General features: G+C 65.7%; 53 protein-coding genes, 2 tRNA genes and 1 pseudogene (2 of these 56 running past the window's edge). 37 read left to right on the top strand and 19 right to left on the bottom strand.

What is annotated here, in order from left to right; all coding sequences use genetic code 11:
- The 6 genes from mutL to BMX96_RS05305 all read left to right on the top strand — a co-directional run.
- Positions 1-1,536, top strand: partial view of a DNA mismatch repair endonuclease MutL gene (gene mutL, locus BMX96_RS05330; protein WP_091844570.1) — the 3' portion only. Its footprint begins 297 nt before the window's first position; 1,536 of the gene's 1,833 nt are visible here — the last part of the coding sequence; its start codon lies off the left edge, out of view; it ends in the stop codon at positions 1,534-1,536.
- Entirely contained in the window at positions 1,533-2,759 is a 1,227-nt protein-coding gene (locus BMX96_RS05325) for a DNA recombination protein RmuC (protein ID WP_091844569.1), read from the top strand. Before mutL ends, BMX96_RS05325 begins: the two co-directional genes overlap by 4 nt.
- Positions 2,760-2,868: 109 nt before the next feature.
- Positions 2,869-4,164 carry an NAD(P)/FAD-dependent oxidoreductase gene (locus tag BMX96_RS05320; protein WP_091844568.1) on the top strand — a complete coding sequence of 432 codons (1,296 nt, stop codon included), beginning with the start codon at positions 2,869-2,871 and terminating at the stop codon, positions 4,162-4,164.
- Positions 4,161-4,922 (top strand): DUF1365 domain-containing protein, encoded by a 762-nt coding sequence (locus BMX96_RS05315; protein ID WP_091844567.1) that lies wholly within the window; start codon positions 4,161-4,163, stop codon positions 4,920-4,922. Before BMX96_RS05320 ends, BMX96_RS05315 begins: the two co-directional genes overlap by 4 nt.
- A 132-nt stretch (positions 4,923-5,054) precedes the next feature.
- Positions 5,055-5,612 carry a DUF3833 family protein gene (locus tag BMX96_RS05310; protein WP_091844566.1) on the top strand — a complete coding sequence of 186 codons (558 nt, stop codon included), beginning with the start codon at positions 5,055-5,057 and terminating at the stop codon, positions 5,610-5,612.
- Positions 5,612-6,343, top strand: a complete 732-nt coding sequence (locus tag BMX96_RS05305; RefSeq protein ID WP_091844839.1) for an SDR family NAD(P)-dependent oxidoreductase — start codon at positions 5,612-5,614, stop codon at positions 6,341-6,343. The genes BMX96_RS05310 and BMX96_RS05305 overlap by 1 nt, the downstream gene beginning before the upstream one ends.
- Positions 6,344-6,358: 15 nt before the next feature.
- Here the strand turns inward: BMX96_RS05305 and BMX96_RS05300 are convergent, their stop codons facing one another.
- Genes BMX96_RS05300 through BMX96_RS05290 form a run of 3 tightly spaced genes read right to left on the bottom strand, consistent with a single transcriptional unit; the run spans position 6,359 to position 9,255 of the window.
- The gene (locus tag BMX96_RS05300) at positions 6,359-7,501 is read right to left on the bottom strand and encodes a saccharopine dehydrogenase family protein (protein WP_091844565.1); all 1,143 of its coding nucleotides are present in this window, start codon (positions 7,499-7,501) and stop codon (positions 6,359-6,361) included.
- Between the two features lie 46 nt (positions 7,502-7,547).
- Positions 7,548-8,600 (bottom strand): saccharopine dehydrogenase, encoded by a 1,053-nt coding sequence (locus BMX96_RS05295; protein WP_091844564.1) that lies wholly within the window; start codon positions 8,598-8,600, stop codon positions 7,548-7,550.
- Between the two features lie 13 nt (positions 8,601-8,613).
- Complete coding sequence (locus tag BMX96_RS05290) at positions 8,614-9,255, bottom strand: histidine phosphatase family protein (RefSeq protein WP_073129461.1); 642 nt, start codon at positions 9,253-9,255, stop codon at positions 8,614-8,616.
- A 140-nt stretch (positions 9,256-9,395) separates the two neighbouring features.
- Between BMX96_RS05290 and fdhF the strand changes: the two genes are divergently transcribed.
- The 16 genes from fdhF (at position 9,396) to BMX96_RS05215 (ending at position 27,383) form a co-directional block, all read left to right on the top strand.
- Positions 9,396-12,179, top strand: coding sequence for a formate dehydrogenase subunit alpha (gene fdhF / locus BMX96_RS05285; RefSeq protein WP_091844563.1), 2,784 nt, complete (start codon positions 9,396-9,398; stop codon positions 12,177-12,179).
- A gap of 294 nt (positions 12,180-12,473) precedes the next feature.
- Positions 12,474-13,385 carry a DUF481 domain-containing protein gene (locus BMX96_RS05280; protein WP_091844562.1) on the top strand — a complete coding sequence of 304 codons (912 nt, stop codon included), beginning with the start codon at positions 12,474-12,476 and terminating at the stop codon, positions 13,383-13,385.
- 206 nt (positions 13,386-13,591) lie between these two features.
- Positions 13,592-15,553, top strand: coding sequence for an AMP-binding protein (locus BMX96_RS05275; RefSeq protein WP_236736967.1), 1,962 nt, complete (start codon positions 13,592-13,594; stop codon positions 15,551-15,553).
- Positions 15,550-15,918 (top strand): hypothetical protein, encoded by a 369-nt coding sequence (locus tag BMX96_RS19235; protein ID WP_139209982.1) that lies wholly within the window; start codon positions 15,550-15,552, stop codon positions 15,916-15,918. Before BMX96_RS05275 ends, BMX96_RS19235 begins: the two co-directional genes overlap by 4 nt.
- Positions 15,915-16,733 carry an ABC transporter ATP-binding protein gene (locus BMX96_RS05270; protein ID WP_073129465.1) on the top strand — a complete coding sequence of 273 codons (819 nt, stop codon included), beginning with the start codon at positions 15,915-15,917 and terminating at the stop codon, positions 16,731-16,733. Before BMX96_RS19235 ends, BMX96_RS05270 begins: the two co-directional genes overlap by 4 nt.
- A 63-nt stretch (positions 16,734-16,796) precedes the next feature.
- Entirely contained in the window at positions 16,797-17,201 is a 405-nt protein-coding gene (locus BMX96_RS05265) for a hypothetical protein (protein ID WP_091844560.1), read from the top strand.
- 100 nt (positions 17,202-17,301) lie between these two features.
- Positions 17,302-18,288: a branched-chain amino acid ABC transporter permease gene (locus BMX96_RS05260; protein WP_091844559.1), complete on the top strand. Its 987-nt coding sequence runs from the start codon at positions 17,302-17,304 to the stop codon at positions 18,286-18,288.
- A gap of 126 nt (positions 18,289-18,414) precedes the next feature.
- Positions 18,415-19,491, top strand: coding sequence for a branched-chain amino acid ABC transporter permease (locus tag BMX96_RS05255; RefSeq protein ID WP_091844558.1), 1,077 nt, complete (start codon positions 18,415-18,417; stop codon positions 19,489-19,491).
- A 97-nt stretch (positions 19,492-19,588) separates the two neighbouring features.
- The gene (locus tag BMX96_RS05250; RefSeq protein WP_091844557.1) at positions 19,589-20,872 is read left to right on the top strand and encodes an ABC transporter substrate-binding protein; all 1,284 of its coding nucleotides are present in this window, start codon (positions 19,589-19,591) and stop codon (positions 20,870-20,872) included.
- Between the two features lie 238 nt (positions 20,873-21,110).
- Positions 21,111-22,172 carry a patatin-like phospholipase family protein gene (locus BMX96_RS05245; RefSeq protein WP_175481664.1) on the top strand — a complete coding sequence of 354 codons (1,062 nt, stop codon included), beginning with the start codon at positions 21,111-21,113 and terminating at the stop codon, positions 22,170-22,172.
- A gap of 26 nt (positions 22,173-22,198) precedes the next feature.
- Entirely contained in the window at positions 22,199-23,050 is an 852-nt protein-coding gene (locus BMX96_RS05240) for an ABC transporter ATP-binding protein (protein WP_091844555.1), read from the top strand.
- Between the two features lie 132 nt (positions 23,051-23,182).
- A complete protein-coding gene (locus tag BMX96_RS05235; RefSeq protein ID WP_091844838.1) occupies positions 23,183-24,391 on the top strand; it encodes a phenylacetate--CoA ligase family protein in 1,209 nt (402 codons plus the stop codon).
- Positions 24,392-24,394: 3 nt separating this feature from the next.
- Positions 24,395-26,050: a peptidoglycan-binding domain-containing protein gene (locus BMX96_RS05230; protein ID WP_091844554.1), complete on the top strand. Its 1,656-nt coding sequence runs from the start codon at positions 24,395-24,397 to the stop codon at positions 26,048-26,050.
- Positions 26,047-26,526 (top strand): DUF6173 family protein, encoded by a 480-nt coding sequence (locus BMX96_RS05225; protein ID WP_091844553.1) that lies wholly within the window; start codon positions 26,047-26,049, stop codon positions 26,524-26,526. Before BMX96_RS05230 ends, BMX96_RS05225 begins: the two co-directional genes overlap by 4 nt.
- 96 nt (positions 26,527-26,622) lie before the next feature.
- Entirely contained in the window at positions 26,623-26,757 is a 135-nt protein-coding gene (locus BMX96_RS05220; protein WP_073129476.1) for an aa3-type cytochrome c oxidase subunit IV, read from the top strand.
- Positions 26,758-26,762: 5 nt separating this feature from the next.
- Positions 26,763-27,383: a hypothetical protein gene (locus tag BMX96_RS05215; RefSeq protein ID WP_073129477.1), complete on the top strand. Its 621-nt coding sequence runs from the start codon at positions 26,763-26,765 to the stop codon at positions 27,381-27,383.
- A 28-nt stretch (positions 27,384-27,411) separates the two neighbouring features.
- On the opposite strand, the gene BMX96_RS05210 is transcribed toward BMX96_RS05215, so the two are convergent.
- Both BMX96_RS05210 and BMX96_RS05205 read right to left on the bottom strand, forming a co-directional pair.
- Entirely contained in the window at positions 27,412-27,735 is a 324-nt protein-coding gene (locus tag BMX96_RS05210; RefSeq protein WP_091844552.1) for an AzlD domain-containing protein, read from the bottom strand.
- Positions 27,732-28,439, bottom strand: a complete 708-nt coding sequence (locus BMX96_RS05205; protein ID WP_091844551.1) for an AzlC family ABC transporter permease — start codon at positions 28,437-28,439, stop codon at positions 27,732-27,734. Before BMX96_RS05205 ends, BMX96_RS05210 begins: the two co-directional genes overlap by 4 nt.
- A gap of 49 nt (positions 28,440-28,488) precedes the next feature.
- On the opposite strand from BMX96_RS05205, the gene fdhD reads away from it, so the two are divergent.
- Genes fdhD through BMX96_RS05185 form a run of 4 tightly spaced genes read left to right on the top strand, consistent with a single transcriptional unit; the run spans position 28,489 to position 32,624 of the window.
- The gene (gene fdhD / locus BMX96_RS05200; RefSeq protein WP_236736966.1) at positions 28,489-29,394 is read left to right on the top strand and encodes a formate dehydrogenase accessory sulfurtransferase FdhD; all 906 of its coding nucleotides are present in this window, start codon (positions 28,489-28,491) and stop codon (positions 29,392-29,394) included.
- 43 nt (positions 29,395-29,437) lie between these two features.
- Complete coding sequence (gene mobA / locus BMX96_RS05195) at positions 29,438-30,040, top strand: molybdenum cofactor guanylyltransferase MobA (RefSeq protein WP_091844550.1); 603 nt, start codon at positions 29,438-29,440, stop codon at positions 30,038-30,040.
- Positions 30,037-30,531 (top strand): molybdopterin-guanine dinucleotide biosynthesis protein B, encoded by a 495-nt coding sequence (gene mobB, locus BMX96_RS05190; RefSeq protein WP_091844549.1) that lies wholly within the window; start codon positions 30,037-30,039, stop codon positions 30,529-30,531. Before mobA ends, mobB begins: the two co-directional genes overlap by 4 nt.
- Positions 30,528-32,624 (top strand): molybdopterin-binding protein, encoded by a 2,097-nt coding sequence (locus tag BMX96_RS05185; RefSeq protein ID WP_091844548.1) that lies wholly within the window; start codon positions 30,528-30,530, stop codon positions 32,622-32,624. Before mobB ends, BMX96_RS05185 begins: the two co-directional genes overlap by 4 nt.
- On the opposite strand, the gene lipB is transcribed toward BMX96_RS05185, so the two are convergent.
- Positions 32,600-33,283 (bottom strand): lipoyl(octanoyl) transferase LipB, encoded by a 684-nt coding sequence (gene lipB / locus BMX96_RS05180; RefSeq protein ID WP_091844547.1) that lies wholly within the window; start codon positions 33,281-33,283, stop codon positions 32,600-32,602. The genes BMX96_RS05185 and lipB overlap by 25 nt on opposite strands.
- A 150-nt stretch (positions 33,284-33,433) precedes the next feature.
- On the opposite strand from lipB, the gene BMX96_RS05175 reads away from it, so the two are divergent.
- Together BMX96_RS05175 and BMX96_RS05170 are read left to right on the top strand one after the other, a co-directional pair.
- A complete protein-coding gene (locus BMX96_RS05175; RefSeq protein WP_091844546.1) occupies positions 33,434-34,789 on the top strand; it encodes a peptidoglycan-binding domain-containing protein in 1,356 nt (451 codons plus the stop codon).
- Positions 34,790-34,903: 114 nt separating this feature from the next.
- Positions 34,904-34,989, top strand: a tRNA-Leu gene (locus BMX96_RS05170).
- Positions 34,990-35,004: 15 nt separating this feature from the next.
- Here the strand turns inward: BMX96_RS05170 and gph are convergent.
- The gene (gene gph, locus BMX96_RS05165; protein ID WP_330220629.1) at positions 35,005-35,655 is read right to left on the bottom strand and encodes a phosphoglycolate phosphatase; all 651 of its coding nucleotides are present in this window, start codon (positions 35,653-35,655) and stop codon (positions 35,005-35,007) included.
- Between the two features lie 204 nt (positions 35,656-35,859).
- Here gph and BMX96_RS05160 point away from each other — a divergent pair, with 204 nt between their 5' ends.
- From BMX96_RS05160 to BMX96_RS19870, 5 genes and pseudogenes are all read left to right on the top strand, one after another.
- Complete coding sequence (locus BMX96_RS05160) at positions 35,860-36,960, top strand: ABC transporter ATP-binding protein (RefSeq protein WP_091844544.1); 1,101 nt, start codon at positions 35,860-35,862, stop codon at positions 36,958-36,960.
- A gap of 92 nt (positions 36,961-37,052) precedes the next feature.
- Complete coding sequence (locus tag BMX96_RS05155; RefSeq protein WP_073129486.1) at positions 37,053-38,168, top strand: extracellular solute-binding protein; 1,116 nt, start codon at positions 37,053-37,055, stop codon at positions 38,166-38,168.
- A gap of 118 nt (positions 38,169-38,286) precedes the next feature.
- Positions 38,287-38,574, top strand: a complete 288-nt coding sequence (locus tag BMX96_RS05150) for a DUF1330 domain-containing protein (RefSeq protein ID WP_073129487.1) — start codon at positions 38,287-38,289, stop codon at positions 38,572-38,574.
- A 3-nt stretch (positions 38,575-38,577) separates the two neighbouring features.
- Positions 38,578-40,329 carry an ABC transporter permease gene (locus tag BMX96_RS19875; RefSeq protein WP_236736965.1) on the top strand — a complete coding sequence of 584 codons (1,752 nt, stop codon included), beginning with the start codon at positions 38,578-38,580 and terminating at the stop codon, positions 40,327-40,329.
- 12 nt (positions 40,330-40,341) lie between these two features.
- Positions 40,342-41,193 (top strand): annotated as a pseudogene (locus tag BMX96_RS19870) (ABC transporter permease); the annotation flags it as partial.
- Between the two features lie 89 nt (positions 41,194-41,282).
- Here the strand turns inward: BMX96_RS19870 and BMX96_RS05140 are convergent.
- From BMX96_RS05140 to BMX96_RS05105, 8 genes are all read right to left on the bottom strand, one after another.
- On the bottom strand, positions 41,283-41,864 hold the full coding sequence (locus tag BMX96_RS05140; RefSeq protein WP_091844543.1) for a PAS domain-containing protein: 582 nt from the start codon (positions 41,862-41,864) through the stop codon (positions 41,283-41,285).
- Positions 41,865-42,067: 203 nt separating this feature from the next.
- Positions 42,068-42,994: an AEC family transporter gene (locus tag BMX96_RS05135; RefSeq protein WP_091844542.1), complete on the bottom strand. Its 927-nt coding sequence runs from the start codon at positions 42,992-42,994 to the stop codon at positions 42,068-42,070.
- Complete coding sequence (locus BMX96_RS05130; RefSeq protein ID WP_091844541.1) at positions 42,991-43,788, bottom strand: MBL fold metallo-hydrolase; 798 nt, start codon at positions 43,786-43,788, stop codon at positions 42,991-42,993. The genes BMX96_RS05135 and BMX96_RS05130 overlap by 4 nt, the downstream gene beginning before the upstream one ends.
- Positions 43,785-44,579: a TatD family hydrolase gene (locus tag BMX96_RS05125; RefSeq protein ID WP_091844540.1), complete on the bottom strand. Its 795-nt coding sequence runs from the start codon at positions 44,577-44,579 to the stop codon at positions 43,785-43,787. Before BMX96_RS05125 ends, BMX96_RS05130 begins: the two co-directional genes overlap by 4 nt.
- Before the next feature lie 31 nt (positions 44,580-44,610).
- A complete protein-coding gene (locus tag BMX96_RS05120; protein WP_091844539.1) occupies positions 44,611-45,735 on the bottom strand; it encodes a DNA polymerase III subunit delta' in 1,125 nt (374 codons plus the stop codon).
- A complete protein-coding gene (gene tmk / locus BMX96_RS05115; protein WP_091844538.1) occupies positions 45,732-46,346 on the bottom strand; it encodes a dTMP kinase in 615 nt (204 codons plus the stop codon). Before tmk ends, BMX96_RS05120 begins: the two co-directional genes overlap by 4 nt.
- Positions 46,343-47,566 (bottom strand): D-alanyl-D-alanine carboxypeptidase family protein, encoded by a 1,224-nt coding sequence (locus BMX96_RS05110; protein WP_175481663.1) that lies wholly within the window; start codon positions 47,564-47,566, stop codon positions 46,343-46,345. Before BMX96_RS05110 ends, tmk begins: the two co-directional genes overlap by 4 nt.
- 47 nt (positions 47,567-47,613) lie before the next feature.
- Positions 47,614-48,459, bottom strand: coding sequence for an SPOR domain-containing protein (locus BMX96_RS05105; protein ID WP_091844537.1), 846 nt, complete (start codon positions 48,457-48,459; stop codon positions 47,614-47,616).
- Positions 48,460-48,649: 190 nt separating this feature from the next.
- Between BMX96_RS05105 and BMX96_RS05100 the strand changes: the two genes are divergently transcribed.
- From BMX96_RS05100 to BMX96_RS05095, 3 genes are all read left to right on the top strand, one after another.
- A tRNA-Ser gene (locus tag BMX96_RS05100) sits at positions 48,650-48,739 on the top strand.
- Between the two features lie 290 nt (positions 48,740-49,029).
- A complete protein-coding gene (locus tag BMX96_RS19230) occupies positions 49,030-49,782 on the top strand; it encodes a hypothetical protein (protein ID WP_139209980.1) in 753 nt (250 codons plus the stop codon).
- 34 nt (positions 49,783-49,816) lie between these two features.
- The gene (locus BMX96_RS05095) at positions 49,817-50,617 is read left to right on the top strand and encodes an FkbM family methyltransferase (RefSeq protein ID WP_091844536.1); all 801 of its coding nucleotides are present in this window, start codon (positions 49,817-49,819) and stop codon (positions 50,615-50,617) included.
- A gap of 190 nt (positions 50,618-50,807) precedes the next feature.
- On the opposite strand, the gene BMX96_RS05090 is transcribed toward BMX96_RS05095, so the two are convergent.
- Complete coding sequence (locus BMX96_RS05090) at positions 50,808-51,371, bottom strand: recombinase family protein (RefSeq protein WP_091844535.1); 564 nt, start codon at positions 51,369-51,371, stop codon at positions 50,808-50,810.
- Between the two features lie 706 nt (positions 51,372-52,077).
- On the opposite strand from BMX96_RS05090, the gene BMX96_RS19225 reads away from it, so the two are divergent.
- Positions 52,078-53,418 (top strand): hypothetical protein, encoded by a 1,341-nt coding sequence (locus BMX96_RS19225; protein ID WP_139209978.1) that lies wholly within the window; start codon positions 52,078-52,080, stop codon positions 53,416-53,418.
- Positions 53,419-53,548: 130 nt separating this feature from the next.
- On the opposite strand, the gene BMX96_RS05085 is transcribed toward BMX96_RS19225, so the two are convergent.
- The 3 genes from BMX96_RS05085 to BMX96_RS05075 form a co-directional block, all read right to left on the bottom strand.
- Positions 53,549-54,778: a tyrosine-type recombinase/integrase gene (locus BMX96_RS05085; protein WP_139209976.1), complete on the bottom strand. Its 1,230-nt coding sequence runs from the start codon at positions 54,776-54,778 to the stop codon at positions 53,549-53,551.
- A gap of 494 nt (positions 54,779-55,272) precedes the next feature.
- Entirely contained in the window at positions 55,273-56,190 is a 918-nt protein-coding gene (locus BMX96_RS05080) for a plasmid partitioning protein RepB C-terminal domain-containing protein (protein ID WP_091844533.1), read from the bottom strand.
- Positions 56,187-56,888 carry the 3' portion of a plasmid partitioning protein RepB C-terminal domain-containing protein gene (locus BMX96_RS05075; protein ID WP_091844532.1) on the bottom strand. Its footprint extends 207 nt past the window's final position, so the window shows 702 of its 909 coding nt (coding positions 208-909); its start codon lies beyond the right edge, outside the window — the gene reads right to left on this strand; it ends in the stop codon at positions 56,187-56,189. Before BMX96_RS05075 ends, BMX96_RS05080 begins: the two co-directional genes overlap by 4 nt.

Genomic DNA, 56,888 nt, shown 5'->3' with positions numbered 1-56,888 from the left:
ATCACCTCGTTCGGCTTCCGGGGCGAGGCGCTTCCCAGCCTCGGCGCCGTGGGGCGCCTCACGATCACCAGCCGCGCGGCGGGGTCCGATGGCGCCTGTATCGCGGTGGCCGGCGGGCGCGCCGAGCCGGTCCGCCCCGCCGCCATCCGGTCGGGCACGGTGATCGAGCTGCGCGACCTGTTCTTCGCCACGCCTGCCCGCCTGAAGTTCATGCGCACCGACCGGGCCGAGGCGCAGGCGATCGCCGACGTGGTCAAGCGCCTCGCCATGGCCGAACCGACGGTCGCCTTCACGCTCAGCGACGTGTCGGGCGGCGGCGAGGGCCGCGTCGTGTTCCGGGCCGACGCGGGGACCGGTGACCTATTCGGTGCACTTCGTACACGGCTTGGCCGCATCCTCGGCGCCGATTTCGCCGACAACGCGCTGACCATCGATGCATCGCGCGACGACGTGGCGTTGACCGGATATGCCGCCCTGCCGACCTATTCTCGCGGACAGGCGACCCATCAATACCTGTTCGTCAACGGCCGTCCTGTCCGGGACAAGCTGCTTTTCGGTGCGCTGCGCGGGGCTTACGCGGACTTCCTCAGCCGCGATCGACACCCCGTCGCGGCCCTGTTCGTCGAATGCGATCCGGCCCGCGTCGACCAGAACGTCCACCCCGCCAAGACCGAGGTCCGGTTCAAGGATCCCGGCAATATCAGGGGGTTGATCGTCTCGGCCCTGCGGCACGCACTGGCCGAGGCGGGCCACCGCGCCGCGACGACGGTGGCGGGCGCGGCGCTGGGCGCCATGCGCCCCGAGCCGCCCGCCGCGGTGCCGCGCGTCTACCAGATGGACCGCCCCAGCGTGCCGCGACCGGCGCCCGCGCCGGGCTTTGCCGAGACCCAAGGCAGCTGGGCCCGCGTCGATCCCGACCCCGGGCCGGTCATCGAGGACGAGACCCCGGCGCAAAGCTTCCCGCTGGGCGCGGCGCGGGGGCAGGTCCACGAAAATTACATTATTTCCCAGACGGATAGCGGGATGGTCATTGTCGATCAGCACGCCGCGCACGAACGGCTGGTCTACGAGAAGCTCAAGCGCCAGATGGCCGAGAACGGGGTCGCCTCGCAGGCCCTGCTGATCCCCGAGATCGTGGACCTGTCCGAGAATGACGCCGCGCGCCTGCTGGACCTGGCCGACGGCCTGTCGCGCCTGGGGCTCGAGATCGAGGCGTTCGGCGGCGGCGCGGTCGCCGTGCGCGCCACGCCCGCGATCCTGGGTGCCGTGGACGCGCAGGCCATGCTCCGCGACATCCTGGACGAGCTCGACGACCTGGGCGACAGCCTGTCGGTGCAGGCCCGCATCGAGGCGGTGCTCAGCCGGGTGGCCTGCCATGGCTCGGTCCGCTCGGGCCGGCGCATGAGTGCGCCCGAGATGAACGCTCTTCTCCGCGAGATGGAGGCGACGCCCCATTCCGGGCAATGCAACCACGGACGCCCCACCTACGTGGAATTGCAGTTATCCGACATTGAACGGCTGTTTGGACGCAGATGACCCGCGCAGAGCTTGACCTTTTGCTACAAAATCCGCTGACCCTGCCAGTCGCTCTCGGCGCCTGCCTGCTGGTTATTCTGCTACTGCTGGTGGTCACGCTTGTCCGTGCCGGGCGCAGCGCGCGACAATCCGAGGCGCTGACCGCCGAGCTTGTCCGCATGGGCCGCGACGTCCAGCAGCTTGGCGCGGGTCAGGCGCAGTTGTCGGGCAACCTGCAACTGGTCAGCGACACCCAGTCCAAGGCCCAGCTGAACCTGATCCAGACGGTCGAGGGACGGCTGAACGACGTGCAGTCGCGCATGGCCGACCGTCTGGCCGAGAACGCGACGAGGACCAACCGCGCGCTGTCCGAGATGCAGGAGCGGATGCGCGAGACGCTGCACGGCCAGACCGAGAAGACCACCCATTCGCTGACCCAGTTGCGCGAACGCCTGCAGGTCATCGACAAGGCGCAGGACAATATCACCAAGCTGTCGGGCGACGTGCTGAGCCTTCAGGACATCCTGTCGAACAAGCAGCGTCGCGGCATGTTCGGCGAGATCCAGTTGCAGGACATCGTGTCGAAAGCGCTGCCCGCCGACAGCTTTACCACGCAGGCGACCTTGTCGAATGGCAAGCGTGCGGATTGCCTCGTCCACCTGCCGAACCCGCCCGGGCCCATCGTCATCGACGCCAAGTTTCCGTTCGAGTCGTTCGAGCAGCTGGCCGCCGCCGAGACCAAGGATGACATGACGCGTGCTCTGCGTGCCTTCGGGGCGGCCGTACGCAAGCATATCAAGGACATCTCGGACCGCTACATTATCGAGGGCGAGACGGCGGACGGCGCCATCATGTTCCTGCCCTCCGAGGCGATCTATGCCGAGCTGCACGCGCGTCTGCCCGAGGTCGTGCGCGCCGGGTTCGAGGCGCGCGTCTGGATCGTGTCGCCGACCACCTGCATGGCCACCCTCAACACCATGCGCGCCATCCTGAAGGACGCCCGGATGCAGCAGCAGGCCGGCGCCATCCGCAAGGAGCTGGCCCTGCTCAACGCCGATTGCGAGCGCCTGGTGGCGCGGGTGGGCAACCTCGACCGGCATTTCCAGCAGGCGCGCAAGGACGTGGACGAGATCCTGATCTCGGGCGAAAAGGCCAGCAAACGGGCCGATCGCCTGCATCATTTCGATTTCGCCGAGGTCGAGGAGCGCCCCCTGGTCGCGTCGCCGCGCGAAGGGGTGAACTGACACGATGTCACAGCTTGCTTATATGGCTGTCCTTTGACCACATTTGAAACATATGGACCGTCCATGCCGTGCCTAAACGTGAAAAGACATCGACCCAGCCGGAGATCCCATGCCGTTCGAGCCATCGACCGACCTGCCCCGACGCATAGCCATCATCGGGGGCGGAATCTCGGGGATGGCCGCGGCCTATCTCCTGAAGGACCGTCATAACGTCACGCTCTACGAGGCCGAGCCCCGGCTTGGCGGACACGCCCGCACCGTCATGGCCGGCAAGCGCGGTGACCAGCCGGTGGATACCGGCTTCATCGTGTTCAACAAGGTGAACTACCCGCATCTCGTGTCGCTCTTCGACGAGCTCGACGTGCCCGTCACCGAAAGCAACATGTCCTTCGGCCTGTCGGCCCGGGGCGGGCGGCTGGAATACGGGCTGGCCGATCTCCGCACGGTTTTCGCGCAACGGCGCAATGTCGCGAACCCGGCCTTCCTGCGGATGCTGCGCGACATCGTGCGGTTCAACAAGCTGGCCCGCGATACGGTGACGCCGGACATGACCATCGGCGCCCTGATCGAGCGGCTTCGCCTCGGTGCCTGGTTCCGCGACTATTATATCCTGCCGTTCTCGGGCGCGATCTGGTCCACGCCCTGCCGAGGCATCCTGGACTTCCCCGCCGAGGCGCTGGTGCGCTTTTTCGAGAATCACGCCCTGCTGGGCTACGAGGGGCAACACCAGTGGTACACGGTGCAGGGCGGGTCGGTCGAATACGTCCGGCGCCTTGAGGCCGCGCTGACGCGGGCGGGGGTCGAGCTGCGCACCGGGGCGCCCGTGGCGCAGGTCCGCCGCGACGCGGCCGGCGTGCACGTGGACACGCATGGCGCGGGATCGGACCATTTCGACGAGGTCATCTTCGCCACCCATTCCGACCAGGCGCTGGCGCTGCTGGAAAAGCCCACCGCTCCCGAGCGCGAGGCGCTGGGTGCCGTGCGCTATCAGCCCAACCACGCGGTGCTGCACGCCGATGCGTCGGTGATGCCGCGGCGGCGGGCGGTTTGGTCCAGCTGGGTCTACAAGGAGCCGCAGACCGGCCCGGCGGACCGCATTGCGCTGAGCTACTGGATGAACTCGCTGCAACCGATCCCGCAGGACGACCCGATGTTCGTGACGCTGAACGGCGGCGACGGGATCGATCCGGGGCTGATCTATGACGAGGTCACGTTCAGCCATCCGGTCTACGACCGTGCGGCCCTGCGTGGGCAAGCGCAGATCCGCGCCATGAACGGCGCCAATGGCACGTGGTTCTGCGGGGCCTGGATGCGCAACGGTTTCCACGAGGACGGGTTCGCCAGCGCGGTGGACGTGGCCGAGGCCATGGGGCAGCGGGACAACACGGCCGTCGCCGCGGAATGAGCCGTGTGGACCATATCGTCGGGCGCACCTTCCACGGGCGCCGCGGCGCGGTGCGCAACGCGTTCACCTACGGGATCGACTATGTCGCGCTCGACGCCGAGGCATCGGTGCGCGGGCCGGGACTTTTCACGCGCAACGGTGCCGGCCTGATGAGCCTTCTGGACCGCGACCATGGCGGCGCGCCGGGCCAGGGGCGCGGTGCGGCCTGGGTGCGCGACGTGCTGGCGGATCATCCGCTGGGCCCCTATGTGGACCGGATCGAGCTTCTGACCCAACCGCGTGTGCTGGGCCACGTTTTCAACCCGGTGAGCTTCTGGTTGCTGCGCGATGCCGAGGGCGGCCTGCGCGGCGTGATCCCCGAGGTCACCAATACCTTCGGCGACCGCCACAGCTATCTTTGCCATCGCGACGACATGACGCCGATCGGGCCGCGCGACACCCTGAACGCGCGCAAGATTTTCCACGTCTCGCCTTTCCAGGACGTGGCCGGCGGCTATGCTTTCCGGTTCGATATAAGCGCCACAAACGTGCGCATCGTCATCGACTACCGCACCGACGGGGGCGAGGGGGTCCTTGCCACGTTGGAAGGTGTGCGGCGGCCGCTCACCAATCGGTCGATCCTGGCGGCCTGCCTGCGGCGGCCGTTCGGGTCGCGGCGGGTGCTGGGCCTGATCCACTGGCAGGCGCTGAAATTGTGGTGGAAGGGAGCCGGCTACCGGTCACGCCCTGTGCCGCCCACGCAAGATGTCAGCCCCTGACGGGGTGGCGGGTCGCCGCTTGCGGCCCCGGGCGCGAGGAACATTCCGACCGCTCGATTGTAGGAAAGACACGGACACGAAGCAGACAGACAGCCGCCACGACCGGGCCGCACGCCAGACGAAAGATGAGACATGGACATCTTCATTTACATCTCGATCCTGGCCGTCTTCCTGTTGGGCGCGCTGATCCTGCGCGCGAATTTCGTCGCCTTCCGCGGGCAGAACATCTCGGACTACGAGGGGTTGGGCCCCGAGATCGACCTGCGCCGCCACCTGGACGGACCGCTGATCTGCGAGGGCGTGATCTTCGGACCGACGGGGCGGGTGGCCTCGCGCTTCACCGCCGCGATGCGTGGCGAGTGGGAGGGTGACCGCGGCGTCCTGCACGAGGATTTCAGCTACGACAGCGGCGCACGGCAGTCGCGGGCCTGGCATCTCGAGCTTCAGGGCGACCGCTTCATCGCCCGCGCCGACGATGTCGAGGGCGAGGGCAAGGGCCAGGTCGGCGGACCGGCCGTGCGCCTGAGTTACCGGATCGTGCTGCCGAAGGATGCGGGCGGGCACAGGCTGGACGTGGTCGACTGGATGTACCTGTCCGAGAACGGGACCATCATTAACCGGTCGCAATTCACGAAATACGGGTTCCTGGTGGCCGAACTGGTGGCCACCATTCGCAAGGAAGAGGAATGATGCGGGACTTCAACAAGAAACGCTATTGGATCGTGGGCGCCTCGGAAGGGCTGGGGCGCGAGGTTGCAAAGGCGGTCAGCCGCGCGGGTGCGCATGTGGTGTTGACGGCGCGCAGCGCGGACCGTCTGCACGAGCTGGCGGACGAGATCGCCGGCCCGTCCACCGTGGTGACCTGCGACGTGACCGACGACGACGACGTGGCGCGCGCGGCCAGCGAGGCGGGAGAGCTCGACGGTCTGATCTGGCTGGTCGGCGCCTACTGGCCGCAATCGGCGACGGAATGGACGCCCGAGCAGGTCACGACCATGTTCGACGTGAACCTGACCGGCGCCGCAAGGGTGTTGGGACAGGTCGTGCCCGCCATGGTCGCGCGGGACGCCGGGCACATCGTGCTGACCGGGTCGCTGTCGGGCTTTCGCGGCCTGCCGAACTCGATCGGCTACGGCGCGTCCAAGGCCGGGCTGATGGTGCTGGCCGAGTCCATGTATGCCGACCTGCGCCAGACCGGTGTCGACGTGCAGCTGGTGAACCCGGGCTTCGTGCGGACGCGGCTGACCGACAAGAACGACTTTCACATGCCCATGATGATGGAGCCCGAGGACGCGGCCCGCGAGATCATGGAGCACATGCACGACGACACGTTCGCCAAGAATTTCCCGCGCAGCTTCGGGGCGTTGTTCCGGGTGGCGAATTTCGTGCCGGACTGGATGTATTACCGCCTGCTGGGCTGAGGCGCGCGCGGCGCCTCATGCGAGGTGATCGACCTCGCCCAGGTGCTGCGCCAGGTCGTCCACGCGCGACAGGAACCGCTCGTAAAGTTTTGGGTCCGACGGCGCGGCGTGCACGCCGGGCGCGATGTCGCCGGCCTGGACAGCGCGGATCGCCATGGCCACCGGGATCGACACCAGCCGCGCCATGGCGCTGCCGCGCGCGTCGCCCCAGGCATCCATCACGTGGGTCTTGTGGTAGACCGTCTGGCCGTCGCGCTCGGCCCGCAGGTCGACGCACATGACCACGCGGTCTGGCTCGCCCTCACCGTAGGCATGCTCGGCCCAGAAGCCGTCGGACATTTCCTTCAGGCGCGCGTCGCCCGCGGGACCTTCCAGCGTCTCGACCTCGGCGAAGACCGGCGCCCACGCGTCCGACCAGCCCTGCAGCCGCAGGGTGCCGCGCACGAAGGTTCGCGTGTTCCAGTCGGGATCGAAGCCGTACTGCGCCATGAAGGGCAGGCTGTCGCGATTGGGATAGACCTGAAAGGTCTCGGGCGTCGGCAGCGGTGCCTCGTAATCGCCGATGGCGTCCCAGGGCCGCGCGGCGTCGAAGGGGGCGCCGTCCTTCAACGACCGCGAGGGCGAGCGCAGCGCCTTCAGCACGCCCAGCGGCGACCAGCTGAACTTGTAGCGGAAATCGTTGGGCACCTTGGGGATGCCGCCGCAATAGCTGAGAAAATGCAGCGCGTTGACGGGATCGAACGCGTCGCTGGCGCGGTAGTCGTCCATCAGCTTGTGCGCCAGGAGGTGGTCGATCCCGGGGTCGAGCCCGATCTCGTTCATGAGCGTGACACCGGCGGCCTTGGCCCGGTCGTCAAGTGCCCGCATCTCGGGCGCGATGTAGCTGGAGCTGACGAAATGCGCGCCCCTGGCGATGGCGAGCTCGGCCAGCGCCACGTGGAAGTCGCCGGGCAGCATCGACACCACCACGTCGCCGGGCGCCAGCGCAGCGCCGATGGCGTCCATGTCGAAGGTCTCGATCCGGTCGGTCAGGTCGCCGACCACCGCCACCGCCTTGTCGCGCGAGCGGTTCCAGACGGTCACGTCCGCGCCCTCCGAGATCAGTTCGCGCAGGCCGGGGATCGCGGACAGGCCGGTGCCGCACCAGTGAATGGTCATCGCTTGGGGCTCCTGTTGGGATTTAGGTATTTGGGGAAAGATGAAGTTACGGACGGTGCGCGAGGAAGGTCTCGCGCGCGCGGGCCCAGACCGGGTCGGTGTCGATGCGGGGTAGGGCGCGCAGGGTCGGCAGAAGCTGCGCGGCGTAGTCCTGCGAAGCCTCGACCGGCAGCATCGAGGGCAGGTTGTCGATGGCCATGACATCCAGCGGCGGTGAGTCGTGAACCCTGAGCACCGGCGCGTCCCAGGTGGTGGTGCGGTCGTAGACCTTCACGGGCGAGAAATCGGACGTGGGGTCGCAGGCGATATCGCCGATCACCGTCAGGCGGCGCGGCGCGGTCTTCGCGTCCGCGGGCACGAAGACGGGGCAGCCCGGCGCGGCGAGGATGCAGTTCAGGAACAGGTGGTGGTGCAGGATCTCGGGGAAAGGGCCGCCACGGGCGGTCTCGGCCATGTCCCAGCGGGTGACGGGCGCGCGCACGGCGGTGCAGAAATCCGACGCGCCGGAGCCCACGCGTCCCTTTGCGCCGATGACCAGCACGGTGGGGAAGCTGGCCGTCGCGTCCTTCAGCTGCGTCCGCACGTCGTCCGCCAGGGCATCGGCGTCGGAATAGCTGCGCGCGGGCGGGCAGGGCGCGCCCTTCTGCTGCGCGGCCCAGGCCATGAGCGACACCGCCGCCCCCGCGAAGCCCGCCCAGTAGCCGAAGGCGGCGACGCGTTTGCCCGCGTCGTCGACCAGGTATTCCAGGTCGTAGAGCGTGCCGCCCCCGGCCTTGAACCGCTCGAGCAGGCGACGCCCGTCGGCCTGCCCCTTGTAGGCGTGGCCGAACATGATGTGGCGGTGACCGAGCGGCGTGCCGTCGTCGGGCAATTCCTTCAGGCCGAAGATGATGGCGTCCGCCGGCGCGTGGGGCCAGCTGCCCTCGGGCGCGATCTCTGCGCCCGCGTCGCGGTAGCCGTCGATGGGAATGGCGCGGGTGCCGCTTTCCTCCACCGTGACGCGCAGGCCTGCCCGGACCAGCTCGGCCGCGCCCTCGGGCGTCAGGCCCACCCGGTCCTCGTTCGCGCGCGGCTCGGCGCGGACCCAGAGATGCGTCATGGCGGGATCTCCTTCAGTAATGGGTGCGCGCGTGGGCGCGGTCGTCGCGGTCCAGGTGCGGCGTGGCGTTGAAGCCGGCCAGAAGCATCTGGTCGCGGCGGATATGGAAGCGGTGGATCGACGTGTTGTGGATCGGCATCAGCACGTGGGCCAGCCGCGTGGCGTCGAGCTCGAGCACGTGTCGCAGGGCCATGCCGATGACCCCGCCCGAGGTGACGCAGAGGGTTCGCCGCCCTTCGGCCGCCGCCTCGATCAGGACCGAGGTGATGCGCGCCTCGAAGCTGGCGAAAGTTTCGGTCCCCATGATCTCGGCCGCGTGCCAGGCGCGCATGACCTGCGGCGCGTGGTCGAAGAACCCGTCGGCGTCCGGCATGGGCACGCCGTGCACATCCTCGAGCGCGCGGCCCAGGGCGAAATAGTCCATCTCGTTCAGGCGCGGGTCCTCGGCCGCCTCGACCCCCATGGAGGCGGCCGTTTCGCGGTGGCGCCGCAAGGTGCCCGACAGCACCGCGTCGAAGCCTTCGCCCTGGTCGCGCAGCCAGTCGCCCAGCCATTCGGCCTGGCGGAACCCCAGGTCGCTCAGCCGGTCGTATTCCTCCTCGGTCGCGGCGTGGGAATTGGCCTGGCCGTGGCGGACCAGAACGATTTCGCCCATCGGGTCGTCTCCTTGCCTGATGAATCCGGCGATAGCCGCTTTCGGCGCGTGGCGCAAATGGGCGTGAGACGTCGCATTCGGGGGCATGACACACCGGCATCCATCGCTAGGGTGGGGCGGCGCGCGACAGGGGGGACAGCATGGCCGATCCGGTGATCTTCAAGCTCGACGGACAAACCGTCACCGCCCGGCCGGGCGAAACCATCTGGCAGGTGGCCAAGCGGCAGGGCACGACCATCCCGCACCTGTGCTACAAGGACAGCCCCGGTTACCGGCCCGACGGCAACTGCCGGTCCTGCATGGTGGCGATCGACGGCGAGCGGACGCTGGCCGCGTCCTGCATCCGCACGCCCGAGGACGGCATGGAGGTCACCACCCAGGGGGCGCGCGAAACGCAGGCGCGCCGCATGGTGCTGGAGCTGCTGACCGCCGATCAGCCGGACCCGGCCGAGGCGCACGATCGCGGCTCGCACATGCGTGAGGTCGCCGACCAGGCCGAGGTCACCGACAGCCGGTTCCCCCCGCTGGACGCGGCGCACGTGCCGCTGCTGGACGACAGCCACGTGGCGATGCGCGTGAACCTCGACGCCTGCATCCAATGCGGGCTGTGCGTGCGCGCGTGCCGCGAGGTGCAGGTGAACGACGTGATCGGCATGGCGGGACGGGGGCACGCGGCCTACCCGGTCTTCGACATGGACGACCCCATGGGCGACAGCACCTGCGTCGCCTGCGGCGAGTGCGTTCAGGCCTGTCCCACGGGCGCGCTGATGCCCGCCAGCGTGCTGGACGACCAGCAGCGCGGCGACAGCAGCGACTTTGACACCGAGGTGAAATCGATCTGCCCGTTCTGCGGCGTCGGCTGCCAGGTGTCGATGAAGGTGAAGGACGGACGCATTGCCTACGTGGACGGCATCGACGGCCCCGCGAACGAGGGGCGGCTGTGCGTGAAGGGGCGGTTCGGCTTCGACTACATCCACCACCCGCATCGCCTGACCAAGCCCCTGATCCGCCGCGAGGATGCACCGGACAAGGGGCTGAACGTTGATCCCAGCAACCCCTGGACCCATTTCCGCGAAGCGACGTGGGAGGAGGCGCTGGACCGCGCGGCCCACGGGCTGGGCGACTTGCGCAGCTACTACGGCGGCCGGTCGGTGGCGGGTTTCGGCAGCGCCAAGTGCACCAACGAAGAGGCGTACCTGTTCCAGAAGCTGATCCGCCAGGCTTTCGGCCACAACAACGTGGATCACTGCACGCGGCTCTGCCACGCGTCCTCGGTCGCCGCGCTGATGGAGAATGTGGGATCGGGCGCGGTGACCGCCGGCTTCCGCGAGATCGAGAACGCCGAGGTCGCCATCGTCATCGGCGCCAACCCGGCCGAGAACCACCCCGTCGCGGCCACTTATTTCAAGCAGTTCGCCCAGCGGGGCGGAGAGCTGATCGTGATCGACCCGCGTGGGCAGGCCATGGCGCGCCATGCCAGCCACATGCTGCAATTCCGGCCGGGCACGGACGTGGCGCTGCTCAACGGCATGATGAACGTGATCGTCGAGGAAAAGCTCTACGACCGGCAGTATATCGAGGGTTTCACCGAGGGCTTCTTCGAGTTCCGCGACCACATCCGGGCCTTCCCGCCCGAGCGGATGGCCGAGATCTGCGGCATCGACGCCGAGACCATCCGCGACGTGGCGCGCACCTTCGCGCGGGCGAGCCGGGCGATGATCTTCTGGGGCATGGGCGTCAGCCAGCACGTCCACGGCACCGACAACGCGCGGTGTCTGATCTCGCTCGCGCTGCTGTGCGGACAGATCGGGCGGCCGGGCACCGGCCTGCACCCGCTGAGGGGGCAGAACAACGTGCAGGGCGCCAGCGACGCGGGGCTGATCCCGCACGTGATGCCGAACTATCAAAGCGTCGAGGACAGCGAGGTGCGCGAGCTGTTCCGGCACATCTGGGGCGGCACCGAGATCGACCCGACGCCCGGCATGACGGTGGTCGAGATCATCGACGCCATCTACCGCGGCGAGATCAAGGGCATGTATATCCTGGGCGAGAACCCGGCCATGTCCGACCCCGACGTGGAACACGCCCGCAAGGCGCTGGCCCAGCTCGACCACCTGGTCGTGCAGGACATCTTCCTGACCGAGACGGCGAACTTCGCGGACGTGATCCTGCCGGCCGCCGCCTTCCCCGAGAAGCGGGGCACGGTCACCAACACCAACCGGCAGGTGCAGATGGGGCGCGCCGCGGTGGATCCGCCGGGCGCGGCGCGGCCGGACTGGGAGATCGTCGTCGACATGGCGAACCGGCTAGGGCTCGACTGGGATTACGACGGGCCGCGCAGCGTCTTCGACGAGATGAAGATGTCCATGCGCAACCTGCACCACATCACGTGGAACCGGGTCGAGAGCGAGGGCTCGGTCACCTTCCCGGCCATGTCGCGCGACGATCCGGGCCGCTCGGTCATGTTCGGCGAGGGCTTTCCGCGCCGCGCGGGCCGCGCCAAGTTCACACCCGCCCGCGTCACCCCGCCCGCCGAGGCGCCCAGCGAGGATTACCCGATGATCCTGATCACCGGGCGCCAGCTGGAGCACTGGCACACGGGCGCGATGACGCGCCGGGCCTCGGTGCTGGACCAGATCGAACCGGCGCCGACCTGCTCGATGCATCCCAGGACCCTCAAGCGGCTGGGCGTGGAGCCCGGCGGGCAGGTGCGTCTGACCAGCCGGCGCGGCAGCGTGACGGTCGATGCGCGGGCCGATCGCAACGTGGCGGAAGACTGCGCCTTCCTGCCCTTCGCCTATGTCGAGGCGGCGGCCAACATCCTGACCAACCCGACGCTTGATCCGTGGGGCAAGATCCCCGAATTCAAGTACTCGGCCGTCCGGGTCGAGGCGGCGTCGGACAAGGCGGTGGCGGCCGAGTAGGCGCGCCGGGCCGCCCCGACTGCGACATTCTGGCGCGGTAAGCCATTGGCTGGTCAAGCATTTCGCCTTCAAGGGGTGCGGAAAAATTTGTTCGCCGCTTTGGCGACAACATGCCGAAGCTGTCGATTTCCTCAGGAAATCGGCGGCGGTATTCCGCGCCCTGTTGCGTGATTGCACGGCCACCCAAAAGCTCCGAACAATCTGGGCGCACGCGTTGAACCAACGCGAGTGCAGATCATTTTCCGGGCTCACGCGGCGCCTCCCGCCGCGCGGTTTCTTACTGGAGTTCGTCAGATGACATACACCCAAAGCATCGCCGTTTCGGCCGCGCTTGCCGCCCTGCTGGGGTCGGCCGCGCACGCCCAGACCACCACCTTCGACAACACCGGCCTGCGCGGCGACAGCGCCGTCGAGGACGCGAACGAGAACCTCGCCGAGGATATCGAAGACGATTTCGACCGCCAGACGCGCAGCTTCGGCAACGAGGGCCGCGCCCAGGGCTTCACCGGCTCGGTCGCGCTGCGCGCCACCGCCGATACCGGCGACAGCCAGCAGGACAACGACGACTCGCTCGATCTCGGGCTCGGGTCGAACCTCGGCTATGTCTGGGGCCCCAACGGCGTCGAGCTGGGCCTCTACTATGCCTATTCCGAGGCCGACGGCGACACGGACGAGAACAGCCTGCTCTACAGCCTGCAGTACACGCGCGATATCAACCCGCAGCTCTATGGCTTCGCCAAGCTGCAGGGCACCTATGACGGCGAGACCGACCGCCCGAACACCGCCAACACCTTCGAGCGCGAGAACGACGTGTTCCTCGGCTTCGGTGCCGGTTACCGCGTGATCGACACGGCGCAGACCCAGTGGTCGATCCAGGCCGGTCCCGGCTATCGCTTCGCCAGCTTCCGCGACATCGGCGCGGTCGTGCCGGGCGCCGACAACGACGACATCAACGAGGCCGCGTTCTCGCTGTCGTCGGAGTACCTGCAGCGCATCAACGAGCGCGTGTACCTGACCAACGACACCGACATCATCGCGTCGGACTCGGACACCGTGCTTTACAACGACCTGGGCCTGAACGTGTCGATGACCGACGTCCTGGCTCTGCGCACCTCGGTGCAGTCGGAGTATCACACCGATCCCGCGCCCGGGAACAAGTCGACCGAGCACCAGTTCGGCGTCTCGCTGGTCTACACCCTGAACTGAGCCACGCGCGCAGTTTCGACCATTCAAGGGGCGGCCCGTCGCGGGTCGCCCCTTCGCATTCGCAGCATCTGTGCCGCTCTGCGGGATGGCGCGTGCCGCTGGCCGGTCGTGTCGGAAAAGGCGCAGCCGGATACTTGACCCGGCCCATATTTTCGGTCGCAATGCCCCCAACGCCGCAAGCAATAGCGGCGAGGGAGGACATCGTCGTGACTGAGACCGCCGTCTCGATTCCCGCGCTTCTGGCGCGCAACGCCCGTGATCTGGGCGAAAGCCCGGCCTATCGCGAGAAGGAATTCGGGATCTGGCAAAGCTGGACCTGGGGCGAGGTCTCGGAAGAGATCGAGGCGCTGGCGCTGGGGCTCATGGACCTGGGTCTGGCGCGCGGTGAACTGGTGGTCATCTCGGGGCGCAACCGTCCCGCGCTCTACTGGGCGATGGTCGCGGTGCAAAGCGCGGGCGCGGTTCCGGTGCCCATCTATCAGGACGCCGCCGTCGACGAGATCGCCTACCAGCTCGAGCATTGCGGCGCGGTCATGGCGATCGTCGGCGACCAGGAACAGGTCGACAAGCTGCAGGAGGCCACCTCGGCCGAGGGCAGTGCGCTGCGGCACATGGTCTACCTGGATGGGCGGGGCCTGCGGAAATACGACCACGAGAAGCTGACCTCGTATGCCGACGTGCAGAAGGCGGGCCGCGACGCGCGCAAACGCCTGGGCAATGAATTGCAGTCGCGCACCGACGCGCTGGGCTACGACGATACCTGCGTCATGCTTTACACCTCGGGCACCACCGGGCGGCCCAAGGGCGTGGTGCTGTCCAACCGCAACATCATCGAGACGGCGAAGGCGTCGGTCCAGTTCGACAACCTGACCCACCGCGAGGATACGCTGGCCTACCTGCCCATGGCCTGGGTGGGCGATTTCATCTTCTCGATCGCGCAGGCCTATGTGGCGGGGTTCTGCGTGAACTGTCCCGAAAGCCCCGACACCATGGCCGTCGACCTGCGCGAGATCGGGCCGACCTACTACTTCGCGCCGCCCCGGGTGTTCGAGACGCAGCTGACCACCGTGATGATCCGGATGGAGGATGCGACCCGGATCAAGAAGGCGCTGTTCGATTACTTCATGGCCCACGCCAAGCGTGTCGGCCCCGATATCCTCGACGGCCGCGAGGTGGGCGGCTGGGACCGGCTGAAATACCGGCTGGGCGAGCTCATGGTCTACGGGCCCCTGAAGAACACGCTGGGCTTCAGCCGCATCCGCGTGGGCTATACCGCGGGCGAGGCCATCGGCCCGGAGATCTTCGAGTTCTACCGCGGTCTGGGGATCAACCTGAAGCAGCTCTACGGTCAAACCGAAGCGTCGGTCTTCATCACCCAGCAGCCCGACAACGAGGTGCGCTCGGACACGGTGGGCGTCGCCTCGCCCGGGGTCGAGATCCGCATCGACGAAAACGGCGAGGTCTTCTACCGCTCGCCCGGTGTCTTCGTGGAGTACTACAAGAACCCCGAAAGCACGGCCGAAACCAAGGACGCCGACGGCTGGGTCGCCACGGGCGACGCGGGCTTCTTCGAGGAAGGCAGCGGCCATTTGCGCATCATCGACCGCGCCAAGGACGTGGGCAAGCTAGCCACCGGCCAGATGTTCGCGCCCAAGTATGTCGAGAACAAGCTGAAGTTCTTCCCCAATATCCTTGAGGCGGTGGTCTTCGGCGCCGGGCGGGACCAATGTGTCGCGTTCCTGAACATCGACCTGAACGCCGTGGGCAACTGGGCCGAGCGCAACAATATCGGCTACGGTTCGTACCAGGAGCTGTCGCAGCATCCAAAGGTGCTCGAGATGATGCGCGGCCACGTGGCCGAGGTGAACGCCAGCGTCGCCGAGGACGAGATGCTGTCGGGCTGCCAGGTCCATCGTTTCGTCGTGCTGCACAAGCAGCTCGATGCCGACGACGGCGAGCTGACGCGCACCCAGAAGGTCCGCCGCAAGGTCATCGGCGAGAAGTTCGAGGACATCCTCGATGCGCTCTACGGTGGCAAGGGCGAGATCTACACCGAGACCGAGGTCACCTACGAGGACGGCCGCAAGGGCAAGATCAAGGCGACGCTCAACATCCAGGACGCGGAGGTCTTCCCCGTGGGCGGAGCGATGCAGGAGGCGGCGGAGTGAGCAGAAAGCTAGATTGGGAGGATGCTAGATCCAATCGCTTGCTCGCCAGCCGAGGGTATCAGCGTGTTGGACCAGAAGCTTTGACTGAAAAAGAACGCCATGCATTGGAGGAAGGAGCTGAAAGAAATTCAAGGAAGGCTGCTCGAATGGTTGATGATCTTAGATCTCGAAGCAATGAGATAGTTCCCGTCGATGCGCCTAGGCAGATCTCAAACCTGGAGTTTCTTTACCGTCAGCTCGACCCGGAGCAAAAACGCTCAAAGAAATATGGTAGATTCTTAAAGTCGCAGATTGCTTCACTGAAGGTTCCTGCGGGCCGCGTTGGTTCCGAGCAACTCGTCAAAAGAGCGAAAGTCACGCGATGAAAGACACCGCCGAAAGCTACGTCACCGAGGACGGCCGGACGATCGGCGAGGTGATCCTCGATTTGCGCGGCATCACCCTGCGTTTCGGCGGGGTCGAGGCGATCAAGAACATCAGCTTCGACATCCGCAAGGGCGAGATCCGCGCGATCATCGGCCCCAACGGTGCGGGAAAGTCATCGATGCTGAACGTCATCTCGGGCTTCTACAATCCGCAGGAGGGCGAAGTCTGGTTCCGCGGCGAACGCCGCCCGCCGATGAAGCCCTACCAGGTCGCCCGCGCGGGCGTGGCGCGCACCTTTCAGAATATCGCTCTGTTCGAGGGCATGACCGTCCTCGACAATATCATGACGGGGCGTCTCAACGACATGAGCGCCGGGCTTCTGGCGCAGGCCATCTGGAAGGGCAAGGCCGAGCGTGAGGAGATCGAGAACCGCGAGCGGGCCGAGCGGATCATCGACTTCCTCGAGATCCAGCACATCCGCAAGACCCCCGTGGGCCGTCTGCCCTATGGCCTTAAGAAACGGGTCGAGCTGGCCCGCGCGCTGGTGGCCGAGCCGGACCTGTTGCTGCTGGACGAGCCCATGGCGGGCATGAACGTCGAGGAGAAGGAGGACATGAGCCGCTACATCCTCGACGTGAACGACGAGCTGGGCACCACGATCGCCCTGATCGAGCACGACATGGGCGTGGTCATGGACCTGAGCGACCGGGTCGTCGTGATGGATTACGGCCGCAAGATCGGCGACGGCACCCCCGACGAGGTGCGCGGCAACCAGGAAGTCATCGACGCCTACCTGGGGGTCGCGCATGACTGAGGTCTGGACCGCGACCGGGACGAGCCGCGTTGCATCCGTATCAATCCCCAAAGGAGATACGAGATGAGCGATCTGAGCTGGCACAAGAAGACATTGGCCGACGCGCTGGGCGCCGATCAGGGTCTGCCCGACTGGGTGGGCGAGATGGTGTCGAAATTCGGCCCCGAGGACCTGGACGGGCTGCGCAAGAACGAGCGCGAGGCGGTCCTGTCGGCGCTGGGCCGCGTGGCGCGGCAGTCGCGCGACGCGCGCCAGGCCGATATCCACGACGGCGGCGAGAACCGCCCGGCCTTCGTCGAGGGCGACATCGACTGGGGCCTGCGCGCCGCGCGGGCCGCGCTCGAGGCGCAGCCGGCGGGCGAGCGGTCCGAGAAGGCGAACGAATTGCTGGGCGACTGCACCTGCCCGGCGGCGACCGGACCCAACCCCGGACGCGATGCGTCCACGCCGGGGACCGACAAGATGTGACGCGAGACAGGGCGCGGCGGCCACGCGTCGCCGCGCCCGGCAAGACCCGCCGCAGCCCCTGACAACAATGGGGCGCGGCGCCAAAGGGAGGAGGGGCGAAATGCCCGATCAGCTGTTATTCGCCATCGAGGTCACGCTGAACGGCCTTATGGCCGGCGTTCTCTACGCGCTTGTCGCGCTGGGCTTCGTGCTGATCTTCAAGGCCAGCGGCATCTTCAACTACGCGCAAGGGGTGATGGCGCTTTTCGCCGCGCTGACGCTGGTGGGGATCATGGATGGCCAGGTCCCGTTCGAGCACCTGATCAACGCCGTCTTCGGCACCGATATCCACGGCTTCGGATGGGAGGTGCCCGCGCTGCTGGCGATCCTGCTGACCATGGTCGTGATGATCGCCTTCGCCTGGGCGGTGAACTGGATCGTGCTGCGCCACCTGGTCGGGCAGGAGCCGATCATCCTGTTCATGGCGACCATCGGCCTGGCCTATTTCCTGGAAGGGCTGGGCGACATGATGTGGGGCGCCGACATCAAGACGCTGGACGTGGGGCTGCCACAGGGCATCAATACCACCATCGACGAAGCCACGTTCAACATGTTCGGCTACGGCTTCTTCATCGACAACCTGGACATCACCGCCACGATCATCGCCGCCGTGCTGGTCGCCGTACTGGTGGCGTTCTCGCAATACACCAAGCAGGGCCGCGCGCTGCGCGCCGTGGCCGACGACCACCAGGCCGCGCTGTCGGTGGGCATCTCGCTGAATTTCATCTGGGTTCTGACATGGTCCATCGCGGGCTTCGTGGCGCTGGTCGCGGGGATCATGTGGGGGGCGAAGTCGGGCGTGCAGTTCTCGCTGAGCCTCATCGCGCTGAAGGCGCTGCCGGTGCTGATGCTGGGCGGTTTCACCTCGATCCCCGGCGCCATCGTCGGCGGGCTGATCATCGGCGTGGGCGAGAAGCTGTTCGAGTTCCTCGTGGGTCCGCTGGTGGGCGGCGCGACCGAGAACTGGTTCGCCTACGTGCTGGCGCTGATCTTCCTGGTGTTCCGGCCGCAGGGCCTGTTCGGGGAGCGGATCATTGAACGTGTGTAGCGCGGCGCGGGCCTTGACCGAGAGGGGGCTCTGCCCCCGCCGCTGCGCGGCCCCCCGAGGTATTTCGGGAAAGATGAAGATCGGCGGACGCCGCGTGGCCCGCGACATGGGAAGGGAGGGTGCGTGATGCTCTATCGTGAGGCGGGCGACTTCAAGACGACCTACCGCGAGGACGGGCAGACCTTCCCGATCCGGCTGGACCGCACGGCCTATTTCGCGATCCTGGCGGTGGCTGCGCTGTTCGTGCCTTTCGTCATCAACGACTACTGGCTGAACGCGGTGCTTCTGCCGTTCCTGATATACGCCATCGCGGCCATGGGGCTGAACATCCTGACGGGATATTGCGGGCAGGTGAGCCTGGGCACCGGCGCCTTCATGGCGGTTGGGGCCTATGCCTGTTACAAGCTGATGACGGCGTTTCCCGACATCAACATCGCGATCCACATCGTCCTGTCGGGTTTCATCACCGCCGGGGTGGGCATGCTGTTCGGGCTGCCGTCGCTCCGGATCAAGGGGTTCTACCTGGCCGTGGCCACGCTGGCGGCGCAGTTCTTCCTGGTCTGGCTCTTCAACCGGGTGCCGTGGTTCTACAACTACTCGGCCTCTGGGCAGATCAACGCCCCCGAGCGCACGCTGGCGGGCTTCCGCATCACCGGGCCCGAGACGCAGGCCTGGGCCGTCTACCTTTTCTGCCTGGTCTTCGTGGTGGCGTCTGCCTGGATCTGCCGCAACCTCACCCGCGGGGCCATGGGGCGCAAGTGGATGGCGATCCGCGACATGGACATCGCGGCCGAGATCATCGGCGTGAACCCCCTGCGCGCGAAGCTGAGCGCCTTCGGGGTGTCATCCTTCTTCGTCGGTATCTCGGGCGCGCTGTTCTTCAGCGTCTACCTGGGCGCGGTCGAGGTGGGCGAGGCCTTCGGCATCAACAAGTCGTTCCTGGTGCTGTTCATGGTCATCATCGGCGGATTGGGATCGATCCTGGGAAGTTTCCTCGGCGCAGCCTTCATGGTGCTGCTGCCGGTGCTGCTGAAGAACGTGCTGGTGGGCGGGCTGGGCTGGCCGACGGACCTGGCGGCGCACCTGGAATACATGATCGTCGGCGGGCTGATCATCTTCTTCCTGATCGTCGAGCCGCACGGGCTGGCGCAGCTGTGGCGCATCACGAAGGAGAAGTTGAGATTGTGGCCGTTCCCGCACTAGGCTCGGTCACCGCCCGGGAACCCGGGCCAAAAGAGACGTCCGAACTCCGGGCGCAACACTGACGGTCCCGCGCAACGGGACTTGGGAGGAAGACCAAATGAAGAAGACCCTGACAACCCTGGCGCTGGGCGCCACACTGGCCGCGGGACCCGCGCTGGCCGAGCTGACCTTCCCGTCGCTCAGCTATCGCACCGGGCCCTACGCGGCGAACGGCATTCCCTTCGCCGACGGCTACGCAGACTATTTCGCCATGCTCAACGAGCGCGACGGCGGCATCGGCGGCGAGCGCATCAACATGATCGAGTGCGAGACCGGCTACAACACCGAGAAGGGCGTCGAGTGCTACGAGGCCACCAAGGGCGAGGGCGCGCTCGTCTACCAGCCCCTGTCCACCGGGATTACCTACCAGCTGATCCCGCGAGTCAGCGCCGACGGCATCCCCATGCACACGCTGGGCTATGGCCGGACGAGCGCGTCGAACGGCGAGGTCTTTCCGTGGGTCTTCAACTATCCCGCCACCTACTGGGACGGCGCGTCGGTCGCCATCAAGTACCTGCTGGACGAGAACGGTGGTGACCTGAGCGGCAAGAAGATCGCGCTGGTCTACCACAACTCGGCCTACGGCAAGGAGCCGATCCGCACCCTGACCGAGCTGTCGGAAGAGCATGGCTTCGAGCTGCTGGAGCTGCCGGTCGACCACCCCGGCCAGGAGCAAAAGTCGCAGTGGCTGCAGATCCGCCGTGAGCGCCCCGACAACGTGATCATGTGGGGCTGGGGCGTGATGAACCAGGTCGCCATCCAGGAGGCCGTGAACATCCGCTATCCCATGGACCAGTTCATCGGCATCTGGTGGTCCGGGTCCGAGAACGACGTGCGCCCGGCGGGCGAGGGCGCCGATGGCTACAAGGCGCTGAACTTCCACGCCGTCGGATCGGATTTCGAGCTTTACGACGACCTCGAGGAATACGTCTGGTCCAAGGGCAACGCGGCCGGCGCGGGCGATCAGCACGGCACCGTGCTGTATAACCGTGGCCTTTATGCCGCGATGATCGCCGCCGAGGGCGCGCGCAAGGCGCAGGAGATCCATGGCACCAGCGCCATCACCCCCGCGATGATGCGAGACGGGCTGGAGCAGCTGGAGATGACCGAGGAAAGCATGGCCGAGCTGGGCCTTGCCGGCTTCGGCCCCACCTTCAGCGCCTCGTGCGAGAACCACGGCGGGTCCGGCCGCGCCGCGATCAACCAGTGGAACGCGAGCGAGGGCAAGTGGGAGGTCCTGACCGACTACATCCAGTCGGACCAGGAGCTGATCGCGCGGCTCGTCCAGGAAGACTCGATGGCCTACGCCGAAGAGAACAACATCGAACTGGCCTGCCAGTAATCGGCGTATGCGCGTCGCTGAAACATGCGATCACGGCCGGAGCGGCGCACGCTGCCCCGGCCTTTTTCGTCCGTCGGTCGGAGCGCTTCTGCTGGGCCTTGCCCTCGGCGGGTGCAGCTTCGAACGGGCGCCGCCCCGGATGTGCGGCCCGACGGCCGTCGATCGGGCCGTCGCGCCGGTATCGCAATCGACAACCGATCCCGCGCTGATCGCCCCGCCGCCGGACGGTGCGGGGGGAATGTTGATCACGATGGGCGAAGCCCGCGCGCGCGTGGCCGACACGATCCGCGACCGGGCTGCGACCACAGGCGATCGGACGCCGCTGACTCTGCGCGTGCTGGTCCTGTCGGCAGGCGGGCAGTACGGCGCCTACGGCGCCGGGTTCCTGACGGGTTGGTCTCAGAACGCGCGGACGCCGCGGCCCGCCTTTGATCTTGTCACGGGGGTGAGCGCAGGTGCGATCCTGTCGGTGGTCGCGCAGGCCGGTCCTCGATTCGATCCGCTGCTGTCCCCTTGGAACGGGCTTGACGAGCCATCGGTCCTGCGCCGCATTCGCGGCCCGGGCCTGTTGCGCGCGCCCGCATTGTCGGACCCCGCGCCGCTGGAACGGCTGATCCGCACGCAGCTGAGCGATGATCTTATCGCGGCGCTGGGTGCGCGCGATACCGATGGCGCACGCACCCTGATCTCGGCCGTCGATCTGGAAAGTACACGCGCGCAGGTCTTCGATCTTGGCGCGCTGGCCGGATCGAACCTGCCGATCGATCGCAAACGCGATTGCCTGACTGAGACTCTTCTGGCCTCGGCCGCCGTTCCGGGCCTGTTCCCGCCGCGCAATATCGACGGGCGACTGTATTACGACGGCGGCCTTCGCGACCAGCTGTTCCTTGCGTCGGTCGACGCGGCCCGGGACGAGGTCGCGCGCGAAACCGGGCGTCAAGTCACGGTCGAGGCGCGCGTGGTGCTGAACGGCGCGCTGGACCTGCCTGACGGCCCGGTGCGAGATACGCTTCCCGATTATTTCCTGCGCGCCTTCCGGATCCTCGGGGACGAGGTGCTGCGCAATTCGGTGTCGCGCGTGATCGACTTCGCCGCCAAGCGTCCCCACTGGCGGCTGAGCGGCGTGGTCGGTCAGGTCGACCTTGCCGCCTGCGGCGACAGCGCCCTGGCCTTCGACGCTTGCGTCACGGGCGCGTTGTTTCGCCAGGGCCTGGCGGATGGCCGGGCGGTGCCCATCGACTGGCTCGGGCCCGCGGAGCTCGGGGCGCTTGCGCTCAGCCCCGGCGCCGGGACAGAGTAAGTAGTCAGGAGAGGAGAGCTACGCCAATGTCACATACCCAGACCTTAAGCCGCGAGGCGGCCGGGGAGGACGGCGACGACGCCCTGCTCGAGGTGCGCAATATCGAGGTGATCTACAACTCGGTCATCCTGGTGCTGAAAGGCGTGAGCCTGAAGGTGCCGAAGGGCGGGATCACCGCGCTTCTGGGCGGCAACGGCGCGGGCAAGACCACCACGCTGAAGGCGATCTCGAACCTGCTGAAATCCGAGCGGGGCGAGGTCACGAAGGGCCAGATCCTGTATCGCGGCGAGCGGGTGCAGGACATGCTGCCCTCGGACCTGGTGAAGCGCGGCGTCATCCAGGTGATGGAAGGCCGCCACTGCTTCGAGCACCTGACCATCGAGGAAAACCTTTTGACGGGTGCCTACACCCGTGGCGACGGGCGCACGAAAGTCGAGGAGGACCTGGAGCTGGTCTATACCTATTTCCCGCGGCTGAAGGAACGGCGGAAGAGCCAGGCCGGCTACACCTCGGGCGGCGAGCAGCAGATGTGCGCCATCGGCAGGGCGCTGATGTCGCGCCCCGAGACGATCCTGCTGGACGAGCCGTCCATGGGTCTTGCGCCCCAGCTGGTCGAGGAGATCTTCGGCATCGTCAAGGATCTGAACGAGCGCGAGAGCGTGAGCTTCCTTCTGGCCGAGCAGAACACCAACGTCGCGCTGCGCTTCGCCCACCAGGGTTACATCCTGGAGTCGGGACGCGTGGTGATGGACGGCAAGGCGTCGGACCTGCGCGAGAACCCGGATGTGAAGGAGTTCTACCTCGGCATGTCCGACGAGGGCCGCAAGTCGTTCCGCGACACGCGGTCCTATCGCCGCCGCAAGCGCTGGCTGTCGTGAGGGGCGGGGGCGCGCCCCCCGATCTCCAAGAGGTATTTTCGGAAAGATGAAGGGACGGGCAGGCGCGTTATCGGATAACGGTGGCGCGTCTTTGGCTTTCGGGCGCCCATGGCCCATGTGGAGGAGACGATGATGACCGATCTGGAATTCAGGAGCGTCGAGGCGCGCGCCGCCGACCTGGCCGAGGCGCTGCCGGCGCAAATCGCGCGGGCGCAGGCGTTGCCAGGCAACGGCGCGTTGGCCGATGTGGCCGTAGCGGGAGTGACCGATGCGGCGGCGCTGGCCGCGCTACCCGTCCTGCGCAAGGCCGATCTTGTGGCCGCCCAGCAGGCCGCGCCACCGCTGGGGGGATATGCGGCGCCGCTCGACCGCTTCACCCATGTGTTCCAGTCGCCGGGTCCGATCTACGAGCCCGGGCGCATAGACGGCGACTGGTTCCGCCTTGGCCGGTTCCTGCGCGCTTGCGGCGTGGGCGCGGGCGACGTGGTGCAGAACTGTTTCGGCTACCACCTGACGCCCGCGGGCATGATGTTCGAATCCGGCGCGCGGGCGGTGGGCGCCATCGTCCTGCCGGCGGGGACCGGCCAGACCGAGCTGCAAGTCCGCGCCGCCGCGCAGATGGGCGTGACGACCTATGCCGGCACGCCGGATTACCTGAAAGTGCTTCTCGACAAGGCTGACGAGCTGGGCCTGCATCTCGGGATCGACAAGGCCGCCGTGTCGGGCGGTGCGCTGTTCCCGTCCCTGCGCGAGGCCTATGCAGAGCGGGGGATCGCCTGCCTGCAGTGCTATGCCACGGCGGACCTGGGCAACATCGCCTACGAGAGCCCGGCGATGGAGGGCATGATCGTGGACGAGGGCGTAATCGTCGAGATCGTCACCCCCGGCACCGGCGACCCGGTGCCCGAAGGCGAGGTGGGTGAGGTCGTGGTGACCACGCTGAACCCCGATTACCCGCTGATCCGGTTCGCGACCGGCGACCTGTCGGCGGTGTTGCCCGGGCAAAGCCCCTGCGGCCGCACCAACATGCGCATCAAGGGCTGGATGGGCCGCGCGGACCAGACCGCCAAGATCAAGGGCATGTTCGTCCGCCCCGAGCAGGTGGCCCAGCTGGTCGCCAGCCTGCCCGAGGTCGACCGGGCGCGCGTCACGGTCACCCGGATGGGCGACGCCGACGCGATGGAAGTCGCGCTCGAGACCGCCGAGCCGCGCGAGACCGCCACCTACGAGGCGGCGCTGCGCGACATCCTGAAACTCCGCGGGACGGTGCGCATTGCCGCCCCGGGCGACCTGCCGCGCGACGGCAAGGTCATCGACGACCAACGCGACTACGAAGGATAGACCATGGCCCCCTGGCGCCTGCTGCCGCTGCTTCTGACCCTTGCCCTGATGTTGCCTGCCGCCCTGCGCGCGCAGGAGGCCGGGTTGCTGGTGGGCAATGCCCGCTACGACCTGGCCGAACCGCTGCGCCGGGGGGACGCCATTCTAGACGCGCGCGACGCGCTGCGGGGCGCGGGGCTGGATCTGCAGGTGCTGGAAGATGCCGACCGGGACAGCCTGTCCACAGCGCTGCGCCAGCTGGAACAGCAGGGCCGCCGCGCCGACGGTGTGCTGGTCGCGCTGTCGGGCCGCTTCGTCAGCAGCCGCGACGAGAGCTATTACCTGCCCATCGAGGCCGAGGGCGCATCGCTGATCGACACGGCCCTGTCGGCAGTGCCGCTGTCGGCTGTCATGGGGCTCTTGTCGAACGCGCCGGGTCGCGCCGTGCTGGTGCTGGCGACGGATGATCGCGGCACGTCCAGCGGGCTGGGCCTGTCGCCGGGTATCGGGCGGCTGGACATCCCGCAGGGCGTCACCGTCATCCGCGCCACGCCCACGGCCGCGCGGGACATCCTGCGCGACACGCTGGCCCGGCCGGGCGCCGGCATCTCGGCAGGCGTGGAGGATGCGGGCGGCACGGTGCAGGGCTTCGCGCCCGGTGGACTGTCCTTCCTGCCCGAGCGAACAAGCCGCACCATCTCGATCCTGCCGGCGCAGCAGGGCCCCAGCGGGGCCGAGCGCGACCTGTGGGAGCAGGCCCAGCGCGCCGACAGCGAGGCAGGATTCATCGAGTACCTGATGGCCTATCCCGATGGCGCCTTCGTCGACCGCGCCGAGGACCGGCTGGACGACATCCGCAACGACCCCGACCGCTTGGCCCGCAGGGCCGAGGACGCGCTGGGCCTGAGCGCGTCCGAGCGGCAGGCGATCCAGCGGGACCTTGTCCTGCTGGGCTATGATACACGGGGCATCGACGGCGTGTTCGGTCCCGGCACGCGCGGCGCCATCCGCAGCTGGCAGGGCCGCGACGGGCGGACGGTGACAGGCTATCTCGACCGCGACCAGATCGCCGCGCTGGACGCGCAGGCCGCCACCCGCGCCGCCGAACTGGAGGAAGAGTCGCGCCGCCGCGCCGAACTGCGCGCTGCCGCCGAGGAGTCGTATTGGGCCGAAACCGGGCAGGGCCGCAGCATCGACGGGTTGGAGGCGTTCCTGTCGCGCTATCCCGACGGCAATTTCGCGGACGAGGCGCGCCGGCGGCTGGACGACATGCGCGGGGCCGAGGCCGACCGGGCCGAGCGGCAGGCCTGGGAGACCGCGCGCGCGCGTGACAGCGCGGCGGGCTACGCCGATTTCCTCGACCGTTTCCCGCAGGGCCGGTTCGCCGAGACGGCCCGCAACCGCCTGGACCAGCTGCGCGGGCAGGGGGCGCAGGCGAATTCCGAGGCGGAAGCGGCCGAGGCGCAGCTGGGGCTGACGTCGATCACCCGGCAGGCCATCGAACAGCGCCTGGCGGCCGAGGGGCTCGATCCCGGCAGGGTCGACGGGCAGTTCGACGAAAACACGCGCCGCGCGATCCGCCGCTACCAGGCGCAGGTGAGCCTGCCGCAGACGGGATACCTCAACCAGATCACGGTCGTCCGCCTGCTCGCCGACTCCGTGCGCCGGGTGCTGCAATGACCGGTGAAAGCGACGTGCGCACCGCCGCCGAGGCAATGGAGGACGCCATGCTGCCCCGCGCGCATGCCGTCCACAGCGACCCCGAGGCCGAGGGCATCGAGGACGCCCCGCTGCCCGCGGCGGTCACCGAAGGGCCGCGCAAGGCGAAAAGCCCGGCGGAATGGGCCTACCAGCGGATGATCCTCTACATCCAGAAGTTCGAGGAGCAGCTGGACGAAACCCACGAGGTCGCCATGGCCTTCGCCGGCGACGCGGCGGGTGTCATGCGGATCGAGGGGATGGGCTATTTCGACCCGGACATGGTGACGTTCTACGGCACCGACCCGACCGGGGCGCGCACGCAGCTGGTGCAGCATGTCACCCAGCTGTCGGTCATGCTGCGCGCGTTGCCCAAGGCGCGTGCGGACGCGGCGCCCCGGCGCATCGGCTTCCAACTGGCCGCCGATCTCGGGGCCGCCGCGCCGGCCGAGGGCTAGGTCGGCGGGATCGGTCCGCCGGGACGATTTCGCACCATGACAGCCCGTCGTGAATCGTCTATCATCCTGCCGGTAGCCAAGAGACGGAGCGCAGACATGGCCAAACATTCCCACGGTTCGATGGATATTTCCGAGCAGGAGAAGACCTTCAACGGGTTCGTCCGCTGGACCGTCCGCACGGTGGTGGTGATCATCGTCGCGCTGATCCTCCTGGCCCTGATCAACGGCTGATCTCGATGATCCGACAGTTCGTGGCGCTGTGCGCCCTCGCGCTTCTGACCGCCTGTGGCGGGGCCGACACCTTCGCGCCCGCTCCCATGGTCGAGGTCCAGCGGCGTGCCTACGTCCACGACGGCCCGGCCGAGATCACGCTTTATACCGTGATCAAGACCGAGTCCGGCGAAGGCCAGCACACCGCGCTGCTGATCAACGGCTCGCAGCGGGTTCTGTGGGATCCGGCCGGGTCATTCCGACATCCGCACGTGCCCGAGCGGGGCGACCTGCATTACGGGATCACCGAGCGGATCCGGAAGGTCTATGTCGACTATCACGTGCGTGACACGCACCACGTCATTGCGCAGACCAAGTCGGTGTCTCTGGCCCAAGCCGACCGCCTGATCGCGCTGGCCGCCGCCCACGGTTCGGCCAACCGGGCCACCTGCGCCCGCTCGACCAGCGGGATGCTGCGCGAGGTTGGTTTCGACGTAGGCTCGACCTGGTTCCCCAACGCGCTGCGGGACGATTTCGGCGCGCTTCCGGGCGTGACCTCGTTCCGGTCGGACCAGAGCAACGTGGACACGAGCCACGGCGTGACCTTCGACCCCGACTTCCAGCCGCCCGAGAACTTCTTCCTCTGATTCGCTGGTGGCTGACCGGCTCCGTCGGTCAGCCCAGCAACCACAGGAAGGTATAAAGCGACACGGCCCCGGCCGCGATCGCGGCCAGCATGTTGCGGGTGACCAGCGCCACGCCCAGCGTGAACAGCGCGGCCAGACCCCGGGCCGGGTCGAACTGCCCGTCGGTCGCCGCGGGCGACAGCACCAGCGGCGCGATGATGCCCGGGAACAGGGCGACCGGGGTATAGCGCAGCAGGCGCAGCACGAATTCCGGCAGGCGGCGCGACCCGATCAGCCCCAGGAAGGAAAAGCGGATCAGGTACGTCCCGGCGCCCAGCGCGAGGATGACGATCCAGACCTCGGCGCCGTTCATGTCCGCCGCTCCGACCAGGTTTCGACCAGTGCGCCGGTGACCATGGCCGCCCCACCGGCCAGAAGCAGACCCACGCCCGCCGGCAGGCCGGCGAAGGCCAGGCTCAGCACGATGCTGACCAGCGCCGCGCCCACATGGGCGAGCGTCCGCAGCATCGGCCCGAGCATGGCGATGAAGGTCAGCGGCAACGCGAAATCCAGCGCCCAGGCCTCGGGAATGCTCGCGCCCAGCAGGGCACCCGCCAGCGACGAGACATACCAGAGCGGAACGATGGGCGTCGCGATGCCGAAGAACAGCGCGAGCTTGGCGCGCAGGTCCATCTCCGGCCGCTGATCATAGGTCGCGCTGGCCGCCGCGAAGGTCTGGTCCACCAGCAAGTAGGCGGCGCAGGCTCGCTGCCACAGCGGCGCGGCCCCCAGATGCGGCACCAGCGCGGCCGAGTACATCGCCATCCGCAGGTTCACCGCCAGCGCGGTCACGATCACCAGCCAGGTCGCCGCGTCCTCGCCCATCAGCGACAGGGCGGTGAACTGCGCCGCGCCCGCGATGACCAGCGCCGAGAATCCCATGGTCGCCCACAAGTCCAGCCCGGCCTCGGTCGCCACCACGCCGAACAGTGCGCCGAAAGGCACGATGACCAGGATGAAGGGCAGCCCAAGCAAAACACCTTGCCCGAAGGCCGATTTCGCGGTGGTGGCGCCCATGCGGACCTCTTATCCTGATCGTCCAAACGAAAGGGGACTTGGCCCGGACATGCGCGAAGATCAAATGACATCTGGTGATGGCGGCTATCTCATCGCACCCGACCCCGACGCTGCACGGCTGACCCGCGCTGTACGCGGCGTCGATCACGAGGGCCGCGAGCAGGACATCGCGGTTGTCGAGGAACGGCCGCTGACCATTTACCTCAACGGGCAGGAGATCGTGACCGCCATGACCATCGGGGACTACCCCGAGTACCTGGCGCTGGGATTCCTACGCAACCAGGGCATGCTGCGCGACGGTGAGGCGGTGACCGGCGTCGATTACGATGACGAGCTCGAGGTCGTCGTGGTCCGCACCGACCGGCCCACCGATCACGAGGAAAAGCTGAAGAAGAAGACCCGCACCAGCGGCTGCGCCGTGGGGACCGTGTTCGGCGACATGATGGAGGGTCTCGAAGGGCTGCGCCTGCCGCAGGCCGAGGTGCGTACAAGCTGGCTTTACGCGCTGGCCGACCGGATCAACCGGACCCCGTCGCTTTACCTTACCGCGGGGGCGATCCACGGCACGGTGCTGTGCCGGCAGGATCGGCCGCTGGTCTACATGGAGGACGTGGGCCGCCACAACGCGGTGGACAAGGTGGCGGGCTGGATGCTGCGCGAGGGCGCGGACCCGGCCGACAAGATCCTCTACACCACCGGGCGGCTGACGTCCGAGATGGTGATCAAGTGCGCCCATATGGGCATCCCGGTGCTGGCCTCGCGCTCGGGCTTCACCGCCTGGGGCGTCGAGATCGCGCAGCAGGTGGGACTGACCCTCATCGGCCGGATGCGCGGCCGCCGCTTCATGTGCCTCGCGGGCGAGGAGCGGCTGGTCCGCGATGCCGACGCCGCCGGTCCCGACGAGGATCGCCGCCACCAGCGCAAGGGCCGCGACCTGTCGGAGGAGAAAACGTGAGCTTCTGCCAAGGTATCTTGCCTGACCGCGCCGGAGCGATCCGTTGACCGCGCCCCTCGGCGTCATTCTCGCGGGCGGGCAGGCCACGCGCATGGGTGGGGGCGACAAGGGCCTTCTGTCACTGGGCGACCGCAGCATCCTGGACGAGGTGATCGCCCGGCTGGCGCCGCAGGTTTCGGGGATGGCGTTGAACGCCAACGGGGACGCGGCGCGGTTTGCCGACCTCCGCCTGCCGGTCCTGCCCGACAGCGTGGCGGGGCATCCCGGGCCGCTGGCGGGTGTTCTGGCCGGGCTGGACTGGGCGGCGGGGCAGGGGGCCGACCGGATCGTGACCGTGGCCGCCGACACGCCGTTCTTCCCGCGCGACCTCGTGGCGCGGCTCGCGGCGGCAGCGGAAGACGTGCCCATCGCGCTGGCCGCCACGCGCGAGGGCGACCGCGTCTATCGCCACCCGACCTTCGGGCTCTGGCCCGTTGCCCTGCGCGACGACCTGCGTGCGGCGCTGGCGGACGGCGTGCGCAAGGTCGTCATGTGGACCGACCGGCACGGCTGCGGACAGGCGCTGTTTTCGACCGATGGCGGCGATCCATTCTTCAACGTGAATACACCCGACGACCTGGAGCAGGCCCGCGAGATGGCATCTTGAAACTCTACGGCATCACCGGCTGGAAGAACGCGGGCAAGACCGGGTTGATGGAGCGGCTGGTGGCCGAGTTCACTGCCCGCGGCCACGCGGTCTCGACCCTGAAGCACGCCCATCACAGCTTCGATGTCGATCATCCGGGCCGTGACAGCCACCGCCACCGCGAGGCCGGCGCGCAGCAGGTGCTGCTGAGCTCGGGCACGCGCTGGGCGCTCATGTCCGAGCTGCGCGGCGCACCCGAGCCGCCGATGGAGGAGCTGCTGGCCAAGCTCGCGCCCGTGGACCTGGTTCTGGTCGAGGGCTGGAAACGCGACAGCCACCCCAAGGTCGAGGCCTGGCGGCCCGAGCCGGGCAACCCGCTGATCGCGCCCGGCGACCCCACCATTCGCGCCGTTGCGGCCGGCGGCCCGGTCGAAGTGACGGACCGGCCGGTCTTCGATCTGAACGACACCGCCGCCATCGCCGATTTCATCGCGGGCGAGGTTGGGCTTTGACGGGTTTCGACACGTTCGTGGTGGTCGACTGGTCTGCGGCCAAGGGCGTCCGCACGCCAGGCAGGGACGCGATCTGGGTCGGGATCACCCGGTCCGGTCGCGACGAGGAGCCGCGCCACTTTCCCACCCGGCGCGACGCGGAGTCCTGGCTGGCCGATTTCCTGCGGGCCGAGATCGCCGCAGGACGTCGCACGCTGGTGGGGTTCGATTTCCCTTTCGGATATCCCGAGGGTTTCGCCCGGGCCGTCTGCGGCAGCGCCGATCCGCTGTCGCTGTGGGATTGGCTGGCCGACCGCATCACCGACGATGACCGGGGCGAGAACAACCGCTTCGACGTGGCCTCCGCGATCAACCGCATGTTTCCCGGCATCGGCCCCTTCTGGGGCAAGCCGCAGGAAGACGGCTATCCCGACATTCCCTATCGCGGCACGCACCGCGACGGGCATGGCATGGCAGAAAAGCGCGTCTGCGACCGCGCGGCCGGCGCGTCGTCCAGTGTCTGGCAGCTGTTTTTCAACCCGACGGTCGGAAGCCAGGCCCTGATGGGGCTACCCATGCTGTCGCGCCTGCGCCGGATCACCGGGGTCGCCGCCTGGCCGTTCGAGGACTGGGGCGAGGCGCGTGCCGTGCTGGTCGAGATCTGGCCAGGGCTGATCGAGCCGGCGGTCAAGGCGGCAGGCGACGGTATCCGCGATGCGCACCAGGTGCGGCTGCTGGCGCGGGCGCTGTCGCGTCTGCCGGCGGAAGAACTGCAAGCCATGATGCAGGTGCAGGCGCCGGAGGAGGGGTGGATCCTTGGTGCGGGCCATGGCGAGCGTTTGACCGCTTTGGCCGCGAGTTCCCTGCGGCCGCCGCCCCTTTCGAACGATTGCTTCGCGCTGCCGCCGGGCGTCGACTGGACTCCGGTGAACGACGCGCTGGCGCTGCTGCGGGACCGGCTGCGGCCGGTGACCGGCATGGAGACCGTTGCCGTCGCGCAGGCGGATGGCCGCATCCTGGCCGAGACCGCTCTGGCGCGCCGCGCCAACCCGCCGGGCGCGAACGCTGCTGTCGATGGCTACGGCTTCGCCCATGCGGCCACGGGCAAGGGGCCGCAGACCCTGCCGCTGGTCGACGGCCGGGCGGCGGCGGGGGTGCCCTATGCGGGGACTGTCCCCAATGGGCACGCGATCCGCATCCTGACCGGTGCGTTGCTGCCGGGTGGCGTGGACACGGTGGTTCTGGAGGAAGACACCCGCAGCGATGGCGCGGCGGTGGCCTTCAACGGCCCCGTCAAGCGCGGCGCCAACACGCGCCGCGCGGGCGAGGACGTGGCGGCGGGCGATGAAGCCCTTCCCGCCGGGCACCCGCTGCGCGCGCCCGACCTTGCGCTGCTGTCGGCCGTGGGGCTGGCGGACGTGCCGGTGCGCGAGCGGCTGCGTGTGGGCGTCCTTTCGACCGGCGACGAGCTTGCCGCGCCGGGCAGCACCGACGACCCGGGCCGCACCTACGATGCGAACCGGCCCATGCTGCTGGCCATGGCCGCGCGATGGGGCCACGCGGCGGTGGACCTGGGCCATGTGGCCGACGATCGGACGGCCCTGCGCGACCGGCTGGACGGGGCGGCGGCGGATGTCATCCTGACCTCGGGCGGCGCGTCGGCGGGGGACGAGGATCACGTCTCGGCCCTGTTGAGCGAAACCGGCAGCCTCACCGCCTGGCGTGTCGCGCTGAAGCCGGGACGCCCCCTGGCGCTGGGCATGTGGGACGGCAAGCCTGTGTTCGGCCTGCCCGGAAACCCGGTCGCCGCCTTCGTCTGCGCGCTGATCTTCGCGCGGCCGGCATTGTCGGTCATGGCGGGCGGACCGTGGCCCGAACCGCTGGCGCTGCAGGTGCCCGCCGGGTTCACCAAGCGAAAGAAGCCGGGGCGCCGCGAATACCTGCGCGCGCGCCTCCGGGATGGGCGGGCCGAGGTCTTCGCTTCGGAGGGGTCCGGACGAATCTCGGGGCTCAGCTGGGCCGATGGTCTGGTCGAATTGCCCGACGGCGCGGTGACCGTGACCGAGGGCGACCCGGTGCGGTTCCTGCCCTATGCTGGGTTCGGGCTGGGCTGAGGCGCGTCGCCGAAGACATCCTCGAAGCATTGGCGCAGCGCCACGTCCACGTCCGCCATGCTGACCGGCAGGCCCAGGTCGACAAGCGAGGTGACGCCGTGCTCCTTTATCCCGCAGGGCACGATACCGTCGAAGTGGCTTAGGTCCGGCTCGACGTTTAGGGACAGCCCGTGGAAGCTGACCCATTTGCGAAGCTTCACGCCGATGGCGGCGATCTTGTCCTCGGCCGGCGCGCCCGTGGCGGTGGGCGGCTTGTCGGGGCGGGTGACCCAGACCCCCACGCGCCCCTCGCGGATCTCGCCCCGCACGCCGAACCGGTCGAGCGTGGCGATCACCCACGCCTCGAGCTGGGCCACGAAGCGACGCACATCTTGCCCGCGCGCGCCCACGTCCAGCATCACGTAGACCACCCGCTGGCCGGGGCCGTGATAGGTATACTGTCCGCCGCGCCCCACTTCATGCACCGGGAACCGTTCGGGATCACGCAGGTCTTCGGCCCGGGCCGAGGTGCCGGCGGTGTAAAGCGGTGGATGTTCGAGCAGCCAGACCAGCTCGGGGGCCTCGCCCGCGCGGATTGCCGCGGCGCGTGCTTCCATGGCGGCCAAGGCCTCGGCGTAGTCCACCGGACCGTCGCTGATTTTCCATTCGACGCGGGTCATGGCGTGACAGAAGGGGCAAACCATGCCCTTTTCAAGCGCTCACCCGAAGTGAAACGCAAAAACGGTGCTAAACTGACGGCGAATCGGTCGGTGGCCACGTTGGTCGCGTATGTTTCGTCCGATCAGCCGCATTTTCCAGAGGAGCATTCGATGAAACATCGCCCCATCATTTCCGCCATTCTCGCCGCTGCCATCATCGGCGTGCCCACCACCCGCGCCAGCGCGGATGCAGGCGATTTCGTCGCCGGCGCCATCATCGGCGGAGTCCTTGGCCACGCCGTGCGCAACCAGCCGCAGAAAAAGGTCTACCGTTCGACGAAGTCGACCAAGAAGGTCTATCGCCCGACGATCCCGGCGACCCAGGCCGGACGACAGATCCAGACCTCGCTGAACTATTTCGGCTTCAATGCCGGCGGCGTGGACGGCCAGCTTGGCCGCAAGTCGCGCGACGCGATCTCGCGCTATCAGGCCTACATGGGCTACCCGGTGACCGGGAACCTGACCACGTTCGAGCAGGATCTCCTGATCAGCTCGTATAACCGGGCGCAGGCCGGCGGCTACGCAACGCAGCAGCAGATCGCCGCACAGGTGGACGGACCGCGCGGGCTGCTGAAGGTGTATCGCGCCGAGATGGCGGGCGGCACCACGGTGCAGCCGGGAACCACCATGGTCGTCGCGCCGACCCCGGTCGCGCCCGCGCCCGCGCCGGTGGTGCCGCAGACCCAGATGGTGGCAGCGCCCGCGCCTCAGCCGGTCGTCCCGGTGGCCCCTGCCGCCGTGACGGCAGCCGCTGCCCCGGCCGCCGCCGCGACCGGGCCCCTGCCCAGTCTTTTCGGGGATGACACAACGCCGAAGGCCGCGCTGTCCGAGCGGTGCCAGGCCATGGGGCTGGAGGCGGGCACGAGCTTTGCCTTCACGCCGTCCGACCGCATCACCAACCCCGATTTTGCCATGTCGCAACAATTCTGCGTCGCGCGGGCTTTCGCCATCTCGTCGGGCGAGGCGTTGGCCCAAAGCCTGGGCGCATCCGAGGACCAGGTCGCGTCGCTTTGCGACGTCTACGCCGAGCGGCTGGCCCCCTTCGTGGCCGCCGTCGAGGTGGCGAACCGCGACGCGGTGCAGACCATGGCGACGGGCTTCGTGGCCGAGGCCGGCCTGCCCGAGGCGCAACTGGCAGGGACGGCGCAGGTCTGCCTCGGTCACGGCTACGCCTCGGGTGACAGCGCCATGGCCATGGGCGCAGCGCTGCTGCTGGTCGGCACGGGGCAGGAAGCCTACGGCGAAATCCTGGGGCACCACCTGCATGCCGGCGAAGGCGTTGCCGAGAACGCGTCCCGCGCCGAGCAATGGTTCGATGCCAGCCTGTCGGCCGCCGAGACCGACCCGGTCTTCGCGCCCAGCCAGCCCGACCGCCTGAAGGTCATGTCGGCGGTCCTGTTTCCCGATCGCGCGGTGACGGTGCCCGCCTCGGCAACGTCGCTGCCCACCTTCTCGATCACCGAGTAAACGGTGATCGGACGCGGCGCGCAGGGCAACATCGCGCCGCGTCATTTCCGGTGAAACCCTCTTCACAAGGGGGACGCGACCCGTTACACCCGCGCCACCCGGCCACCGAGAGATGCGGTAGTGGCGGAATGGTAGACGCGCAGCGTTGAGGTCGCTGTGGGGTAACACCCGTGGAAGTTCGAGTCTTCTCTACCGCACCATCTCTCGGGGCCGGATCAGCCTGACATCAGCACCCGTTCGGCCAGGTCCGGAAACTGCGCCCAGTCGCCGAAGGCGGCGGCGTGGGGCAGGGCCTCGGGCGGGGTGTGGCGATAGCCTTCGGTGAACAGGACGAACGGCACATCGGCCGCCCGCGCGGTTTCGCAATCGGTTTCGCTGTCGCCGACGTAGAGGCATGTCTCGGCTCCTAGGGTTGCCATTGTGGCGTGCAGCATCTCGGGGTCGGGCTTGCGGGTGGCCAGGCTGTCGCCGCCGAACATGGCCCGCATCCGTGTATCGAGCCCGAAATGCGCCGCGACGAATCGTGCGGGGCCGATGGGTTTATTGGTGCAGATCGCCATGGTGTGACCCCGGGCCGCAACCGTGTCGAGCGCCTCGAGCGCGCCAGGATAGGGCTGCGTCAGGGCGACGGCGGTCTCGTAGCGGTCGAGAAAATCGGCCAGGATCGGGTCCTGCAAGCTGTCGTCCAGGTCCAGCGCCGCGCGGGCCCGGCTGACCAGGACAGGCGCCCCGCGGCCGATGAATCCGCGTGCCTGCTCCAGCGAAACCGAGCGTTCGTACGGTGCCAACGCGGCGTTCAGGGCCGCGTGAATATCGGGCGCCGAGTCCAAAAGTGTCCCGTCAAGATCAAAGATGATGGCCGCCACGATGCCCCCCGATGGCTTTTACATTCGCGGCAAACTAACGCATGGCCCGGGTTAATCGACCGGGAATCCCGCGAAATCGGTCGATTTTACCGGGTTTTGTGGCGTTTTGAGAAAACTCGGCACCACTTGCTTGCATTGCGGGGCAGCGTTCGGTTTATTTCGCGACAAGATCGCGACAATGACGATCAATACGGGGAGAAACCGGTGCCAGACGGGACAAACAGCGAAGCTTTCGTTGCGTTCGATCGCGTGCAGAAAAGCTATGACGGCGAAACACTGGTCGTCAAAGACCTGAACCTAGCCATCGGCAAGGGCGAGTTCCTGACGATGCTCGGACCCTCGGGGTCGGGCAAGACAACCTGCCTGATGATGCTGGCCGGGTTCGAGACGGCCACCCATGGCGAGATCCGGCTGGACGGGAAAGAGATCAACAACATCCCCCCGCACAAGCGCGGGATCGGGATGGTGTTCCAGAACTACGCGCTTTTCCCGCACATGTCGGTGGGCGAGAACCTGTCCTTCCCGCTGGAGGTCCGCAACATCGGCAAGGCCGAGCGCGAGCAGAAGATCAAGCGCGCGCTGGACATGGTCCAGATGGGCGACTTCGCCGGGCGCCGCCCCGCGCAGATGTCGGGCGGCCAGCAGCAGCGCATCGCGCTGGCCCGCGCGCTGGTGTTCGAGCCCGAGCTGGTCCTGATGGACGAGCCGCTGGGCGCGCTGGACAAGCAGCTGCGCGAAACCCTGCAATTCGAGATCACGAACCTGGCGCACGAGCTGGGCATCACCGTGGTCTACGTGACCCACGACCAGACCGAGGCGCTGACCATGTCGGACCGGGTCGCCGTGTTCGACGACGGCCGCATCCAGCAGCTGGCCGCACCCGACGCGCTTTACGAGCAGCCGCAGAACAGCTTCGTCGCGCAGTTCATCGGCGAGAACAACACGCTGCGCGGGACCGTCACCAAGCTGAGCGGCGATCAGTGCGTGGTGAAGCTGGACGGCACCGGCGAAGAGATCGACGCGCTGCCGGTCAATGTCGGCAAGGTCGGCGACAAGACCGTCGTCTCGATCCGCCCCGAGCGTGTCGAGTTCAACCCCGATCTCGGGCCCGATGCGCATACGCTCGACGCCGAGGTCAAGGAATTCATCTACATGGGCGACGTGTTCCGCACGCGGCTGAAGGTTGCCGGGCGCGACGATTTCATCGTCAAGACCCGCAACCGCGCCGACCAGGTGCGACTTTCGCCCGGCCAGAAGGTCAAGATCGGCTGGCTTCCACAGGATTGCCGCGCGCTGGACGCCTAAAGCATCCGGCGCCGTGGCCAACCTTCGATCCACGCCCGGAGACGGAGGTGCAACGAACCAAACGGGCAACTCATCAAGGAGAGATCCATAACATGAAACTGAAGACAATTCTTCTCAGCACCGGCATCGCAGCCACCGCTGGCGCCGTGTTCGCCGCGGGCCACGAGACCATGGCCGACGAAATGACCGTCGTGTCCTGGGGCGGTGCCTACCAGAACAGCCAGCAGAAGGCTTACACCGAGCCCTATGTCGAGATGAACCCCGACGTGAGCGTCACCTGGGACGAATCCTCGGCCGAGGCCGTGGCCAAGCTGCGCGCCATGAACGAAGCCGGCAACATCACCTGGGACCTGGTCGACGTGGTGGCCTCGGACGCCATCCGCCTGTGCGACGAAGGCCTGGCGATGGAAGTCGACCATGACGAGCTGCTGGCCGAAGCCCCCGACGGCACGCCCGCCAGCGAAGACTTCGGCGACCTGATCGTCAGCGACTGCTTCATCCCGCAGATCGTGTACTCGACCACCGTCGGCTATCGCAACGACGCCGAAGGCTGGACCGGCGAGCCGGACACCATCTGCGCCCTGTGGGACCAGGAGAACTTCCCCGGTCAGCGCAGCCTCGAGCGTCGCCCGATCGGCAACCTGGAATGGGCCCTGCTGTGTGACGGTGTCGCCAAGGAGGACATCTACGACGTTCTCGAGACCGAGGAAGGCCAGGACCGCGCCTTCGCCAAGCTCGACGAGCTGAAGGACAACACCATCTGGTGGACCGCCGGCGCCGACACGCCGCAGCTGCTGGCCGACGGCGAAGTCGTCATGGGCTCGACCTATAACGGCCGCCTGTTCAGCCTGATCGCCGAGCAGGACCAGCCGGTGTCGATGCTGTGGGACGCACAGGTGTTCGACCTTGACGGCTGGATCATCCCCGCCGGCCTGTCGGACGAAAAGCTGGCCCGCGTGAAGGACTTCCTGAACTTCGCGACCGACACCCAGCGTCTGGCCGACCAGTCGAAGTACATCAGCTACGGCCCCGCGCGTCAGTCGTCGGCCCCGCTGGTGAGCACCCACGCCGAGCTGGGCATCGAGATGGCGCCGCACATGCCGACCGACCCGGCCAACAGCGAGAACACCTTCCTCTACAACTACGAGTGGTGGGCTGACTATCGCGACGACCTGGACGCCAAGTTCCAGGCCTGGCTGTCGCAGTAAGCTTGATCCTTGCGAAGGGGCGGCGCGGCCGCCCCTTCGTCCCACATCCCCGAGCTTATCCGCGATGATCCGACAGGGGTCATTCCGGATGATCTTGTAGCGCGGCAGGAGGACGGACATGCCCAAAGGCTATATAATCGGCCATATCAAGGTCACCGATCCCGAGGGTTACCCCGAGTACGTTCGGCGCGACACGCCGATCCTCGAATCCCACGGCGCGCGCTTCATCGTGCGTGGCGGCGAGTCCGAGACGCCCGAGGGCACGGACATGGGCCGGCACGTCGTGATCGAGTTCGACAGCTACGAAGCCGCCAAGGCCGCCTATCACGACCCCGAGTACCAAGAGGTCGCCGATATTCGCCGCCGCTGCGCCGAGAGCACCATCATCCTTGTCGAGGGGACCTGAGCCATGACCAGCGCGACCGATCCCGACGCCTATACCGGCGCAACGCCCGACAACGCCATCCGTGACGCCGACCGTGCCGAGAAGGGCCCGGTTCTGGCTGCCGACGGCACGCCGCTGAAGGCATCGCTGGCCCGGTCACTGCGGGTGCAGAAACTGCGCGCATTGGGACTGATCGCGCCGCTGCTGATCTTCATCCTCGTCACCTTCATCGCGCCGATCGCCGACATGCTGTTCCGGTCGGTCGAGAACCAGATCGTGTCCGAGACGCTCCCGCGCACGGTGCAGGAGCTCGAGCGCTGGGACGGTGAAAGCGTCCCGGACGAAGAGACGTTCCGCGCGCTCGCCGCCGACCTGATGATCGCGACCGAGCTGAAGAACCACACCCGCCTCGGCAGTCGCCTGAACTACGAGACGACCGGCATCTCGTCGCTGTTCCGCCAGACGGGCCGCGACATGGACGAGGTGGGCGAGGTCTATCTGGACCAATTCGTCGAGCTGGACGAGGCCTGGGAAGAGCCCGAGACCTGGATGACGCTGATGGCGTCCGACGACTGGCTGACTGCGCGGGACCAGTGGGCGACCGACAAGGAAGAAGCCGAAGCGGCGCAGGACGCGGCCACCACGGCCGAAGAGGCCATCGCGCTGGAATTCACCACGCCCGAGCCCGATTTCCAATTGAACCAGATCTCGCAGGAGGCGCTGCCGCGCACGGCCTCGATCTATCGCCAGTTCGCGCAGGTCATCCAGTCCGAGGACGAGGACAGCCCGGCCGAGGAAGAGCCCTGGGCGATCGTCTACCAGGCGCTTTACGAGGACCTGACCGCCGGCCGCGGCGAAGGCTACGACGGCGAGATCGCCGGCCTTCTGACCGAGGCGCGCGAGGCCGTCGGCAGCTTCGAGGAAGTGCCGGTCCGCGAGTTCTTCCTCGAGGAAGTCGACGAGGACTGGGCCGACCCGGAAGTCTGGGGCACAATCGAGGCCTTCTCGTCGCCCTATACCGCCGGCTACTTCCTGGCGTCGGCCGACTTCCAGCTGACGCCGCAGGGCATCGAGCGGCAACCTGAGGACCAGCAGATCTACGGCCTGTTGTTCCAGCGGACCATGTTCATGTCGCTGACCATCATGTTCAGCTGCATCGTGCTGGGCTACCCGATCGCGTTCCTGCTGTCGAACCTGCCCGTGCGCACCTCGAACCTGTTGCTGATCCTGGTGCTGCTTCCCTTCTGGACGTCGCTGCTGGTGCGGACCTCGGCCTGGAAGGTGCTGCTGCAACAGCAGGGGGTCATCAACGATATCCTGGTCTGGATCGGGCTGGTGGCCGACAACAACCGGCTTGAGCTGATCAACAACCAGACCGGCACGATCATCGCCATGACGCATATCCTGCTGCCATTCATGATCCTGCCGCTCTATTCGGTGATGAAGACGATCCCTCCATATTACGTGCGTGCGGCCAAATCGCTTGGCGCCACGCCCTTCACGGCCTTCCGGCGGGTATACTTCCCGCAATCGGTGCCGGGGATCGGCGCGGGCTGCATCCTCGTCTTCATCCTGGCCATCGGCTACTACATCACGCCGGAACTGGTGGGCGGCACGACCGGCACGTTCATCTCGAACCGGATCGCCTACCACATCTCCAGCTCGCTCAACTGGGGTCTGGCGGCGGCGCTTGGGTCAATCCTGCTCGCCCTCGTGCTGGTGCTTTACTACCTCTACGACCGCATCGTCGGCATCGACAACGTGAGCCTGGGATAAGGAGAGAACACCATGGAACTTCCCCCCTATGCCACGACGGGCGAGCGGATCTGGTTCTATACCTTCCGCGTGATCTGCGGCCTGATCTTCTTCTTCCTGATCGCGCCGATCCTCACGATCATCCCGCTCAGTTTCAACGCCGAGAACTTCTTCACCTTCACGCCGGGCATGCTGGCGCTGGATCCCGATGCCTATTCAATGCGGCACTACGAGGATTTCTTCACCAACAGCCAGTGGCAGACGGCGCTGCGGAACTCGATCCAGATCGCACCCGCCGCCACACTGCTGTCTGTGAGCCTGGGCACGCTGGCCGCGGTGGGCCTGTCGCAAAGCCACGTGCCGGCCCGCCGGGCCATCATGGCGATCCTGATCTCGCCCATGATCGTGCCGCTGATCATCTCGGCCGCCGGGATGTACTTCTTCTACTCGCGCATCGGCCTGCAGGGCACCTGGATCGGCGTCGTGCTGGCCCACGCGGCCCTGGGCATTCCCTTCGTCATCATCACGGTGACGGCGACGCTGGTGGGCTTCGACAACTCGCTGACGCGGGCCTCGGCCAACCTGGGCGCGGGACCGGTCCGCACCTTCTTCAAGGTGCAGATGCCGCTGATCCTGCCGGGCGTGATCTCGGGCGGCCTGTTCGCCTTCATCACCTCTTTCGACGAGGTCGTGGTGGTGCTGTTCGTCGGATCGGCGGGACAAAAGACGCTGCCTTGGCAGATGTTCATCGGCCTGCGCGAACAGATCTCGCCCACGATCCTGGCGGTCGCCACGATCCTCGTGGTGATCTCGATCGCCCTGCTAACCACGGTCGAGCTGCTGCGCCGCCGGTCGGAGCGCCTGCGCGGGCTGTCGCCCAGCTGAGGGCGCGATCTGCCCAAAATGAAGAGGCCCGGCGCGCACGAATCGGCCGGGCCTTTTTTCTTCGGAAAATGCGGCGCCGGGACGATCTCTCAGCCGGTCCGGAGCCCGTTCACGGATTTCTGGCATCTGGCCGACAGGTCTTTCAGCATCTCGGACATGTCTTCGGGCACGGGATCACCGCTGGCGCTGACCCAGTCTGCCATCTGCGCGGTGAGGGCGGCAAAGCGCGTCAGCTCGTCCAGGGCCGCCGCTGCGGTCTTGGCGCTGATGTCGATCTCGCAGGTCTCGGGGCCATCGGCGGCGACAAGGCGGCTGATGGCCAGGACGGTCTCGTAGTCGTTGCCGCTGCCCAGAAGCGGACAGATGTCAATTTCCCATTCGCCGCCGTCGAAGTTCAGCCGGTGGGTCGAGCTTTCGCCCATGAAGGCGCAGGAGACGGCCATCTCGATGGTCGTGCGGTCGGCGCCGGTCCACATCTCGGACCACTTCTCACCGCAGAGCGCCGCGCCGTCGGTCGCCTGCAGCAGCTTCACGCCCGAATCGTTGATGGCGGTGATGCGGCCCTTGCGGTCAATCACCTTGACGCAGAGGTCGGGGCGGGCGGCCAGCGCGGCCAGGGAGGCATTGCCGAAATTTCGGTTGGCGATATTCGGAAGGGCGACGTCATCCATGGTGTAAGGTCCCAAAACTCATGTAACTCGGCCTGTCATGAGCTTTCTGCAGATGGGCCTGTCGGAAGGCGCTGCCTTCCTGTCCTGATCCTGCCGCGCAATTCCCTGCCGGGAAATGTCGACTGTATCAGTGAGCCAGAACTCTCATCCGATCGTGGCGTGCTTGGGGCGAAACCAAGGATTCTGTCGCAGTTTGGTGGGCGCTACGGAAGAATCAGAAGCCACAGCCAAATCGACAGGATCGACAGCGCCGTACCGATCAGAACGCCCGAGGCCGCCGTGCGCCGGGCCGCGCCATAGATGTTGGCGAAGATATAGGCGTTGACGCCGGGCGCCATCGCGCCGGTGATGACCGCCGCGCGCAGGGCTTCGGGGCCCAATCCGAAGAGCAGCCCCAGACCCAGCGTCACCGCCGGATGCACCACCAGCGAGGCGAGGCAGACCAGCCCGATCAGCCGGAGGTCGCCCTCGGGCTTGTAGCGGTAGAGAATGCCGCCCAGGCCGAACAGCGCGGCGGGCAGCGCGGCCCGAATCATCATCTGCAGCGCGTCATCCAGAACCTTGGGCAGTGAAATTCCCGTCAGGTTCACCACGAATCCAAGGCCGATCCCGATGACCAGCGAGTTGTGGAACATCGCGTTGCCGACCTTGCGCCCGAGCCCCACCAGGGTGGTCTGCTTGGCCCGCACCAGCTCCATCGCGGTAACGCCGAGCAGGTAGCAGAACGGCGCGTGAATCGCGATGATGGCGTAGTTGAAGCGCAGGCTCTCGGCGCCGAAGGCGCGCTCGGCGATTGGCAAGCCCAGCAGCACGGTGTTCGAGAACAGCCCGCAGAACCCGATGGCGACCGCATCCTCCCAGCCGCGCCCGAAGAAGCGCGCGCCGAGGACACCCAGCAGGAACCCCGAGGCGGCGCCCACGTAGAAGCTTGCGAGGATCGGCCAGGTGAACTCGGCGCCGAGGTCAAGCGTGGCAATGGCGCGGAACAGCAGGCAGGGGATGGCGAAGCCCTGGGTGAACTTCATCAGTCCATCGACCGCGCTGTCGGCGAACAGCCCGCGCCACACCGCCAGGTAACCCGCCCCGATCACCAGGAACACGGGCAGGATGACGTCGAGAAGGGCGCTCATCCCCCTTGCGCCAGGACAAGGCCGTCATGGGCCGGGATGACGTGCTCGGGCGTCTCGTCCAGCACGGTCCGGTAATCCAGGTCCACGTGCATGTTGGTCAGGACGGCCCGGCGGGGCGCCGCGCGCTCGATCCAGTCCAGTGTGTTCGCGAGGTGCGAATGGCTGGAATGGGGCTCGCGCCGCAGGGCGTCGATGATCCAAGTGTCCAAACCGCGCAGCTGCTCCCAAGCAGCGGGGGGAATGTCCGAGACGTCGGGGAGGTAGGCCATGTCGTCGATGCGGAATCCCAGCGCCTCGATCCGCCCGTGCTGCACGCGGATCGGCTCGAACGTGATCGGGCCGCCCGCACCCTCGACAGTGACCGGGCCGTCGATCGGGTTCATGTCGAGGATCGGCGGATAGCTCGACCCCTCGGGCGTCTCGAACGCGTACTGGAACCGGGTGTAGAGGCTGGCCGTGGTCGCGGCATCGGCCCAGACCGGCAGTCGCGCCCGCATGTTGAAGACGATCATCCGCAGGTCGTCGATCCCGTGGCAGTGATCGGCGTGGGCATGGGTGAACACGACGCCGTCCAGCCGCGCGATACCGGCATCCAGAAGCTGTGACCGCAGGTCCGGAGACGCGTCGACCAGCACCTGCGTTGTGCCCTCTGCGCCTTCGCGTTCGACCAGGATGGAACACCGCCGCCTTGCATTGCGCGGCTCGTTCGGGTCGCAATCGCCCCAAAGTCCGCCCAGACGCGGCACGCCGCCGGATGACCCGCAGCCAAGGATCGTGACGCGCAGATCGCTCATGCCTTGCCCCACGCGGCCGCCTTCGCGAAGAGCCGGTCGAAATTCGCCTCGGTCGCCTTGGCGAAATCGGCGTAGTCCAGCCCGAACACCGCGGCCCCCACGCGCGCGGTATGGGCGGTATAGGCCGGCTCGTTGCGCTTGCCGCGATGGGGCGGGGGCGCAAGGTAGGGGCTGTCGGTTTCCACCAGGATCCGGTCCAGCGGCGCGGCTGCGAAGATGTCGCGCAGCTCCTGCGATTTCTTGAACGCGGCGATGCCGGACATGGACAGGTAGAAGCCAAGGTTCAGCGCGGTTTCGGCCAAGGCCGCCCCGGAAGAGAAGCAGTGCATGACACAGGAATAGCTGCCGACCGCGTGCTCCTCGGACAGGATGCGGGCCATGTCGTCGTCGGCGTCGCGGGCGTGGATGATCAGCGGCAGGCCGGTCTGTCGCGCGGCCTCGATATGGATGCGCAGGCTTTCCTGCTGCACCGCCGCGCTGTCGCCGGTGTAATGGTAATCCAGTCCCGTCTCGCCGATGCCGACCATCTTGGGGTGGTTGGCGAGCGTCAGCAGGTCGTCGACGCTGGCCATGGGCTCGGACGCGGCGCTCATGGGGTGGGTGCCCGCGGCCCAGAAGACTGGATCATGCGCCTCGGCGATGGCGCGGACCTGGTCGGCCTGCCGCAGCTTGGTGCAGATGGTGACCATCCGGGCCACGCCCGCCTCGCAGGCGCGGGCGACGATGGCGTCGCGCTCGCCCTCGAAATCGGGAAAATCCAGGTGGCAATGGCTGTCAGTGATGGTGGTCATCGGGCCCCGTGTCCGTCCTACGGGCGGCTAGTTAGCGCGAAAGGATCGCGCGGCCCGTGTCGTTCAGCGTGAGGCCCGTATCGAGTATGAGCGTGGAGGGGTCAAGGTTCACCGCCCGCCCATGTGCCAGCCGGGCGGCAACGCTCTGGTGCAATGTCGCCCACTCCCGCGCGGCCCAGGGGTCGGGCGACAGTCGGGCCAGCATGTCCGCTTCGCCCTTGGCCGCCTCGGCCTCGGGCGGGGCACCGGCACCCGCGCGGGCCAGACGCGCGATCAGCAGGTCGATGAGCCGCACCAGCGTGTCGAGCTTCGCCAGCCCCGCGTTGCCCGCAAGCCCCTGTGACAGCGCCACCAGCCCCTGCCGGTCCATGTCGGGACACCCGCGCATCAGTGCCACCAGCCGCGCGTAGGTGGCCGGCCCGTTCTCGTGCAAAAGGCGTGCCGCTTCGCCCACCGATCCCTCGGCTAACTGCGCCATGACCATCTCGGGTACATCCGTCTGCAACCCCGCCTGTTCGAGCGCGGCGCCCAGGTCCGCGGGACCCAGCGGCGCACAGCCCAGCGTCCGGCAGCGCGACCGGATCGTCGGCAGCAGCCGCGCGGGCGCGTGGCAGACCAGCAGGAAGGTGGTGAGGGCCGGGGGCTCTTCCAGCAGCTTCAGGATGGCGTTCTGGGTCGCCACGTTCATCTGGTCGGCGCTGTCGATCAGCACCACCCGCCGCCCGCCATCCGCGGCCGAGAGATGCAGGAAGGATTTCAGCTTGCGCGCGGTATCGACGGTGATGTCGCGGCGCGGCGTGCCGGTCTGCGGGTTCACGGTGGGCCGCATGAGGAACAGCCGCGGCTCGCCCAGTGACGCCACGCGCGCGACCACGGGGTGATCTTCGGGCGTGTCCAGGCTGTCCGGCGCGGCGGGTGCGAACATGCCGCCGTCCCCTTCGGGCTGCGACAGCAGGAACCGCGCGATGCGCCAGGCCAGCGTGGCCTTGCCGATGCCACGCGGCCCGGTCAGCAGCCAGGCGTGGTGCAGCGTGCCCGCGTTGTAGGCGTCGAGGATCGCGGTCTCGGCCCTGTTCTGGCCGAACAGCCGCGCGGTGTGGCGCGGGTGGGGGACGCCCTCGACGCGGTCGGGTTCGTATTGCTCTTCCTCGCTCATGGCAGCGCGGCCCAGACGTCCTGCGCCACGGCCTCGGCGGCGCGGTCCCCGTCGATGACGCGGAAGCGACCCGGCGCCTCCTTTGCCAGGGCGAGAAAGCCCGCGCGCATCCTTGCCTGCATCTCGGCGCCGAAGCTCTCGAACCGTTCCTCGGCGCCCTGGCGCCCCAGTGCGCGGGCGAGGCCGGTCTCGGGGTCCATGTCGATCAGGAAGGTGCGGTCGGGCTCGATGCCGATCATCATGTCGTGGAGCGCGTCGACCTGCGCCCGCAGATCGGCCCGCGACAGCCCCTGGTACATGCGCGTGCTGTCGGCGAAGCGATCGCAGATCACGGTGGCGCCGCGCGCCAGCGCGGGCCGGATCAGCCGTTCCAGGTGGTCACGCCGCGCGGCGGTGAAAAGCAGCAATTCGCATTCGGCCGACCAGCGGTCGGGATCGCCTTCCAGCACCAGGCGGCGGATCTCCTCGGCGCCGGGCGACCCGCCCGGTTCACGTGTGAGCACGACCTCGCGCCCCTCGGCACGCAGCCGGTCGGCGAGCATCCGCGCCTGTGTGGATTTGCCCGACCCGTCGATGCCCTCGAAGCTCAGGAACAGGCCGTCCTGCGTCACTGGGGCGTGACGGCCGCTGCGGCGTCGGCGACGGCTTCTTCGGCGGCGGCCGCAAGCTCATCCGCGCCGGTCGCGCCCAGCAACTGGCGGAAAAGCACGCCGGCCGCCGTCTTCAGCCGCGGAACGAAGCCCGCCGCGGACACGGCCCGGTCGGCCAGGAGCGGCATCTCGGTGTCGGGAAGCCCTTCGACCTTGATGACCAGCGTGCCGATCTGCTGGCCTTCGGCGATGGGCGCCTGGATCGGACCGGTGAATTTCGCCTCGGCCACCATGCTGTCCTGAGACAGGGCGGGGATCAGCATCTCGGCATCGTTGGCCGCCACGAGACCCACCTGCGCCGTGTTGCCTAGCCAGACGTCCGCCATCGCCACGGACTGTCCCTTGGACACGACCTGGCGTTCGACGAACTGGCGGAAGGCCCAGCTGACCATGCGCTCGGCTTCCTCGGCGCGCGCCTTCTCGGAGTCGAGACCCGAGATCACGAAGACCACGCGCCGGTCGCCCTGGGCCGCCGAGCCGACCAGCCCGTAACCCGCTTCCTGCGTGTGGCCTGTCTTCAGCCCGTCCGCGCCGATGCCCAGCCCCAGGAGCGGGTTGCGGTTGTTGTGGTTCGCGGGAACGCGCCCGTCATATTCAAAGGTCTTCTGTGCGAAGTAACCGTAGAGATCCGGAAACTCGGTGATCAGCCGCGTGGCAAGGATGCCCAGGTCGTGCATGGACATGCGATGGTTCGGGTTCGGCCAGCCCGAGGCGTTGGCGAAGGTCGACTGGGTCATGCCCAGGTCACGGGCGCGCGCCGTCATCTGGCGGGCGAAGGCGTCCTCGCTGCCGGCCAGGCCCTCGGCCACCACGACGCATGCGTCGTTGCCCGACTGCACGATGATGCCCTGAATCAGCTCCTCGACCGTGGGGCGGTCGTTCTCGGTCAGGTACATGGAGGACCCGCCCAGCGCGGCGGCGCGCGACGACACGCCGAAGCGCGTGTCCATGCTGACGCGCCCGTCGCCCAGGGCCTCGAACAGCATGTTCAGTGTCATCAGTTTCGACATGGACGCGGGCGGCAGGGGCACGTCGGCGTTCTTCTCCATCAGCACCGTGCCGGTGCCCACGTCATAGACCCAGGCGGATCCGGCGCGGGTGTCGAACTCGGCCTGCGCCAGGGCGGCGCCGGCCATCATGATGGCCGGAACGGCCCAAAGGATCCGGAACAGGCGTGTCATCTGGTGGCCCTTTCGTAGCGGCGTTTAACGAGTCGGAAACCGGTGTATCAGCCCGACACGTAATAGGCATCCTCGAAGCCCAGCTCTTTCACTTTCGCGAGAACGGCGGCACGGTCGGCGCTGTTGGTCGCCGGCTCGACGATCACGCGGTAGAACGTCTTGCCCTGGGTGGTCTGCTCTTTAACCGTCGGCACGACCCCGATCCCGCGTAGGGATTGCGCGGTGTTCTGGGCGTTGTCCTGCACGCTGAAAATGCCGATCTGGATGAAGGGCTTGTCAAGGCTCGAAACGGGGCGCACCGGCGCCGTCTCGGTCGGCTGGCTGGCCGGCGCCTCACTGGCGGCGGGCGCGTCCAGCGACTGGGCCGCGATCGTGTCGGGGGCCGACAGGCTCTCGGTATCGGCCTCGGCCGCGTCCGTCTCGGGGGTCACGGTGGTCTCGGTCGTCGCCGGCTCGGCCGAGGACTCCTCGCGCCGCAGCGCGGTCACGTTCAGCGTGGTCGGTGCACCCGCCAGCATGCCAAGCGCCTCGGCCGCGTCCGAGCTGACCTGCAACCGGGGGCCCGGGTTCTCGCGCTCGCGGCGGAACAGGGCACCGATCACGAAATTGCCATTGCTTTCGTTGCGGATGATCACGCGCTCGGGTTCGTCCACGTCGGGATGGGCCACCCAGACGCCGCCCAGCGACGGGCGCCCGTCCCAGAGGCCCGGCTCGGTCACCTGGAACACTTCGGGCGCCTCGACGTCACGCTCGACCAACTCGGTCGTGCGGGATCCCGGAGCGTCGCCGTCACGTCCGCCGCCGAAGGGACCGTCGCCGCCAACGCATCCCGCCAGGGCCAGAGCCGCAATGGCAAGGGAGAGCGGTCGGAAAATGGATCGCGTAAGATTCATGCCTGTCCTCGACCCGGCGGCACGCGGCCGCCCGAGATGTCTTGATTGCTGCCCGGTTGGCCCTTGTCGGGCCTTTTGTCGTTGATGATAGCGGCTCCGCCCCGCGCTGCAAAGCACTTCGCGTCCGCCCGCGCGATTTCACGCCGCGACCCTTCCCATCACGCCGCCGAGGCGCTAGCACGTCTGCGTCGGAGGAGTGGCAGAGTGGTCGATTGCACCGGTCTTGAAAACCGACGTAGGTGAAAGCCTACCGTGGGTTCGAATCCCACCTCCTCCGCCATTTTTGCAAGGCCGCCTTAAGGCTCTGTAATATATATAAATTCACAGAGTGCCGAAATTACTACCACACACGCCTACCACACACGTTGGCCACATACGGGGCGCTCTCTGAGTGGGAGGGTTTCCAAGACCGGTGGAGGCCCCTCTGGCACCAGATGGAGGCTTGAGGCGAGCTACAAGGCGGCCTACCGCGCCGTATAGGTCTTTCTGAGTAGCCGGATACATGCCACAAAGAGACAACTACGGTATGCAACTGCGTCCTTGCCGGGCACTAAGTGGAGGAGTGAAGCCTTGCAAACCTTTGAGCGATCCACAGAGATGGATCTTTTACTGGTATCCGGAGCTCGGCCGATTCTTCTGGAAAAAACATTGAAGAGTTTTTCAAGTAATGTCTTAAGTAATTTCCGGCTGACCAACATCTTCGTGAACATCGACAGATTTCAAGGCGGTGAGAGGGAGGTGTCTCAAGCTGAGGAGATTGTGCTCGGCTTCTTCCCAAATGCGATTATTCGCAAGCCGGAAATGCCATCATTTACTAGTGCTGTAAGCTGGTTGTGGCAGTCAGTTCGCTCCCCCTTCTGCTTTCATTTGGAAGATGATTGGATCGCAGAAACCCAAATCTCCGAAGACATGGTACTACCATATTTTTCGACTGAAGTCCGGCAGGTTTCCATTTTGACTCGAGAGAAGAATTGGTCGCCTCAGGTTCCTTTTCACTGCAAGTGGAGGCGACGCAAATTTCTTGGTCTCAACTTTGGACGCGAATATCTCGCCAACGAGCCAGTATTCACAACCAGCCCCTCATTCCTCGAGCGAGATTTTGCAAGGGCGTGTGGGTCTATGATGGACGTTTCGCTAGATCCGGAAAAGCAATTGTACGATGGAAAAAACGTAGAGCTCCGAAATTTCACCAGTAAGTTTCGTAACAGGATTATCTCTGACAGCGGAAAATTCTTGATTAAAGATATTGGCCGCGCCTTCAGGGAGGAGAGCGGCCTGAAAAAGGAAATAGTTGACGGTAAAAGTTCCTGGGTCGAAAATTGACTGCCAATACTCTATTTATAGGCCAGCCTGCACCATGAATGTCTTCAAAAGGTTTCTGATCAGGGCGGGAGCGCGCATGATCGGCAATGAACCGAAAGAGTTTATTCGGCTGCTCCAAGGCCATGAAGTATCGAGTGTCTGCTTCGATACCAAGTGCGGCCCTGTTTTTGTCCCTGCAAACTCTCGCTCTATCATCGAAAGCTTCATCAAGGGGCATTATTACGGCTCAGAAATTGTGGATAATTTTCTAGGCTTTGAGACAGGATCCGACAGGATTGTAAACGTTGGCGCAAATGTCGGTACAACGGCAAGACTTATTGCTCACTCTGGGAAGTATCAAAGAATTGATTGCTTTGAGCCTCACCCGCAGAACTTTTCTTTGCTACAGGTGAATCTGCTGGGCTATGAGGGCATGTCGGCCCATATGGCGGCGGTGGGAAGTGAGGAGGGAAAACTTCCTCTCAACATTAATCCAATGAGTGTTGGCAGGCATTCGTTTAAAACGGATTTCGGTCAAGGGTTCATTGATGTTCCCGTTGCAACACTTGATGATTTCCTAGAGGGAGATGAGCTATTTGATTTATTCATAGATGTTGAGGGGTGGGAGATTGAAGTTCTGCGTGGTGGGGAGAGAAGTCTTGGTAGATGCAATTTGTGCGCGATTGAGTGGAATGCTCAATCTCATACGATTGAGGAGCGAAAAGAGTTGTTAGATTTGCTGCGCCGATCTGGCTTTACCAGGGCGGTCAATTTGACTGATCCCAAGAAGGATTTTCAGATCGAGGACATTGCAAAGCCTCTGAGGCAACTTGACATAGCATTGCTTCGGGATTGACGGTTATCGACCTATGGGTTGCCGTGTAGTTTCGTCGTCAAGACGGGTAAAACTCAGGTATAGAGTGGTTTGCCCCGATTTTACATTTTTTCGGATTTAGAGGCGTGTGTGCGTCGATGTTGCTCCCATTTATAGGATCTCAGAGGGACCCTGCCACTGAGACCGACCGATTGATACTGAATGCTATCGCCTAAGCAGCACTTGCTTGCAGGATCCGGTATAGACTTGCCCGCGAGATGCCCACCTGCTCACAGACCTTAGCTTTGCTCATACCCGAAGCAAGAAGTGCTTTCACGCTCTCGGCCTTAGCCATGGCTGTCGGTTTCCTGCCAGTGTACTTTCCCTCAGCCTTGGCTTTGGCAATGCCCTCCTTCTGGCGCTCCAGCATCATCTCCCGCTCGAACTGTGCCACAGAGGCCATGACGTTCAACATCATCCTACCAGTGGCAGTCGTTGTATCTACCTGCTGGCCGCCCATCGAAAGAATAACCAGACCTGCTCCCTTGGTCTCCAGTGTCTCTAGGAGTTCGCCCAGGTGGCGCACTGATCTTGCAAGTCGGTCCAGCTTGCAGACCACTAGTTTGTCCCCCTGCCTGAGCGACCTGATAGCGGCTTCAAGCTGCTGCCTCTCTCCCACAGAAGAGACCTGCTCCTGATAGACCTCGTCACAGCGGTGGGACTTGAGGTCTCTAATCTGGGCCTCCAAGCCAGCTCCCTGTTCTACCGTTGATGTTCTCGCGTATCCGACCAGCATCCCGCGCTACCTTCTCATAAGACTCTTAGATTGATTTGATATTTGCATCATAAGGGTCTCCCGGCAAGGCTTATGAGACAGTTTTTGCGAGAATCTGTGAGCCTAGGTCTATTGAGACGTTCTGCTCACTCTGCGACGGCTCGATATCGAAGCTTCGGGAAGAGCCTCCTGCCAAGAGGTAGCCCCGATAATTCAGTGCCAAAAGTCCACTGAACATGCCGCCTCCTCCGTGGAAATCATAGCTCCGAGGGAATGAGCCAGGCAGTCCAACATCCAATGAAGTTACACCACACCCTACTCCCTCCCAGACGGCTTTCGCCCAGTTTTATTTTTGGCCAAACGCGTTACGGATTCGCAATATTTTGTGCCTCAATCGTTCGGCGCATACCATATCGTCCTCGCTGTGTAGCGTAGCTGCAAATGGGGCAAGCGGGTTGTTAGGATAAGTGTAGTGGATTGCTTCACCTCGAGGGGGATGGTGGCTCTTCAAACTTCGTATCATGTTGCGGATCGACTCACGCGGCCCGCTATAAGAGGTGACGACTATAGTCAGAGTTACCCCTATTCGCTCTTTCTTTGTTCTTGTTGGCCTTTTGTTCAGCGCTATAGTTACCACTGTTGGTTTTATCTATAATAATATATATTACTTGCCCAAGTCTCCTTCTTCAAGAGGCTCTATTAAGCACCTTTTTGATGGGGATTGCGTATGGATAATCCAGAGTTCTTTTTCATCTCTCAGGACGTCAACCCTGACCATGAGGCTACCAATGATCTAGTGTGGGAGCTGCTAGAAACCTTACATCAAAGAGGTGGCCTCCCTCTTGGCAAAGATAAGGGTGCAACCCTCAATAGACATAGAGCGTGCCTGGCTGCAAACTTCTTGAGCGCTGTTCGTAGGATGCAAAAGACTGGAAAAAGGAACTTCATTTTCAGGGGAAACCGTAACCACTGGCACAATCGAACACAGATCGGGTCAAAAGTGATTCTGCGTTTCCGTAAGGCTCTGGTCGAAAGCGGTGTGCTCATCAAGGTGCGCGGCCACTACAATGACAGCGATGGATTTGGCTTCGATAGCAAGGCAGAGCTTTTTGAAGTCTCTGAAAGCCTCTTGTGTAAAGTTGCCTCAACCGAATTGTCTTTCACGAATTGTAATTACCTCAACCCAGTGACAGCGACAGTAAGGCGCAACAAGAGCAAGGACACACAAACGGTTGCTGTCGATGAGAGCTCTCCGATTTATCAGCAGTTCATAGAGTTGCGCGACTGGCATGCGGCCATGCCGTTGGTGACCCCTGAGGGTGCTGAGTTGGGATACGGCAAAAGGTCATTCAATTCCTATGATCAAGACGTGGGTGGGCGCTATCAGTGCGCCTACACCAATGAGCCAGCAACAGAACGGGCAAAGTATACTCTAAACGGCGAGCGTATTGTTGAGGTTGATGTAAGTGCCTGTAACCCAACGATCCTAACTGCAATGACCGGCAAGGTGCATCCGAGTTGGTGGGAGCGAGAGGTATTAAATCCCTACGAAACCTTGATCACTGAGGATTTTACAAAGACCGAAATCAAGGACATGATTGTTCGATTGATAGGTGCAGGGAAAGCAAGGAAGCAGGCGGGTTTCCCTGACTATGAGATGGGGCTGGCAGAAGTGTCATCAAAGAACAGCAAGGGGGAGCCAACGCGATTTAGGGGAACTAAACGCTACAAGGAATTGCTGGAACATCTTCGGAGAATGTTGCCATGTCTTAATGACCTGAAGCGCGATGCCTTGGATAGCAACACCCTCAGTTTTCATGAGAGCGAGATCATGACGCGATTAGCTCATGGCCGCATGTACATGGGGCGGCCCACCTATATACTACATGACGGGGTCATTGTGCCAGAGAGTGAAGCTCCAGCGGTAGCGCATCAACTTCGGGTTACCTTTGAGGGCTATTGTGATAGCATGGGGTGGCCGCTTCTTATACGACCTTCAGTCACTCAAGAGCGTGGGAAAGAAACGGTTGCGAACCGATTGCCGATGTTCATAACCGAGAGGTCCTGATTGACAGACTAAGCGAGTGCAAGGGGGTGGTGTACCCGGTAGGCCTTGGACCGGCCTAATCTGACGATTTTTCCCATGCTCCTGCTTACTTTGCGTCCTAGGTCCAGCTGAGGTTTTTCAGCCAGATCCCTTAGTCCCATTTCAATTTGCCAAGCGCCTCTTCTAACACTTCGAAGGTGACACCCCCTGAGTACAATCCGTAGCTCATCGTCTTGAGGTCATGACCTAGAAGTCTTGCGGTCACGTTCTCTGGCACTCCTGCGGTCTCTAGCTGGGTGGCAACACCCTTCCTGAGGGAGTGAAATACGTAATCACGGGCATATCCTTTCTCAGTTTTCAGTCTGCCAAACTGCTTGCCAATGGCGTTGGAACGATCACCGTACTTGTTTAAGGTCAACCCAGACAGCAAATACATATCGGTGCTTTGACGCTTGAGTTGCGCCACCAGCTTTATGATATGCTGATGTATTGGTATCTCTCTGATGCCTGCAGAAGTCTTCGCGTCTTCGATCTCGAAACGATCTTCGCTGACGTTTTCCAGCTTGAGTGAGCATAGCTCCTCTATTCTTGCTCCGGTGTGTGCGCCTAGCTGGATTAGGGCTGAGAGCGCCTGAGAGCGTCGCTGAGAGGCTTGAAGCAGTCTTTGGTAGTCGTAGGGCGTGAAGTGCTTTCTGCGCCCCTGAACGTCCTTTTTCGTCTTCTTGCGCGGCGCGCTGGGCACGACCTTCTCAAAGGGTTCCGGCGTGTCCATCCCGTGATGCCGTTCCAGGTAAGCCCAGTATCCTCGACATGCTGATATGATCCTTCTTGCAGTAGCGCCCGATAGGCCCGCCTCTGTCATAAGGTCTTTTTCTACCCAGTCGATGACCGCCAGCCGCGTTACGTCACCGGAGTATGGAAACCTCTCTGCGAACCGGCGTACGTCTGCTGCCTTCATATCCTTGGTCTTGGGGGTGCCATCGGTCTTGGCGACATACTCGTCAATGTGCAGCGCCAAGGTTGTCTCGCACCCGTGGATGGCTGCAGCAGCCTCCCTCAAGCCGTCGTCTTCAAAGAGGTCGCCCAAGCCTTCTTGGTAGAAAGCGATCTCCTGCTTAGCCCAGCCTTGCTGGCGCAGGTCTTCAGCCTGCACTTGTAGAGCCTTTATAGCGTCCTCTGACGGCAGCCCGTTGCGCTGGGCTTCAAGTAGCGTTTTCCATGTGGCGACTACGCCTAAAACCAGTCTCTCAGCCTCTGTCTGGCTCTCTGTCTGCAGAGACTTAACGAAGCGTGGCTTGCCCCTGAACTTGGGCCTCAGGCTCTTGGGTATCTCAAGAACGGCATACCAGACTCGGCGTCTTTTCTGCAGGTATCTTGGCAAGGCTGCCTCCCATAAAACCACACACGATTACCACACACGTTTGGGCCTGTAGAGGCCTAAAGTTAAGTAGAGAAAGCGTGAAAGCCTACCGTGGGTTCGAATCCCACCTCCTCCGATTTCGCGGGATTACGATAGGATTCACAGCAATAACCGATGGCTACGATTCCCCTTAGAATCATGCGTTTGAAAGTCTCGGTCGGACACTTTGCTCCCGCTTTGTATTTGCTTTGATCGTGTTCTGTTCAGTCGCAACCGAGTAGTAGCGAGAAGAAATGGCGGGTGGGCGTGCCGAAGTTGCCCGGCCTCCGACACGCCCCGAAGAAACGCAGCCACGAGCGCGGCCGCGCGGCCGGCGAAAACTCAAGCCAGCCTGGTGGGCCCCGAGCGGGTTCGCCGCCATCCCCACCGCCGCGCTCGATCCGGCCCACAGTCCGGCGTCTCCCGCGGTCCCCGCGCTTATCGGGTCCGGGTCCCCATCAAGTCTGCCGTGCCAGCTATTCCGCGTCGGCCGGCATGACGGAGTCCAACTCGGCAATCGTCTGAAACTCGGACAGGAATTCGGGTCGCGTCTGCATGAGGTAACGAACGACCCTGGCGTTCCCGAGCAGCCTGCTGACGTAAGCCTTGATCACGGTCAGATGCAGGTGATCCTGGCCGTACGTGTCCTGGATCGAGGCGATGCCCTCCTGCAGGCGGGCCAGCTCCTGTTCCATCCGCGCCATCGCCTCGGGTGTGATGCCTTTTACCTTCTTCGGCTTGGACGACTCGACAAGCTGTGCCTGTGGCGTGCCGGCGAGGATCGCCTTCACGTAGGCGACGGAGTAGTTGTTCGCGTTGACCAGAAGCTCGGCAGCCTCGATCTGGCGCATGGTCTTCATCTTGCGAAGCGCGTCGAACACGGCGCCCGTAGCAGGCTTGTCTTTCAGGATGGCAATGGCTTCCTCGGAGATGCCATCGAGCAGCTTGATCTTCTTCTGGATGCTGCGCGTGCCGAGATCGAGCGCGGCTGCGATCTTCTCCTCGGGTACGCCGCGCTCGATCGCCTTGCGGATCATCCTGTGCTCCTGGATCGGCGCAAGGCGGCTGACCTGCCGGTTGTAGGTGAACGCCTCATCGTCGGTGGACACGAGGCATTCCACCTCTTGCACGCCGTCATCCTTCAAAGCCTCGATCCGCAGGTGCCCGTCGAGCAACAACCAGGTGGCGGATTTGTCGGGGTTCGGGACGACGACTGGCGGTTCGACGATCCCGATCTGGGCGATGGAGGCGACGATCTGCCGGTACTTTCGGCTGGATTTTGCGCTCTTGCCGAGGGTTCGCAGGGGCAAGATCACGTCGATCGGCAGCGTGACACAGTCGTCTTCGAAGCCGTGATTGACGCTGGCCGCGCGTTTGTCCGCACCCCGTTTCATGACAAGGGTCCGTCGGTAACCGCCTGCGCGAGATCGGCGGGCATCGTCTCCAGACCCTCGGCCCGCAGCAGCGTCATGAAGTGCTCGTCCGCGCACAACTTCCGGAAGGCCTCCCGCACGAACATGAGTCGGCTCTGCGCGAGTTCGGCCTTCTTGATCAGCAGTTTCTGACGTGCCGCCTCCTGCTGATAGGCTCGGACAAGTCCCTCGCTGGTCAGCGCGCGTTTCGCCACCCTCCGCCCGAGCGCATTGCTCTTGATCTGGGGCCCGCGGAGCTCGCGCTGCTGGATCAGGCGGCGCACAAGCGTCAGCTTCCGGCCACGCAGCTTTTTCTGAGTGTAGGCGTCCATCAGCGCCTTCTGCGCGCCCTTGGCGTCGGTCTTGGAGATCTGGATGGCGAGGTTGAGCGGCAGCAGTCCAGTCTCCACGGCGGAGACGAGGCGCTCCTCGCCCTTCTCCAGCAGCCCGGCGATCATGTTCACGTATTCGTAGGAGACCCCGATCTTCTCGCCGATCTGGCGGTCGTTGTAGCCGCGTTCGCGAAGCGAGCCGATCTCGCGCATCAGATCGATCGGGTTGTGCTGCCGCCTTGCGCAGTTCTCCACGAGGCTCATGACGAGGCAATCGCTCTCGTCGGCCTCGATCACGATGGCCGGGATGTTGTCCTGCTTGAGTTCGATGAAGGCCTCGAGGCGGCC

It is taken from the genome of Palleronia pelagia (genome assembly GCF_900110115.1).
GTDB lineage: Bacteria > Pseudomonadota > Alphaproteobacteria > Rhodobacterales > Rhodobacteraceae > Palleronia > Palleronia pelagia.
The sequence above is the reverse complement of the archived record's forward strand: the minus strand, read 5'-3'. Positions and strand labels throughout refer to the sequence as shown.

Excerpts from the sequence above, each read along its gene's own strand:
- BMX96_RS05265 (WP_091844560.1), top strand. The coding sequence starts at position 16,797 with ATGAGCGATCTGAGCTGGCACAAGAAGACATTGGCCGACGCGCTGGGC.
- lipB (WP_091844547.1), bottom strand. The coding sequence starts at position 33,283 with ATGACCCGCGTCGAATGGAAAATCAGCGACGGTCCGGTGGACTACGCC.
- BMX96_RS05105 (WP_091844537.1), bottom strand. The coding sequence starts at position 48,459 with ATGAATCTTACGCGATCCATTTTCCGACCGCTCTCCCTTGCCATTGCG.
- BMX96_RS05245 (WP_175481664.1), top strand. The coding sequence starts at position 21,111 with ATGTTGATCACGATGGGCGAAGCCCGCGCGCGCGTGGCCGACACGATC.
- BMX96_RS05300 (WP_091844565.1), bottom strand. The coding sequence starts at position 7,501 with ATGACCATTCACTGGTGCGGCACCGGCCTGTCCGCGATCCCCGGCCTG.
- BMX96_RS05135 (WP_091844542.1), bottom strand. The coding sequence starts at position 42,994 with ATGAGCGCCCTTCTCGACGTCATCCTGCCCGTGTTCCTGGTGATCGGG.
- BMX96_RS19875 (WP_236736965.1), top strand. The coding sequence starts at position 38,578 with ATGACCAGCGCGACCGATCCCGACGCCTATACCGGCGCAACGCCCGAC.
- BMX96_RS05295 (WP_091844564.1), bottom strand. The coding sequence starts at position 8,600 with ATGACGCATCTCTGGGTCCGCGCCGAGCCGCGCGCGAACGAGGACCGG.
- BMX96_RS05125 (WP_091844540.1), bottom strand. The coding sequence starts at position 44,579 with ATGACCACCATCACTGACAGCCATTGCCACCTGGATTTTCCCGATTTC.
- BMX96_RS05280 (WP_091844562.1), top strand. The coding sequence starts at position 12,474 with ATGACATACACCCAAAGCATCGCCGTTTCGGCCGCGCTTGCCGCCCTG.
- BMX96_RS05175 (WP_091844546.1), top strand. The coding sequence starts at position 33,434 with ATGAAACATCGCCCCATCATTTCCGCCATTCTCGCCGCTGCCATCATC.
- BMX96_RS05220 (WP_073129476.1), top strand. The coding sequence starts at position 26,623 with ATGGCCAAACATTCCCACGGTTCGATGGATATTTCCGAGCAGGAGAAG.
- BMX96_RS05210 (WP_091844552.1), bottom strand. The coding sequence starts at position 27,735 with ATGAACGGCGCCGAGGTCTGGATCGTCATCCTCGCGCTGGGCGCCGGG.
- BMX96_RS05235 (WP_091844838.1), top strand. The coding sequence starts at position 23,183 with ATGACCGATCTGGAATTCAGGAGCGTCGAGGCGCGCGCCGCCGACCTG.
- BMX96_RS05255 (WP_091844558.1), top strand. The coding sequence starts at position 18,415 with ATGCTCTATCGTGAGGCGGGCGACTTCAAGACGACCTACCGCGAGGAC.
- BMX96_RS05110 (WP_175481663.1), bottom strand. The coding sequence starts at position 47,566 with ATGACACGCCTGTTCCGGATCCTTTGGGCCGTTCCGGCCATCATGATG.
- BMX96_RS05120 (WP_091844539.1), bottom strand. The coding sequence starts at position 45,735 with ATGAGCGAGGAAGAGCAATACGAACCCGACCGCGTCGAGGGCGTCCCC.
- BMX96_RS05080 (WP_091844533.1), bottom strand. The coding sequence starts at position 56,190 with ATGAAACGGGGTGCGGACAAACGCGCGGCCAGCGTCAATCACGGCTTC.
- BMX96_RS05095 (WP_091844536.1), top strand. The coding sequence starts at position 49,817 with ATGAATGTCTTCAAAAGGTTTCTGATCAGGGCGGGAGCGCGCATGATC.
- BMX96_RS05325 (WP_091844569.1), top strand. The coding sequence starts at position 1,533 with ATGACCCGCGCAGAGCTTGACCTTTTGCTACAAAATCCGCTGACCCTG.
- BMX96_RS05310 (WP_091844566.1), top strand. The coding sequence starts at position 5,055 with ATGGACATCTTCATTTACATCTCGATCCTGGCCGTCTTCCTGTTGGGC.
- BMX96_RS05270 (WP_073129465.1), top strand. The coding sequence starts at position 15,915 with ATGAAAGACACCGCCGAAAGCTACGTCACCGAGGACGGCCGGACGATC.
- BMX96_RS05250 (WP_091844557.1), top strand. The coding sequence starts at position 19,589 with ATGAAGAAGACCCTGACAACCCTGGCGCTGGGCGCCACACTGGCCGCG.
- BMX96_RS05320 (WP_091844568.1), top strand. The coding sequence starts at position 2,869 with ATGCCGTTCGAGCCATCGACCGACCTGCCCCGACGCATAGCCATCATC.
- BMX96_RS05290 (WP_073129461.1), bottom strand. The coding sequence starts at position 9,255 with ATGGGCGAAATCGTTCTGGTCCGCCACGGCCAGGCCAATTCCCACGCC.
- fdhD (WP_236736966.1), top strand. The coding sequence starts at position 28,489 with ATGCGCGAAGATCAAATGACATCTGGTGATGGCGGCTATCTCATCGCA.
- BMX96_RS05240 (WP_091844555.1), top strand. The coding sequence starts at position 22,199 with ATGTCACATACCCAGACCTTAAGCCGCGAGGCGGCCGGGGAGGACGGC.
- BMX96_RS05140 (WP_091844543.1), bottom strand. The coding sequence starts at position 41,864 with ATGGATGACGTCGCCCTTCCGAATATCGCCAACCGAAATTTCGGCAAT.
- BMX96_RS05215 (WP_073129477.1), top strand. The coding sequence starts at position 26,763 with ATGATCCGACAGTTCGTGGCGCTGTGCGCCCTCGCGCTTCTGACCGCC.
- BMX96_RS05260 (WP_091844559.1), top strand. The coding sequence starts at position 17,302 with ATGCCCGATCAGCTGTTATTCGCCATCGAGGTCACGCTGAACGGCCTT.
- BMX96_RS05150 (WP_073129487.1), top strand. The coding sequence starts at position 38,287 with ATGCCCAAAGGCTATATAATCGGCCATATCAAGGTCACCGATCCCGAG.
- BMX96_RS05315 (WP_091844567.1), top strand. The coding sequence starts at position 4,161 with ATGAGCCGTGTGGACCATATCGTCGGGCGCACCTTCCACGGGCGCCGC.
- BMX96_RS05130 (WP_091844541.1), bottom strand. The coding sequence starts at position 43,788 with ATGAGCGATCTGCGCGTCACGATCCTTGGCTGCGGGTCATCCGGCGGC.
- BMX96_RS19225 (WP_139209978.1), top strand. The coding sequence starts at position 52,078 with ATGGATAATCCAGAGTTCTTTTTCATCTCTCAGGACGTCAACCCTGAC.
- BMX96_RS05225 (WP_091844553.1), top strand. The coding sequence starts at position 26,047 with ATGACCGGTGAAAGCGACGTGCGCACCGCCGCCGAGGCAATGGAGGAC.
- BMX96_RS05155 (WP_073129486.1), top strand. The coding sequence starts at position 37,053 with ATGAAACTGAAGACAATTCTTCTCAGCACCGGCATCGCAGCCACCGCT.
- BMX96_RS05205 (WP_091844551.1), bottom strand. The coding sequence starts at position 28,439 with ATGGGCGCCACCACCGCGAAATCGGCCTTCGGGCAAGGTGTTTTGCTT.
- BMX96_RS05305 (WP_091844839.1), top strand. The coding sequence starts at position 5,612 with ATGCGGGACTTCAACAAGAAACGCTATTGGATCGTGGGCGCCTCGGAA.
- fdhF (WP_091844563.1), top strand. The coding sequence starts at position 9,396 with ATGGCCGATCCGGTGATCTTCAAGCTCGACGGACAAACCGTCACCGCC.
- BMX96_RS05230 (WP_091844554.1), top strand. The coding sequence starts at position 24,395 with ATGGCCCCCTGGCGCCTGCTGCCGCTGCTTCTGACCCTTGCCCTGATG.
- BMX96_RS05090 (WP_091844535.1), bottom strand. The coding sequence starts at position 51,371 with ATGCTGGTCGGATACGCGAGAACATCAACGGTAGAACAGGGAGCTGGC.